38 protein-coding genes and 1 rRNA gene (1 of these 39 cut by a window edge) are annotated in these 40,490 nt (G+C 40.0%); 34 read left to right on the forward strand and 5 right to left on the reverse strand.

The window, feature by feature from the left end; all coding sequences use genetic code 11:
- Together BUQ87_RS06545 and BUQ87_RS06550 are read left to right on the forward strand one after the other, a co-directional pair.
- Positions 1-1,091 carry the 3' portion of a methyl-accepting chemotaxis protein gene (locus BUQ87_RS06545; RefSeq protein ID WP_038266174.1) on the forward strand. Its footprint begins 928 nt before the window's first position, so 1,091 of the gene's 2,019 nt are visible here — the last part of the coding sequence; its start codon lies off the left edge, out of view; it ends in the stop codon at positions 1,089-1,091.
- Between the two features lie 417 nt (positions 1,092-1,508).
- Positions 1,509-2,663, forward strand: a complete 1,155-nt coding sequence (locus BUQ87_RS06550; protein WP_038266176.1) for a double-cubane-cluster-containing anaerobic reductase — start codon at positions 1,509-1,511, stop codon at positions 2,661-2,663.
- Positions 2,664-2,727: 64 nt separating this feature from the next.
- Here BUQ87_RS06550 and BUQ87_RS06555 read toward each other — a convergent pair whose 3' ends face one another.
- A complete protein-coding gene (locus BUQ87_RS06555; RefSeq protein ID WP_038266178.1) occupies positions 2,728-4,167 on the reverse strand; it encodes an S-layer homology domain-containing protein in 1,440 nt (479 codons plus the stop codon).
- Between the two features lie 304 nt (positions 4,168-4,471).
- Between BUQ87_RS06555 and BUQ87_RS06560 the strand changes: the two genes are divergently transcribed.
- Together BUQ87_RS06560 and BUQ87_RS06565 are read left to right on the forward strand one after the other, a co-directional pair.
- Positions 4,472-4,666 carry a hypothetical protein gene (locus BUQ87_RS06560; protein WP_038266180.1) on the forward strand — a complete coding sequence of 65 codons (195 nt, stop codon included), beginning with the start codon at positions 4,472-4,474 and terminating at the stop codon, positions 4,664-4,666.
- Positions 4,667-4,796: 130 nt separating this feature from the next.
- Positions 4,797-5,309 carry a universal stress protein gene (locus BUQ87_RS06565; RefSeq protein ID WP_038266184.1) on the forward strand — a complete coding sequence of 171 codons (513 nt, stop codon included), beginning with the start codon at positions 4,797-4,799 and terminating at the stop codon, positions 5,307-5,309.
- Between the two features lie 46 nt (positions 5,310-5,355).
- Here the strand turns inward: BUQ87_RS06565 and BUQ87_RS06570 are convergent, their stop codons facing one another.
- Positions 5,356-5,850, reverse strand: coding sequence for an SEC-C metal-binding domain-containing protein (locus BUQ87_RS06570; RefSeq protein ID WP_038266187.1), 495 nt, complete (start codon positions 5,848-5,850; stop codon positions 5,356-5,358).
- A 344-nt stretch (positions 5,851-6,194) separates the two neighbouring features.
- On the opposite strand from BUQ87_RS06570, the gene rpsA reads away from it, so the two are divergent.
- The 3 genes from rpsA to BUQ87_RS06585 all read left to right on the forward strand — a co-directional run bounded on the left by rpsA (position 6,195) and on the right by BUQ87_RS06585 (position 9,470).
- On the forward strand, positions 6,195-7,358 hold the full coding sequence (rpsA, locus tag BUQ87_RS06575) for a 30S ribosomal protein S1 (protein WP_242943794.1): 1,164 nt from the start codon (positions 6,195-6,197) through the stop codon (positions 7,356-7,358).
- Between the two features lie 120 nt (positions 7,359-7,478).
- Complete coding sequence (locus BUQ87_RS06580; RefSeq protein WP_038266192.1) at positions 7,479-7,859, forward strand: HIT family protein; 381 nt, start codon at positions 7,479-7,481, stop codon at positions 7,857-7,859.
- Between the two features lie 3 nt (positions 7,860-7,862).
- Entirely contained in the window at positions 7,863-9,470 is a 1,608-nt protein-coding gene (locus BUQ87_RS06585; RefSeq protein ID WP_038266194.1) for an ATP-binding protein, read from the forward strand.
- A gap of 42 nt (positions 9,471-9,512) precedes the next feature.
- Here the strand turns inward: BUQ87_RS06585 and BUQ87_RS06590 are convergent, their stop codons facing one another.
- Complete coding sequence (locus BUQ87_RS06590; RefSeq protein WP_038266197.1) at positions 9,513-10,025, reverse strand: ferritin; 513 nt, start codon at positions 10,023-10,025, stop codon at positions 9,513-9,515.
- Between the two features lie 255 nt (positions 10,026-10,280).
- Here BUQ87_RS06590 and BUQ87_RS06595 point away from each other — a divergent pair, with 255 nt between their 5' ends.
- From BUQ87_RS06595 to BUQ87_RS06605, 3 genes are all read left to right on the forward strand, one after another.
- The gene (locus BUQ87_RS06595) at positions 10,281-11,465 is read left to right on the forward strand and encodes an NAD(P)/FAD-dependent oxidoreductase (RefSeq protein WP_038266200.1); all 1,185 of its coding nucleotides are present in this window, start codon (positions 10,281-10,283) and stop codon (positions 11,463-11,465) included.
- Between the two features lie 186 nt (positions 11,466-11,651).
- Positions 11,652-12,524, forward strand: a complete 873-nt coding sequence (locus BUQ87_RS06600) for a class I SAM-dependent methyltransferase (RefSeq protein WP_143182418.1) — start codon at positions 11,652-11,654, stop codon at positions 12,522-12,524.
- Positions 12,509-13,201 carry an RluA family pseudouridine synthase gene (locus BUQ87_RS06605; RefSeq protein WP_038266203.1) on the forward strand — a complete coding sequence of 231 codons (693 nt, stop codon included), beginning with the start codon at positions 12,509-12,511 and terminating at the stop codon, positions 13,199-13,201. The genes BUQ87_RS06600 and BUQ87_RS06605 overlap by 16 nt, the downstream gene beginning before the upstream one ends.
- Before the next feature lie 64 nt (positions 13,202-13,265).
- Here BUQ87_RS06605 and BUQ87_RS06610 read toward each other — a convergent pair whose 3' ends face one another.
- Complete coding sequence (locus BUQ87_RS06610) at positions 13,266-14,519, reverse strand: dicarboxylate/amino acid:cation symporter (protein WP_038266205.1); 1,254 nt, start codon at positions 14,517-14,519, stop codon at positions 13,266-13,268.
- Positions 14,520-14,747: 228 nt separating this feature from the next.
- On the opposite strand from BUQ87_RS06610, the gene BUQ87_RS06615 reads away from it, so the two are divergent.
- The 20 genes from BUQ87_RS06615 to BUQ87_RS15155 all read left to right on the forward strand — a co-directional run bounded on the left by BUQ87_RS06615 (position 14,748) and on the right by BUQ87_RS15155 (position 34,602).
- On the forward strand, positions 14,748-15,458 hold the full coding sequence (locus BUQ87_RS06615) for a peptide arginase family protein (protein WP_038266208.1): 711 nt from the start codon (positions 14,748-14,750) through the stop codon (positions 15,456-15,458).
- Between the two features lie 279 nt (positions 15,459-15,737).
- Positions 15,738-16,382, forward strand: a complete 645-nt coding sequence (locus BUQ87_RS06620) for a HesA/MoeB/ThiF family protein (RefSeq protein ID WP_038266211.1) — start codon at positions 15,738-15,740, stop codon at positions 16,380-16,382.
- 252 nt (positions 16,383-16,634) lie between these two features.
- Positions 16,635-16,904, forward strand: coding sequence for a Veg family protein (locus BUQ87_RS06625; RefSeq protein WP_038266213.1), 270 nt, complete (start codon positions 16,635-16,637; stop codon positions 16,902-16,904).
- Positions 16,905-17,115: 211 nt separating this feature from the next.
- Positions 17,116-17,994 (forward strand): 4-(cytidine 5'-diphospho)-2-C-methyl-D-erythritol kinase, encoded by an 879-nt coding sequence (gene ispE, locus BUQ87_RS06630; RefSeq protein ID WP_038266214.1) that lies wholly within the window; start codon positions 17,116-17,118, stop codon positions 17,992-17,994.
- Positions 17,984-18,673 carry a GntR family transcriptional regulator gene (locus tag BUQ87_RS06635; protein ID WP_038266217.1) on the forward strand — a complete coding sequence of 230 codons (690 nt, stop codon included), beginning with the start codon at positions 17,984-17,986 and terminating at the stop codon, positions 18,671-18,673. The genes ispE and BUQ87_RS06635 overlap by 11 nt, the downstream gene beginning before the upstream one ends.
- 250 nt (positions 18,674-18,923) lie before the next feature.
- The gene (locus BUQ87_RS06640) at positions 18,924-19,976 is read left to right on the forward strand and encodes a D-alanine--D-alanine ligase family protein (protein ID WP_200774448.1); all 1,053 of its coding nucleotides are present in this window, start codon (positions 18,924-18,926) and stop codon (positions 19,974-19,976) included.
- A gap of 25 nt (positions 19,977-20,001) precedes the next feature.
- The gene (murI, locus tag BUQ87_RS06645; protein ID WP_038266222.1) at positions 20,002-20,808 is read left to right on the forward strand and encodes a glutamate racemase; all 807 of its coding nucleotides are present in this window, start codon (positions 20,002-20,004) and stop codon (positions 20,806-20,808) included.
- A gap of 76 nt (positions 20,809-20,884) precedes the next feature.
- Positions 20,885-21,307 carry a YwiB family protein gene (locus BUQ87_RS06650; protein ID WP_038266224.1) on the forward strand — a complete coding sequence of 141 codons (423 nt, stop codon included), beginning with the start codon at positions 20,885-20,887 and terminating at the stop codon, positions 21,305-21,307.
- 189 nt (positions 21,308-21,496) lie between these two features.
- Positions 21,497-22,903 (forward strand): tRNA lysidine(34) synthetase TilS, encoded by a 1,407-nt coding sequence (tilS, locus tag BUQ87_RS06655; protein WP_038266226.1) that lies wholly within the window; start codon positions 21,497-21,499, stop codon positions 22,901-22,903.
- 74 nt (positions 22,904-22,977) lie between these two features.
- Positions 22,978-24,933 carry an ATP-dependent zinc metalloprotease FtsH gene (gene ftsH, locus BUQ87_RS06660; protein ID WP_038266227.1) on the forward strand — a complete coding sequence of 652 codons (1,956 nt, stop codon included), beginning with the start codon at positions 22,978-22,980 and terminating at the stop codon, positions 24,931-24,933.
- A 75-nt stretch (positions 24,934-25,008) separates the two neighbouring features.
- A complete protein-coding gene (locus BUQ87_RS06665) occupies positions 25,009-25,401 on the forward strand; it encodes a thioesterase family protein (RefSeq protein ID WP_038266230.1) in 393 nt (130 codons plus the stop codon).
- A gap of 223 nt (positions 25,402-25,624) precedes the next feature.
- Positions 25,625-27,394 (forward strand): putative bifunctional diguanylate cyclase/phosphodiesterase, encoded by a 1,770-nt coding sequence (locus BUQ87_RS06670; RefSeq protein ID WP_207647175.1) that lies wholly within the window; start codon positions 25,625-25,627, stop codon positions 27,392-27,394.
- Complete coding sequence (locus tag BUQ87_RS06675) at positions 27,351-28,346, forward strand: biotin--[acetyl-CoA-carboxylase] ligase (RefSeq protein ID WP_242943795.1); 996 nt, start codon at positions 27,351-27,353, stop codon at positions 28,344-28,346. The genes BUQ87_RS06670 and BUQ87_RS06675 overlap by 44 nt, the downstream gene beginning before the upstream one ends.
- On the forward strand, positions 28,346-29,308 hold the full coding sequence (locus BUQ87_RS06680) for a P1 family peptidase (protein ID WP_038266238.1): 963 nt from the start codon (positions 28,346-28,348) through the stop codon (positions 29,306-29,308). The genes BUQ87_RS06675 and BUQ87_RS06680 overlap by 1 nt, the downstream gene beginning before the upstream one ends.
- A gap of 184 nt (positions 29,309-29,492) precedes the next feature.
- Positions 29,493-30,083, forward strand: a complete 591-nt coding sequence (locus tag BUQ87_RS06685; RefSeq protein ID WP_038266242.1) for an ECF transporter S component — start codon at positions 29,493-29,495, stop codon at positions 30,081-30,083.
- Positions 30,084-30,120: 37 nt separating this feature from the next.
- The gene (locus tag BUQ87_RS06690) at positions 30,121-30,900 is read left to right on the forward strand and encodes a type III pantothenate kinase (RefSeq protein WP_038266244.1); all 780 of its coding nucleotides are present in this window, start codon (positions 30,121-30,123) and stop codon (positions 30,898-30,900) included.
- 107 nt (positions 30,901-31,007) lie between these two features.
- Positions 31,008-31,976: a tRNA dihydrouridine synthase DusB gene (dusB, locus tag BUQ87_RS06695; protein WP_038266337.1), complete on the forward strand. Its 969-nt coding sequence runs from the start codon at positions 31,008-31,010 to the stop codon at positions 31,974-31,976.
- Between the two features lie 190 nt (positions 31,977-32,166).
- Positions 32,167-32,649, forward strand: a complete 483-nt coding sequence (greA, locus tag BUQ87_RS06700; protein WP_038266247.1) for a transcription elongation factor GreA — start codon at positions 32,167-32,169, stop codon at positions 32,647-32,649.
- 46 nt (positions 32,650-32,695) lie between these two features.
- Positions 32,696-34,147: a lysine--tRNA ligase gene (gene lysS, locus BUQ87_RS06705; protein WP_038266339.1), complete on the forward strand. Its 1,452-nt coding sequence runs from the start codon at positions 32,696-32,698 to the stop codon at positions 34,145-34,147.
- 92 nt (positions 34,148-34,239) lie between these two features.
- Entirely contained in the window at positions 34,240-34,602 is a 363-nt protein-coding gene (locus BUQ87_RS15155; protein WP_038266249.1) for a hypothetical protein, read from the forward strand.
- Between the two features lie 15 nt (positions 34,603-34,617).
- Here the strand turns inward: BUQ87_RS15155 and BUQ87_RS06715 are convergent, their stop codons facing one another.
- Positions 34,618-35,796, reverse strand: a complete 1,179-nt coding sequence (locus BUQ87_RS06715; protein ID WP_038266253.1) for a pyridoxal phosphate-dependent aminotransferase — start codon at positions 35,794-35,796, stop codon at positions 34,618-34,620.
- A gap of 176 nt (positions 35,797-35,972) precedes the next feature.
- On the opposite strand from BUQ87_RS06715, the gene BUQ87_RS06720 reads away from it, so the two are divergent.
- The 4 genes from BUQ87_RS06720 to BUQ87_RS06735 form a co-directional block, all read left to right on the forward strand.
- Positions 35,973-36,560: a metal-dependent hydrolase gene (locus tag BUQ87_RS06720; protein WP_052636177.1), complete on the forward strand. Its 588-nt coding sequence runs from the start codon at positions 35,973-35,975 to the stop codon at positions 36,558-36,560.
- Between the two features lie 358 nt (positions 36,561-36,918).
- On the forward strand, positions 36,919-39,288 hold the full coding sequence (locus BUQ87_RS06725; protein WP_038266255.1) for an anaerobic ribonucleoside triphosphate reductase: 2,370 nt from the start codon (positions 36,919-36,921) through the stop codon (positions 39,286-39,288).
- 119 nt (positions 39,289-39,407) lie between these two features.
- The gene (gene nrdG / locus BUQ87_RS06730) at positions 39,408-39,938 is read left to right on the forward strand and encodes an anaerobic ribonucleoside-triphosphate reductase activating protein (RefSeq protein WP_038266258.1); all 531 of its coding nucleotides are present in this window, start codon (positions 39,408-39,410) and stop codon (positions 39,936-39,938) included.
- Positions 39,939-40,397: 459 nt separating this feature from the next.
- A 16S ribosomal RNA gene (locus tag BUQ87_RS06735) occupies positions 40,398-40,490 on the forward strand; the annotation flags it as partial.

Here is a 40,490-nt window from a genome sequence, read left to right on the forward strand (position 1 = left end):
TTGCTAACAGTGTTGCAAAGCCTCTAGCAGCAGGAGTTGGGTATCTTAAGAATATGGCAGTTGGAGACTTCACGACTGAAATATCTAATGAGCATATATCGAGGAAGGATGAGATAGGAGAGATAACTAGGGCTATAAGCAGCCTTCAGGAGGATCTTAAGCTTCTCATAGGAAATATAAAGGGTTCTACAAGTACAGTTGGAGAATCTGCTACGACGCTTTCTGACATATCGCTACAGTCTACGCAGTCTGCGGAGGAAGTTGCAAAGACCATTGAGGAGATAGCAAAAGGAGCGGAAGAAGAGGCATCATATACAGAAAAAGGTGCGGTTCAGATGAATGAGATGTCGATTGCAATAGAAGGAGTTTCAGGAAAGACATCTGAAATGGGAGGAATTTCACAGGCAACTGGGGGCATGGCTAAAAAAGGTATAGACATAGTCAAAGACCTCATAGAAAAAAATGAGCAGAATATAACTGCAACCCATGAAGTCGACAAGATAGTAAACAAGGTTGCAAACGACATAGCCGGAATAGGCGGAATACTGGAGACTATAGTTTCGATAGCGGAGCAGACTAACCTTCTGGCTCTCAATGCGAATATAGAGGCTGCAAGAGCAGGCGAGCAGGGCAGGGGATTTGCGGTGGTAGCTGAGGAGGTCAGGAAACTTTCTGAAGAGTCCTCAAAATCTGCTGAAGAGATAAGAGGGATAATAACTCAGATACAAAATGGTACTGAAGAGGCTATAAAGGCCATGAAAATTTCGGACGAAGCAGTAAAAGAACAGAGCATTACAGTTGAACACACAAACGAGGTGTTTTCTGGAATATCGGATTCTATAGAAAAGCTTGTAGACCACATAAAGGAAATTGAATCCGACATGGTAAATATGACAAGGCAAAAAGAGCAACTTGAAGAAGTCATACACAACGTGGCTTCGGCAGCTGAGGAATCATCTGCAGCGGCAGAAGAGGTGTCGGCTGCTACAGAGGAGCAGCTTGCATCGATGCAGGAACTTTCAAGCAGTGCGCAGGGGCTGGAAACACTGGCTCACAAGCTTGGAGAGCAGGTGGGAAGATTTAAAATATAATAGCATGCATAAAAAATATCCGGCTGAATTCAGCCGGATATTTTTTATGCATTTTAACACTTGAACATTTTGAATTAGAGTTTTGTTGGACGGAAGCAATGGTATACGAATATCTACTGGGCAATAATAAAGGTATAGATAAATTTTATAAGCACATATTCTAGTATTAAAAATACAAATTTTACAAAAAAAATGTTTGGATATAAAATTAGTGATATAGAGTTCAACAAGATAATGAATAAAAAATGAATTTCATATGGACAGTGTTGACGTTGTAAGACTTGGCTAAAGGGCTATTGGCTTAGAGTCGGTTTTGTAAGGGTTTTTTTATGCGATTGCATTTGGACTTGCAATGGGATTTTCAACGCCTGCAGACAAGCTTATATGAAGATTTTAACAATATGATGGGGTGAGCAAATGGTGAAAAGTCTACCAGAAATATTCGATGGCTTCAGCGATGCCAGAAAAGAAGGATTTTTGAAAGTTAAAGAGCTTAAGGAAAGCGGTAAAAACGTAGTGGGAATATTTTGCACGTACACGCCAAAAGAGCTTATAATTGCGGCTGATGCAATAGCTGTTGGGCTTTGCGGAACAAGCGAGGACCCCATCCCGGCTGCTGAAAAAGAGCTTCCAAGAAACCTTTGTCCGCTTATAAAGTCAAGCTACGGGTTTGCACTTACAGACCAATGTCCATACACTTATTTTTCAGACCTTTTGGTGGGAGAGACCACGTGCGACGGCAAGAAGAAGATGTATGAGCTTTTGGGTGATATGAAGCCTATGCACATAATGCAGCTTCCGCAAAACTACAATGACAAAGAGTCTTTTGACATGTGGGAGAGCGAAATTATGAAGCTTAAAGAGAGAATGGAAGAGCAATTCGGCGTTAAGATAACTGACGAGAAGATAAGAGCTGCCATAAGACTTGTAAATGAAGAGAGAAAGGTAACTAAGGAATTTTATGAACTGTCGCTGCTGAACCCTCCTCCACTGAAGGGGCTTGACATGCAAAAAACGCTCGAGGGAATAAAATTCAAGTTTGAAAGGACTCAGATAATAGACGAGCTTAAAGCGCTTACCAAGAAGGTAAAGTCGGAATATGAGGCGGGGCACAGGCCTGTACCTGAAGACGCACCGAGGATACTTGTAACTGGATGTCCTCTAGGCGGGGTTGCAGACAAGGTCATCAAGGCCGTAGAAGACAGCGGCGGCGTAGTGGTATGCTATGAAAACTGCGGGGGTGTAAAGTCTAATGAAAGGCTTGTGGACGAGAGCAAAGACCCTTATGAGGCTATTGCTGAAAAGTATATTTCAATACCTTGCTCGGTAATGTCTCCTAATGACGACAGAATGGAACTTCTTTCTGAAATGGTTGAAAAATACAATATAGACGGAGTTGTTGAGATAATACTTCAGGCGTGCCATACGTATAATGTTGAGACTATAGAGGTTAAAAAGCGTGTGAACGGAAAGCATGGGCTTCCATACCTTTGCCTTGAGACTGACTACTCAAAATCCGATACTGGGCAGATACTTACGCGTATAGGTGCTTTCATTGAAATGATGGGATAATACAAAGCTCTTTTTACATTATAAAAACAGGCATTCAAACCTTTGTTTGAATGCCTGTTTTAGATTAAGGTGCTATACTCTCCCCGTTTCCGTCTATAAGGGATGGGATTGTCTTTATACTGCTTCTATCTATTTCGGGAAAATCGACAGGAATGTCGAAGTCGTAATACTCGAATCTTCCGGCTGAATTTGAGGTGGAGATTATATCCCCCAATCTGATATTTGTGTTTTGGACTATGTCCATGAATCTGTAGTCGAGCGTTTCCTTGTCTATATAGAATTTGTATTTTACAGCTGCACTCATGTTTGAAACCATTGAAGAAAGCATGGATTTTAACTGGTCTATATCATCTTCAGACACAGAGCTATCATCGGATGCATTTCTAATTCCTGTGTCATAGTATTCAAGTGTTTTGTTTACAAATTCCCTCAAAATTAAATTGAAAGCATCGCTGTCTAAAGAGACATCTATTGAGTAGTACTCCCTTCCATTTATTTTAGTGTCATCGGCAAACCTGGAATACATTCCAAATAGTTTCATCTGATCTCGTGTAAGCGCCTGGCTTCCTACTGAATGCCCACCTGTCATGCTCTGCAGATCCTTTACCAGTGGGTTTATGTCCATTGAAATCCAAAAATCCTCTCCAGGCATTTTCATAAGATATTCCTCTTCGTCAAAATACACTTCGCATGACTGCGTTGTCATTCCTTCAAGTTTTTTCTCCTGCTCCTGCGAAAGAGGAGTTATTGTAGTTGTAGATTTAGAATATATCCTTTGGGGTTTTTCAAATATTCCCTCCTGAATGAGTTCCATTTTAAGGTTTTCGGTTTCTGTGATTGAAATGTCATCTGCAGAAGGAACTGTTGTGATTGTGTCTATATCCATTGAACCTTTGAATTTGTAAGTGTTGTAGCTGGAGAGCTTTTCTGAGCTTTTTTCAAGCATGAGAGCTGCAGAATAGCCTTCTTTTGAAAGGTTTGAGTCGAAATAAGACTTGCAATCCAAATAAATTTCATCTGAATATTCACTGGTGATTAGTGAATTGGGCATGAGCTTTTCGCCGGCTTGAATAAGCCCGTTTTCAACAAGATATGCCACAGAATGAATCGCCCAGGGAGATATTTGATCCTTGTCTTCAAAATCCAGCAGTGAATGGATTTTATCTTCATCCATTTGAAGCGCAAATGATTCCTCGTCCATTGCACGAACCAGCATTACAAGAGCCTGCTCTTTGGTTATATAGTCATCGGGACGGAAACTCTCTCCATAGCCCTGTGCTATCCCATACTTGTTTGCAGCTGCTATATACATAATATCGTTTAAATTGGAAATATCATTGAAGCCCACAGGATAAGAGCTGTCGGGGATTTCAAAATTACTCATTTGAAGAATTTTCTTTGTAAAGTCAACCCTTTTTATAAACCCGTCTTGAGCAAATGAAACTGGAATAAGCATACAGAATGAAAAAATAAATGCTGCAAATTTGTAGAGCGTACTTTTCAAAATAAACACCACCTTTTGCGATAATCGACTTTAAAATTTTATTTTATATTTACCCAATGGAATGGAAATTAAGATTTATTCTGAATGATAAGGCGGTAAAAGTCTAAAATAAGATATTTCTAAACGCGAAAACTTCAAGAATACTCAACGCTGAAATGTTTTTTGAAGTTTTGCGAATGAAAAATTTGAAGTTTTTTTCAAAAAAACGTTTTCACTATTCAGGAATGGGAAGAAATAATGTATAATAAACATACCGGAACTAACTGTAGACATTGAAAATGAGCCTTCGAGGGGAGCGGTGGATATGGAACAAATGATTGAACGCAATGTAATAGATTTCGAAAAGTGGAAAAAAAGAAAAGATACAAAAAAAATCAATGCTGGGATAACTGCAAATGAAAGCACTTCAAATGGGAATGCACACCAAAATGAAAACAGTCATATGTGGATTATGGCCATGGTGTGTATAGTTTGTACCATATTGGCAATTATAAAATAATACATACGGATACATAAAGCCCGCCTAAAAAGCGGGCTTAATATATTTTTGAATAAAATATGTGAATTTTGGTATACATCAAATCAAGAGGGTTTATGTTTTACGGTGGGGTTTGTGTGGAGGGGATTGAATGATAAAAAGTATACTTCTTCCCATAGATGGGTCTGAATTTTGCAAAAGATCATATAAACTTGCTGTGGAGATTGCAAGAAAATATTCAGCTCAAATTACAGTAGTGCACGTTCGCCGCAGATCTATTAAAAGGGATTCAAACCAGGGTTTCTATCAAGGAGCAAATGTAGCCACGATAAGAGACGTTGTAGGCAGCAAGGACGCCTTTAAAATACTGAAAAAGGCAAGGGGATATTTCAGCATGCAGGGAGTTCACGCTGAAACAAAGCTTATAGAAGGTGAACCGGCCCAGGCGATAATTGAATATGCACAAAAAGGGTCATACGACGCAATAATAATGTGCACACACGGCATGGGAGGGTTGAAGCGATTTACTATGGGCAGCATTACAAGTGATGTTGTTATAAATTCAACTGTTCCTGTGCTTGTAGTGCGTTGCAAATCTGGAAAGGTAATAGACATTGAAGAAGAAAGGGCTAAAAGGCTTGAACAAAAAAGTGCGCAGCAATAAAAAACAGCAGGCATAATTGATGCCTGCTGTTTTGAAGTATAAGATATTATTTTCCACAGCATTTTTTATATTTTTTACCGCTGCCACAAGGACAAGGCTCATTCCTGCCTGTCTTGTTTTCGTTTACTACTGTTTTTGTCTTATTGTATTCCTTCTTTATTTGTTTTCTCTCGTCTGCAGAAAGAACTCCGTCCCACTCTGCAAGGTCGAAAAGCCAGTGAGCTTTTGCTTCAAGCATATTGAAGTAAAGCTTTTCGAAGTTGATTTCAAGCTTTACGTCGCTGTCTTCAACAAGCGACTCAAGGTCGATTCTCTCGTTTAGGCTGTCGTTTATACCATCAAGAAAACCTGTAAAAGTCACACTGTCCATGTCAAACTTTTGTGCAACTTCAGATAGCTTACCGCTTACAACTTCGTCTTTGTTTTGAAGAAGGTATTTGTAGTTTTCCATCTCTTTTGGAAGATAGTCATTCCAAAAAGCTTCGTATTCCTTGTCGGAAAGGTTTTCATAGCTGTTGTTCCAAGCTTCAAATAAGTTCATATCATTAAGTCTCCTTATAAACAATGTTTTTGCCAGTTCATTATATCACATATTAACTAGGCGTATAAGCCCAAAAGGTTTAAAAATTTGATTTCAAAACGATTTTATGGGTAAATAATGACTTGTAAATACAAAATGCGAATAAATTTATAATATTAGTGCATTTTGTCAAAATGGTGTTAAAGCAGTCTGTGAATATATGATATAATCAAATAAGGAATTATATAGTACCTGTGATTAGAAGGCGAATTGTTGAGGGTATTATATTGAGCCTAATAAAGATATAATCCAGTGTAGTTTTGCCGGAGCTGCGCTAAGGATAGTTGAAGGAGGGCGTACTAAAAGTGAATAATTCTGATAACATGATGACTATGGAAGAACTTATGGAACAGCAAGAACAGGAAATGAAGAAAATAAAGCCGGGTGAAGTTGTAAAAGGAACTGTAATACTTGTAAATGAAAACGAGGTTATGGTTAATATAGGATACAAGTCAGACGGCATTATAACAAAAAATGAATATTCAAGTGACCCAGATGTTGTACTGACAGAAGAAGTAAAGCCGGACGACGAAATAGAAGTTTATATAGTTAAGCTTAACGACGGAGAAGGAAATGTAATTCTTTCTAAAAAGAGAATAGAAGGCCTTAAGGTTTGGGATGAATTTGAAGCCATGAACGAGCAAGGTGAAATATTCCCGGCTAAAGTCGTAGAAATAGTAAAAGGTGGAGCAATGGCTCTTTTCAAAGGAGTTAAGGGATTTGTGCCAGCTTCTCACATGTCTATGGGATTCACTAAGGATCTTAAAGAATTCATGGGACAGACTCTTGACATGAAGATCATAGAGATCGACAAGAGCAAGAGAAAGCTTGTATTCTCAAGAAAAGAAGTTGAAAAGGCTGAAGTTGACAAGAAGAAGTCGGCGGTTCTTGACTCTCTTGAAAAAGGTGAAGTTAGAAAGGGTCAGGTTAAGAGACTTACTGATTTTGGAGCTTTTGTAGACCTTGGAGGAATAGACGGACTTATACACATATCTGAACTTTCATGGAAGAGAGTTAACAATCCTTCAGAAGTAGTTAAAGAAGGAGACGAGGTAGAGGTATATGTACTAGACTTCGACAAGGAGAAGGAGAGAATATCTCTAAGCCTTAAGAAGATAACTCCAGACCCATGGAGCACAGCTGCTGAAAGATATAATGTTGGAGACATAGTTGAAGGAACAGTTCTTAGACTTCCTGCATTTGGAGCTTTCATAGAGATTGAGCCGGGACTTGACGGATTCTGCCACATATCTCAAATAGACCAAAAGCACATAGCGAAGCCTTCAGATGTACTTGCTGAAGGACAAAAGGTGCAGGTTAAGGTTCTTGAAGTTAAGCCTGAAGAAAAGAGAATAGGCCTTAGCATAAAGGACGCTCAGGGAAAACACGAGGAAGCAACGGAAAGCGTAGAAGAGTACAGTGACGATGCTCCAGTAAATAGCGTTGCCGATGCTGTTGAGGAAGAGTAAAAAATATATAGCACTTACAATATAGAATAAAAAGCCGGCATTTTCTGCCGGCTTTTTATATATGCAGACGGTATTCGATTGAACGCCTACAGGATTTTAATTTGAAAGAGAGGTCTTTATATGTGCTTTGATGAAAACTGCGTATTTTGCAACATATCCCAAAGCGATTATATAGCAGAAAATGAACTCGCCTACGCGGTATGGGACAAAAATCCAGTAAACAAAGGGCATGCCCTTATAATAACAAAAAAACACTATGAAAATTTCTTCAAAATACCACAGGAAGAGGTATGTGCCGTAAGAAGCCTTGCAGACAGGCTTAAGGATATAATAGACAATGAACATTCTCCGGACGGATATAATATTGGCGCAAATATCGGGAAGGCGGCTGGACAGACAGTTTTTCACTTCCACTTCCATGTGATTCCAAGATATCATGATGACAACCTGTGGAGACCGAAAGAAGTGGTTACAGGAGAGCAAATTTTTAACGAGGTGTAATTTGTGAAGAAATTTATATATATGGCAAGGCAGGCAGGTCTTTTGAGGTCAAAGGCAATAATACTGTTCATTTTACTTTTTTTCATGCCCATGGTTGTTTCTGTGTTTATAATTTACAAAAATACTCTTGAAGTGGTAAAGCACGACAAGATACAGCACAGGGAAAAACTTCTTTTGAAGGCCGCAAATAATATAGGGATGAGCCTTACAGATATAAGAAAGCTCACACTTCCAATAAGCGAAAACAGGGGCGTCATAAAAATACTTGGAGATATCGAAAACATAAGTGAGGACAATATTCAAAAGTTTGATGTCTTCATGGATAAAAAATTCGAGGAAGCAAGAAAAGAGATGCCCTATATTGTGGATTACATAATGATTTCAAAAACCGGAAGGTGTTTTTACGGTGACGACGGGCTGAAAATCGATGCGGACGAATTTTTCAAAAGCCGAATATATGAGGATGTGTCAAGTGAAAAGGGCGGGTATCTATGGGCGTTCGACTTTGAAGATACATTCAAAAGGGGAGAATCCCTAGTATTTGTCCAGAAAATATTTTCGGATTCCGGGGCTCTAAGCGGATATTTTGTGACATTTGTGGAAGAAAAGCATTTTGAATATTTGCACAAGGAAATTTTTCCAAGCAGCAAGGGTTCTGTTGTAATATATGATGCAGACTGCAAGAATGTATTCGGCGGCAAGTCATACTATTTTATTGAGGATGAAATCATACGGCTTATAGAATCGGAAGCCTTTTACACGGCATCATTTGTAAACAAGGATAAGAAGGAATACAGCATAGACATAGTCCCAATAAGCGATTTGAAATGGAAAGTAGTCAGCATAATACCTTCTGAAGACCTTGTGCATTCAGAAAGAAGCAGCCTCAATGGGAGTTTTTGGCTTGTCATGGTCATAGTGGTGTTTTCGGGATTTTTCATGCTGTTTTCAACTGCGGCGATATCAAACCTCATGACTGAAAAAGAAATGGTCAATTACAGGCTCAGGCTGACGGACGAGATGAATGAAAAACTCAGGATATACAAGCATGACTTTATGAACCACCTTCAGATAGTAAGAGGTCTTATAGAACTTGGCTGCAGCGAAAGGGCTGAAAGGTATATAGAAAACATATCTTTTGAAGGAAGGCTTATAAATGGGAAATATGAGATAGGGATACCCGAGATAGAATCGACCATATTTGCAAACACAATGGATCTGCAAGAGCACGGAATAGAGCTCAGAGTCAGGACGTCGGGATTCACAGAGGAATTAGATATAGACATATACGATCTTTCCAAAATACTTACCAATCTCATAAAAAATGCAGTATATGCGCTTAAGAACGCAGATGGGGACGAAAAGACTCTTTCGATAATAATAAAGGAAGAGATGGACGAATATGTATTTGAAGTCGTAAACAACACTCCTGTCATAGGGGAGGAGATAAGGGAGCGCATATTTGAAAAGGGCTTTACGACTAATGAGGACAAGGGATGCGGCTTGGGTCTTTATATAGTTAAAAGGCTTGTTGAAAAAAACGGCGGAAGGATGAATCTTGCAGTAGATGAATACGGCAACCACTTCATAGTCGCATTTAAAAAGGCATAAAAAATCATGGACTGAGAAAGTCCATGATTTTTTATGTTTATATCATTCTCCAGATACAGGAGGAGTGTAAACTCTTTTTGCAAGTTCTCTGTCTATCATGAAAATACCTCTGCCGTCCTTGCCCATAAGCTTTACCTGGTTAAGTATTTTTCCTACATTTTCTTCCTCTTCAACCTGCTCATCTATGAACCAATTTAGGAAAGATATTGTAGCGTGATCTCTTTCGTCAAGGGCTATGTCCATAAGGTCGCTTATCGATTTTGTTATGAACTGCTCATGCTCAAGTGCAGCTTTTATGACGTCTTCCACGCTTTCGTAGTCAGCTTTTGGTTTTGGAAGTTCTTCAAGAGTTACAGTCCCACCAAGTCTGTGTACGAAATCGAATATCCTGTATGCGTGGTCTCTTTCCTCCATAGCCTGAATGTGGAAAAAGTGCGAGAAACCATCTAGGTTGTTGTCTGCAAACCAGGCTTCCATTCCTATGTATATGTAAGAAGAATGGAATTCCTTTTGGATTTGTGAGTTCAGAGCCTCTATTATTTTTTTGTTTGCCATGATTAAGCCTCCTTGAAAAGTTTTTGATTTACTGAGTATATTACACCAATATACTCTAGCTTTATAAATGTAAATATTGGATATGTGTCTACAGTTAACTATATACCCTTGTGTGGTAATGTTAAACAGGCCGCGTGTTTACTCTAAAATATACAGGGGTATAATGGGTGAATATGGTACAGATAAATACAACAGATTCACGGAAATTTTAAATATATAGGGAGTTTGAAAATAAAGCATAAGGGGTGAGCATTTGTGGAAAAAAACATAGTGATAGTAGGCAACGGAGCTGCTGGACATTATGCAGCCGAGACGATAAGAAACAAGGACAAGGAATGTACGGTTACTATGATCTCCAGTGAAAGCCATATGTCTTATTACAGGCCGAGGCTTTCACATTATCTAGGAGAAGAAGAACTGGGGAAAAATTTTTTCTTGAAAGAAGAGAGCTGGTATGAGGAAAATTGTATTGAGGTGATGCTTCAAAATACGGTTGAAAATATAGACGTGGACAAAAAGACCGTAAGGACATCAGGAGGAAAAGTCATACCCTATGATGCGCTAATACTTGCAAGCGGAGGAAATTGTTTTTTGCCGGACATGGAAGGCTCTGACAAGAAAGGAGTCTTTACTCTGAAAACACTTGACGATGCGGTTGAAATAAAGAAGTGGATGGGGAAAAGCCAAAAGGCAGTGATAATAGGAGGCGGTCTTTTAGGCCTTGAAGCCGCAGGTGCCATGAGAAATGTGGGGCTTGACGTTACGATAAACAATGTAACGGACAGGCTCATGTCAAACCAGATATGCAGCGAAACAGGGGCTTTTTTGGGAAACATAGTCAAAGACAAGGGAATAGATGTAATACTTCAAGACACGGCTGTTAAGATAAATGGCGGTGAAAGGGTAGAGTCGGTGGTATTTGAAAGTGGAAAAGAGATCGAAGCGGATATTGTGCTGTTTTCGGTGGGTATAAGGGCGGATCTGAAAATAGCAAAAGATGTGGGAATAGATTGTAAAAGAGGCATATTGGTGGACCGGTGGATGAGAACCAATGTCGAGGATGTATTTGCATGCGGGGATGCTGTCGAAATGGAAGGAAGAGGGTTTGGGAACTGGATATATGCGATGCAGATGGGCAAGATAGCCGGAGCCAATGCTTTAGGCGGAAATGCAGAGTTTAAGGAGAGCATACCTATGATAATGCTCAATTCGTTTGGCACGAGCATAAACTGCATAGGAGAGACTATTCCAAAAGAAGGCTATGAAAGTATAGTCGAGTCAGACTGTGAGAAAAAAAAGTTCAAGAAGTTGTTTTTCAGGGATGGAAAGATTGTGGGCGGTGTGGTGATTGGAGATGTCCAGTCATATCCAAAGATAATGACAGCCATAAACGAGAAAAAGGACATATCCCAGTTTAAAAAAGAAGGCCAGCCGGTATAGATGATTTGGCATTTGGGGGTTACAATTGAATATATAATCAGAGACTAAGGCGGCCGTAGACACATGGCCGCCTTCAACTTTGAAACACTGCTTGAAAACAGTGGTGATAGTATTATATAATTAATAATTAGGGTTTTTATAGATACGAAAAGTATAATTTTTAATTATAAAATGGAGGTATGTTGTATGATGCTTTTGGCAGACAAGTGGAAGGATTACGAGCTTATAGACACGGGAAATGGTGAAAAACTTGAAAGATGGGGGGAATATGTGCTTAGAAGGCCCGACCCTCAGGCTATATGGCCGCTTCCAGAAGATCTTGGAGCCTGGAAAAATCCTCATGGACACTACCACAGAAGCAGCAAGGGTGGCGGCTACTGGGAGTTCAAAAAGAACATGGAGGAGAGCTGGACGATAAACTACAAGGAGATGAAATTCCTTATAAAGCCTACGGGATTCAAGCATACGGGACTTTTCCCGGAGCAGTCTTCAAACTGGGACTGGATGATGGATAAGATATCAAACGCCCAAAGACCTGTAAAGGTGCTTAACCTGTTTGCATATACGGGGGGAGCTACCGTAGCCTGCGCCTGCGCCGGAGCTGAAGAAGTATGCCATGTGGACGCATCGAAGGGAATGGTTTCTTGGGCGAAGGAAAACATAGAGCTTTCAGGCCTTTCAGACAGAAAGGTAAGATTCATAGTGGACGATGTAATTAAATTTGTAAAAAGAGAAATCAGAAGGGGTAAAAAATACGATGCCATAATAATGGACCCTCCTTCATATGGAAGAGGACCTAAGGGAGAGACGTGGAAGATAGAAGACGAGCTTTACCCTCTTGTTGAGCTTTGCATGCAGGTTCTTTCTGATAATCCTCTTTTCTTCCTTATAAATTCATATACGTCGGGTTTTTCGCCTTATGTTGCTGAAAACATACTAAGACTTACTATGGGCAGAAGATATATGGGGGATATATATTCTGGAGAGGTTGGAATCCCGACTGCAAGGGAGAATGTAGTTCTTCCGTGCGGAATATTTGCAAGATGGGAGCAGAAGTAGTGAACCTTGAAGTCATATACGAGGACAATCACATAATAGTGGTCAAAAAGCCTCCAAATGTGCTCACTCAGGGAGACAGCACAGGGGACAAGGACATGCTTTCCATAGTGAAAGACTATATAAAGGAAAAGTACAACAAGCCGGGTGCTGTGTACATTGGCCTTGTACACAGGCTGGACAGGCCCGTAGGAGGCCTTATGGTGTTTGCAAGGACATCGAAGGCGGCGTCGAGGCTTTCGGAGCAAGTCAGGAGCAGAAGCTTTAAAAAGGGGTATATGGCGGTCTTGAGGGGATGTCCAGATGAAAAGGCATCAAGGCTTGAAGACTACCTTCTAAAGGACAAGAAGACGAATACTGTAAGCGTGGTTGGGCCTTTAAGCGAAGGCGCAAAAAAGGCGGCTTTGGAATATGATGTGGTGCAGTGTGAAAAGGGCCTTAGCCTTGTGAAAATAAAGCTTGAGACAGGAAGGCCCCACCAGATAAGGGTTCAGTTCTCAAGCAGGGGTACTCCTTTGTTTGGAGACCAAAGATACGGCAAGGATGTTAATAAAAAGGGCGAGCAGATTGCGCTCTGGTCTTATTATATAAGATTGACTCACCCTACGCTTAAAGAGGAAATGGAGTTTTATTTGAATCCTCCAGGGGATGTTTTCCCATGGAATATTTTTGAAATATAATTTGACAATATATTTTTGGACATGAAAATACGGTGCCTGACCAGGCACCGTATTTTTCACTATATTATACTATTGATTTTGCAGAAGAAGATATATTTGATTCATCTGCTTTTTTGATTCCATCGACTATAACGGCGCATGATGCGTCTCCCGTTATGTTCACTGCGGTTCTTAGCATGTCGAAAAGCCTGTCCACTCCAAACAGCAGAGGAAGTCCGACCACGGGAATGTTTGCCGAAAGCAGCACAGCAACTACCAGCAGTGTAGGTCCCGGAACGCCGGCCTGTCCTATAGACCCAAGTGTAGCCGTCAGTATTATTGCAATGTACTCAGTCACTCCAAGCTGTATTCCAAACATTTGAGAAAAGAACATCGCCACAAGAGCGTAATATATTGCGTTTCCGTCCATGTTTATTGTGGCTCCAAGGGGAAGTACAAATGATGCGGTTTCATTTGAAACCCCGAGGTCATCTTCGCAGACCTCAAAAGTCACAGGAAGAGTTCCCATTGAAGATGCTGTGGAAAGTGCTACAACCTGAGCTTTTTTTATTTTTGATATGAATTTTATTGGAGAAGTCGAAGACATCAGTTTTACAATAAGAGGATATACCCCGAATGTTTGAATTGCCAGAGCGACTATATATACTCCCAGAAGCTTGGCAACCAGAGCAAGTGTTCCATAACCGAATGTTCCAACGGCATCGGACATAAGTCCGAATACCCCTATGGGGGCAATTAGCATGACTTTTCCTATCATCCATATAAGTGCCTCGGTTATATTGCTGAATATCTCCATGAGATTTTCTTTTTTGTTTTTTTCAAGAGTAGACACCCCAAATCCGAAAAACAGGCTGAAAAACAGCACCTGGAGTATGTTGCCTTCAAGAAGTGCAGAAAAAGGGTTTACTGGTATTACTCCCTTTATTGTAGCCCAAAAGCCGGGAGTTCCTCCCCTGTCTGCAAACTCATTTGAAAACATTCCCTTTATGGCTTCGACGTCAAGCCCTATGCCTGGTTTGAATATTGCACCGAAGGCAAGTCCGAGGGCAACGGCAACCGCAGTTGTTGCCATGTAGAATGTAAATGTTGCTACTCCGATCTTACCGGCAGACTTTGTATTACCCAAAGACGCGGCTCCCGAGATTATTGACACTGTTACAAGTGGTATTACAAGCATTTTGATAAGCTGCATGAAAATGTCTCCAAGTGGAGCAAACACTGCAGCCTTTTCTCCCAAAAGTACACCGGCTGCTATACCCAGTATCATAGCCATTATTATCTGGTTTGCCGTGTTTGAGAAAAAACTATTTTTCTTCATAAAAATCCTCCTTAAAAAATACTGATTGTAATAAAATAAAGCATTAGTGCCTTTATATTGTATAATAATATGTAAACTGATAGAATAGCTAAAACAATATTTTTTTATGTAAATAATATTGTTTACGTGTGCGAAGCGGAAATGCACAAGAAGTTTTGTTCTTGCTGGAGAAACGCGTGGACTTGCACTATATACAGTTCTACAAATTATTTTTTACAGGAGGCATAAATGAACTACTACAATGGTTTTTATATAGAGAAGCCTGTTGGAAACAACATGTTTTCATATGAGCAGAGAAGTCAAAAGAGGATATATGTGCCTGCGCTTTTAGGTAGCAGCCTTGAAGACCTTCAAATTTCAGATGAATATTGCTTTTGCGAATGCCTTGAAGGCGAGGAGATATGCTGCAGCGGTCTTGAAAAGTTCATAGAGCTGAAAAGAGAGCGAAATACGGCATATATATTCGATAATCACAATCATGCGCTGTATTTCTGGGTGGACGCCTTGGAAAAGGGAATGTTTGAAAAGGGAATTAAGCTCGTACACATAGACCAACACAAGGACATGAGAGAGCCGGATCGTTATATAGAGTCTCTTGACAAAAAAGACATATTTGAATACACGAATTATGTGCTCAATGTGGGCAATTTCATAAAGCCTGCTCTTGAAATGGGGATTTTCAGCGAAGTCATTATAATAGACAGCGAATATGGATTCAATGAAAAGACCAGGGACATAGAGGGGGATTTTGTACTGGACATAGACGTTGATATATTCTCGAAGGACATGGATTATATTGACTTTGACCTTAGAATGGACTGCATAAAAGAACTTGCCCAAAAAGCCAAGGCCATTACAATAGCCACAAGCCCGTATTTCATAGAACAGGGGTATGCGATAGAGCTTGTAAAAGAGATGATGGGTGAATATATAAAATAAAGAATGGGAGCTGAATTTACCTTCAGCTCCCATTCTTTATTTTTTCACCCTTTTGACTTGGGAATATAGGGCCGTATGCAACGCAGTTTTCATCCCATTTTCAGAGGAATATTCGAAGTCGTGTTTTACAAGGCTCTTTTCGATATATTTTATGATATTGACAATAAAGAGTTACTTATGTAAGCGCCAACAGAGTTTGAATAAAAATGTATTGGCGCGTATAAGATTTCAAAGTGAAATTGTGGGTATTAAAGGAAAAAGAGGAAAGGAGTGTTCAAATTGAGATACCAAAAGAATATAGGTGCCATAAGCAGGCAGGAGCAGGAAATCATAAGAAGGAAAAAAATAATGGTTGTAGGCTGCGGATCCATAGGAGGATTTGTAATAGAAGGATTTGCAAGAATGGGAATTGGAAGAATGATGGTTGTGGACAATGAAATATTCGAACAGACAAATCTCAACAGACAGCCTTTCTCCACTGAAAAAAATATTGGCAAGGAAAAAGTATATGTTGCAAGAGAGCGGGTTAAGGATATAAATTCAAACGTGCTGTTTAGCGGAATAAATGACGACATAAGGAATGTAAAAATCGAGGGAGTGGACATAATAATAGACTGCAGCAATAGTATAGACACTAAGTCTTTTTTGAAAAAACTCTCAGATGACACGGATACGATGCTCATAAGCGGAGCCATAGGCGGATGGAAGGGCGCTGTGTGCATAAGCAGGCCTTCGGGAGAAATATTTGAAAAAACGTATATACATGAAGTAGAAAAACTTCAGAGTGAGGGTTCATTGACCTATTTCAGCGCAGGATTCATAGGATCGGCAATTATTTCGCAGGGAGTGAGAATGCTTTTGGAGAGAGAGGGAAGCAAAGAAGAAAGATTATATAAATTTGACTTTGAAAATTTGAATGGATAGGCATGGCGGACAATAAAAAAATTAATAATAAAGACATTCGTAATAAGAAGAATTTTTAATTAATTTGTATTTTTTTGACATATAATACAAGCCTAAGCCGTGTAGAGGTATTGAAAAATAAAGGTTTTCTAATTTTTAAAAATGTATTGACAGTATAGTTAAATCTATGTAAAATATAAGGTTTGATGATTTGACAAAAGTAAAGGATTGTGGTATTATGTAAACATAAAGTAATTGAGGAAGGTGATTTTGTTGGCTACAAAAAATACTTTGGACAGGATCAGAAAAGATATTGAAAAGCACCTTGGCAAGAAAATACTCCTTAGAGCTAACAAGGGAAGAAAAAAGATAGTAGTTAAAGAAGGAGTAATCGAAAACACCTATCCCAGCATATTTATAGTAAAGATAGATGATGAATATAATAATACAACGAGAGTATCATATAGCTATTCGGATGTACTAACATCCACCGTAAAACTTGAAATAGGAATTGACGGAGAACTTGCTGGAATGCCAAGCTAAATTGGAAAAGCCGCCTTTGATTGGGCGGCTTTTTGAATTCTCTAAAAAAGTGAAGGCATATGCAAATGTCTTTGTATTTTCTTTGTAATTTATAGTATAATATATTGTGTATATAGTATGTAGTCTTCAAGATTCATTTTTGTCAATATTAATACATAAGGCAAGCATACTTGTCATATGTTATTTTTATGCCATTTTGAGGAGGTTTTTAATGGGTATAAAATTAAAGTCAAAAGCTAAGATAAACCTCTCTATTGATGTTTTAGGGAAAATGGAAGATGGATACCACAATGTGGAGATGGTTATGCAGACCATAGGACTCCATGACATCCTCACAATCGAGGAAAACCTTTCAGGAGAGATAACCATAAAAAGCGACACGTCAAATATACCATGTGATGAAAGAAATATAGCCTACAAGGCAGCCAGGCTTATGAAAGAGTTCATAGGAACAGACAGGGGAGCACATATATATATTCAAAAAAGAATTCCGGTTGGAGCGGGAATGGCTGGAGGAAGTTCAAATGCCGCTGCAGTGCTTACGGGGCTAAATAGAATTTGGAAAGCGGGTCTTAGTGAAAATGACCTTATGGACATGGGAGTAAAGCTAGGGGCTGATGTTCCATTTTGCATAAAGGGTGGAACTATGCTTGCCCAGGGAATAGGTGAAAAACTTACCCCTATAAAAAAATCCTGTGACTTTTGGGTTGTAGTTTGCAAACCTAATTTTTCGATATCGACTGTTGAAGTTTATAAAAATCTCGACATTTCAGAGATATCAGAAAGACCGGATACAAACAAAGTGATTGAATATATTGAAAATGGAGATATAAAATCATTAGCAGGTTCAATGGTAAACGTGCTTGAGCAAGTAAGTGAAAAGAGGTATTCGGTCATATCGCATATAAAGGAAAAAATGATGCACCAAAAGGCTTTGGGTAGTATTATGACGGGAAGTGGGCCTACAGTTTTTGGAATTTTTAAAAATTTTGATGATGCACATAAAGCCGAGGCTAAGCTCAAAAGCTTATGGGACCAGACATATTTAACGAAAACTGAAGACGAGGGAGTTGAAGTGTATGAAGGGTAAGATAGGAAATCTCAAACTTGAAAACTATAAGCCTCTTAGAGATATAGTGTTTGAACATTTGAGAGAGGCGATACTGACGGGCAAGCTTGAACCGTCCACAAGACTTATGGAGGTGCAGCTTGCCGAGGAACTGGGGGTAAGCAGGACGCCTGTAAGGGAGGCCATAAGAAAGCTTGAGCTTGAGGGTCTCGTCGAGATGATCCCTAGAAAAGGGGCTTATGTTGCAGATGTGTCTGTTAAAGATGTAGAGGAAGTTTTGGAAATAAGAACAGGACTTGAGGGTTTTGCGTCAATGCTGGCGGCGCAGAGAATGAACAGGGAAGAAATAGAAGAACTTAAGAGAATACTTGAAATATTTAAAGAGGCATATGATGAAAATAATTCCGAAAAGATGGTTGAGGCTGACATAGCATTCCATGAGGTCATATTCAAAGCGACAATGAACAAAAAGCTTATGCAGATAAACAACTCACTCAGAGAACAGGTATACAGATTCAGGAGAATGTATATAGTTGAATACCACAGGTCTGAAAACCTTATATATGAACACGAGGATATAATAAGGGCCATAGAAAAGAGAGACACCGAACTTGCAATGAAAAATGCTATGAAGCACATAAAGCTTCAGCAGGAGTTCATAGTGGAACAGACAAAGGCCAAGAAAAACAAGCTTGTATAAAATTCAGACTATTCGAAAAACCAAAATTTTCATTTTGGTTTTTTCTTTTGCAATAATACATGTGAAAATACCGATGCACAGAAGGCGCATTATGTACGGGTCATATATTGAAAATATGCAAAATATGTATAAAATAATTGTTTTACTTGAAAGAAAATAATGTGTAAAATATAATCATATCCATTAAAAAATGAATTATATAAAGATGTATCCTGCAAAAATGTGGAAGGAAGGTGTACGTGTGAATAAAATGAATGTGGCTGTCCTGTTTGGAGGAAAATCCGGAGAGCATGAGGTTTCACTTGAATCTGCAGCTTCAATCTGCAGGGCAATGGACAAGGACAAATATAATATATATATGATAGGGATAACAAAGAATGGAGAGTGGGCTTACTGCAAATGCACTCCAGATGATATGGAATCCGGAAAATGGCTCCAGTTTGAGGTTGAAGGGTCAAATATAAATTTAATACCTTCACAAAGCAGGCCCGCTGGTATAGAATTGGAAAGTGGGGAAATCATAAAAATCGACGCATGTTTCCCTGTGATTCACGGTCCGTTTGGTGAAGATGGAACGCTCCAGGGGATTTTTGAAATGGCGTCAATTCCATATGTAGGATGCAAAGTCTTATCGTCAAGCCTAGCCATGGACAAGGCAATGTTTAAAAAGGTAATGGATTTTGAAGGTATTCCCCAAGTTGATTATGTAAGCGTCAGGGCTTACGAGTTTGAAAAAAAAGAGGAAGACGTTATAAAAATGGTTGAAGACATGCTTGACTACCCAGTTTTCACAAAGCCTGCAAACATGGGATCGAGCGTAGGTATATCGAAGGCCTCAGATGCATACGAGCTAGCCAGTGGAATAAGGGAAGCGCTTAAACACGATTCGAAGGTTGTAATAGAACAGGGGATAAACGCAAGAGAGATAGAGGTTGCGGTTTTGGGAAGTGAGACTGTAAGGGCGTCTGTACCGGGAGAGGTGCTGTCCTGCAAGGATTTTTACGACTATGAGGCTAAATATCTTGCAAATAGCTCCAAGACTCTCATACCCGCGCAGCTTGACGAGGATGTCAAATGTGAAATACAGGATATGGCAATAAAGGCATTCAAGGCGATAGACGGTGAAGGCATATCCAGAATAGACTTTTTTATAGAAAAGGATACGAACAGGGTGTATATAAATGAAATAAACACAATGCCTGGGTTTACAAAGATAAGCATGTATCCAAAGCTTTGGGATGCGAGCGGGATGCCCTATACAAAGCTTATAGACGAGCTTATAAGGCTTGCCATTAAAAAATAGACTAGGAATTGAAGAGGTGTAGTTAGTGAAGAATAATCCAATAGGAGTTTTTGATTCAGGCATAGGAGGACTTACTGTACTTAAGGAAATAATGAATGTGCTTCCGTTTGAAGACATAGTGTATTTTGGAGACACGGCGAGAGTGCCTTACGGTTCAAGATCTGCCCAAACCGTTACAAAATACGCCTTCCAATCGATAAATTTTCTCCAGACTAAAGGAGTAAAGGCAATAGTAATTGCATGCAACACGGCCACGGCAAGGAGCCTTTCAATAGTTCAGGAAAAGTATGATATCCCTATAATAGGTGTTATAAATGCGGGAGTTAAGACGGCGCTTGAAGTCACTAAAAACAAAAAGGTAGGGGTAATAGGCACTGAAGGAACAATAGGTTCAAAGGCATATGAGATAGAAATGAAAAAAATATCGAATGATATAACAGTAGTGGGAAAGGCATGCCCACTTTTTGTTCCAATAGCGGAGGAAGGCTGGGCGGATACTGACGTTGCAAGCCTTACAGCACACAAATATCTTGACGATGTCAAAAAAAGCGGAATAGATTCTCTCGTGCTTGGATGCACTCACTACCCGCTTTTGGCCAATACAATACAAAAAACCGTGGGAAGTGATGTGCAGCTTGTAAATCCTGCAAGAGAAACCGCAAAGGACTTAAAGTGCATATTGGAGAAAAAGGGTCTTTTGAATGAAAAAGAAACTGGGCCATACTACGAATATTTTGTTTCTGACGATCCGGCAAAGTTTACAAGTGTCGGGCAGAAATTTTTGAACAGGGATATAGAAAAAATAAATCTTGTTGAAATACAAAAATATTAATGTTAGAATTATCTAGGCTGCAGAATGAATCGTTCTGTAGCTTATTTTGTCTTTTTATTTGGGATGAGGTGGTTTTTTGAATAAGGACGTGGTTATAAAAATAAAGACATCGCAAGTGGACTTGAAAGGGACCGGCGATGACATGGAGCTTGTTACAAAGGGGGAGTTTTATACAAAGGATGACAGCATGTACATAGTATATCAGGAAACTGAGCTTTCTGGAATGGAAGGGACTACTACAATGCTAAAGATATCCGATGACCTTCTTGTAATGAAAAGATATGGGAGCAATACGTCAAAGATGGTGTTTGAAAAGGGGAAGAGGTTCAAAACCAGATACAGGACTTCGCAAGGGGATTTGTCCATGGAAATACTCACTAATTATGTTGACATCAGCATGAATGAAGACGAGAGCAAAATAGACATAGACCTTGTGTACGATATAAACATAGCCGGAATATTCGAAGGCAAGAACAAGATGAACATAAGCATAAGCTAAAACAAAGGATGCAGATAAATTCTGCCTCCTTTATTTTATTTTGAAAAAAGTTTACAATATGTACTATAACTTTGTTATTATTGTATGGAGAATATTTTTAAATAAAAAAATTAAATTAATAAAAAGCAAAGTGGGTATAAAATACTAAGGTTGAATCAGGCGGCCTATTAAAAAAAAGAGGTATAAGAGATGGTTGTAGAAAAGGTAAAAAAGACAATAGAAGACAATGGACTAATAAACAAAGGCGATAGTGTGATAGTGGCCCTTTCGGGAGGTCCAGACTCGATTTGCCTGCTTCGCGTTCTCAATGAAATCAAGGATGAATACGGAATAAAGCTCTATGCAGCACATCTAAACCACAAGATAAGGGGCATGGAAGCTCAAAAAGATGCTGTGTTTTGTGTGAGAACTTGTGACGAAATGGGTATAGTCTGTTTTGTAAAAGCTTATGATGTCCCCGCGTATTCAAAGGAAAATGGTCTGTCCATAGAGGAAGGAGCAAGAAAGCTCAGGTATAACATGTTTTTCGAGCTCAAGGAAAGCCTCGGAGCTCAAAGTATAGCAGTTGCGCATAATCTTGACGACCAGGCTGAAACCGTTTTGATGAGAATGATGAGGGGCAGCGGACTTGAAGGGTTAAAGGGCATGGACTACAGGAGGGCGGACGGCATAATAAGGCCTCTTATAGACGTGACAAGAGATGAGATTGAAAAGCACATAAAGGAGAATGAAATAGACTTTAGAATTGACGAGTCCAATCTTGAAGAGGTATACAGCAGAAACAAGGTAAGGCTCAGCCTAATCCCGTATATCGAAAAAAGCTTCAATCCAAACATAAAAAAGGCCCTTTCCAGAATGAGTAGGCTTTTGGGGGACGACTGCGACTATATAAATTCCAGAGCTGAAGAGAGTTTTGAAAGGCTTTGCAAAAAAAACAGCGACAAGAGCATAAGAATTGATGCAAACGAGCTTTGCAGTCTTCACAGAGCTATCTCGACAAGGCTTGTAAGAATGTCAGTTGAGCACGTTCTTGAGGATATAAAAGGTTTTGAACTGGTGCATGTCGAAGATGTCATGGGTCTTGCAGGGAAAGGGCGAGAAGGTGCGTCAATAGATCTTCCGCGCAATATGGCTGCGCTCAAAAGAGGAAACGATGTCATAGTAGGAATAAGGGATGAGATCCTTCCGAAGGAGAGTAAAAGCGAAAGCTTCAGCTATACTCTTCCGAAAGAAGGCAGTATATTCATAAAAGAAATTGGCATGGAAATTGACTCATCCACCATGCAAAAGAAAGAAGGGAGCAAATTCAAATATGAAAAAGGCTGTATATATTTGGACTTGGACAAAATAGATGGAAAGGTCACGGTAAGAAGCAGAAAAGAAGGTGACAGGATAAGACCTGTAGGTCTTGGAGGAAGCAAAAAGGTCAAGGATATCTTCATAGATATGAAAATAGAAAGAAGTGAAAGGGACAAAATACCTGTAATTTCGGATGGAAAGGGGATAATGTGGATATATGGCTATAGGATAGGTGACGATTACAAGGTTGACGGCAAAACATCCAGTGTAATTAAGATAAGCGCTAGAAAGAGATAGAATTGGTAAATATTGAACTTGAAATATCTTTATGTTAAAATTAACAGGTACAAATATAGGAAGGAGGGCTCGTATTGAAGAAATTTTTCAGGGGAGCAAGTTTTTACTTACTCATATTCATAATAATAGTCTCGATAGTACAATTTCTGAGTAAGCCCACGCAAGAAGTGGTAAATATGGAGTTTTCTCAAGTATATCAACTGTTGGAACAAGAAAAGGTGTCTAAGATACATTTTACAAATGAAATAATAGAAGGAACTGTAAAGGGCACAAATCAAAAGTTTACATCCTATGTTCCTTACCCTGTAAGCAGGGACCAGCTTTCGGAGGTCATATTAAAACAGGTTTCTGAAAGAAAACTTATTGTAAGCGGAGAACCTGAACCGGGGACTCCATGGTTTTTCGAAATACTGCCTTCTGTATTCATGATACTGATATTCGTAGTGTTCTGGTTTGTATTCATGCAGCAGTCACAGGGCGGCGGAAGCAGAGTTATGAATTTTGGAAAGTCAAAGGCAAAGCTGCACAAGGAAAATGAGAAGAACAAGGTTACATTTGCAGATGTTGCAGGCCTTGAAGAGGAAAAGGAAGAACTGCAGGAAGTTGTAGATTTTCTGAAAAGTCCTAAAAAGTATACGGAACTTGGAGCAAGAATACCAAAGGGAATGCTTCTTGTGGGACCACCGGGAACAGGAAAGACTTATCTTTCAAAGGCGGTTGCAGGAGAGGCTGGAGTGCCATTTTTCAGCATAAGTGGTTCTGATTTTGTGGAAATGTTTGTAGGTGTTGGAGCATCGCGTGTAAGGGACCTTTTCGAGCAGGCGAAAAAGAGCGCACCGTGCATAATATTCATAGACGAGATCGACGCTGTTGGAAGAAAAAGAGGAGCCGGACTTGGCGGAGGCCATGACGAAAGGGAGCAGACACTTAATCAGCTGCTTGTTGAAATGGATGGATTTGGAATAAACGAGGGCATAATAATAATGGCTGCAACAAACAGGCCAGACATACTAGACCCTGCTCTTCTTCGTCCGGGAAGATTCGACAGACAAGTGCTTGTCGGTGTACCAGACATAAAGGGAAGAGAAGCTATACTGAAAGTGCACTCAAAAGGGAAGCCGCTTGCGAGTGATGTGGACCTTAAGGTGCTGGCAAGAAGGACTCCTGGATTCACTCCGGCGGATATAGAAAACCTTATGAACGAGGCTGCTCTTTTAACTGCAAGAAGAAAAGAAAAGCACATAAGGATGGAAACTGTAGAAGAGGCCATCACCAAGGTTATAGCTGGACCGGCTAAAAAGTCGAGAGTGATAAGCGAAAAGGAAAAAAGGCTTACGGCTTATCACGAGGCGGGACATGCTGTTGTAGCAACGCTTATGCCGGACACAGACCCGGTACACCAGGTAACTATAATACCTAGGGGAAGAGCCGGAGGATTCACAATGATACTTCCTAAAGAGGAAAAGTATTACGCTACAAAGAGTGAGATGGAAGAGCAACTTATACACCTTTTAGGGGGAAGAGTTGCGGAAAAGCTTGTTCTAAAGGACATATCAACAGGTGCACAAAACGACCTTGAAAGGGTTACGCACATAGCAAAGTCCATGGTTACAAAATATGGTATGAGCGAAAAGCTGGGTTCAATGACTTTTGGGGAAGGTTCAGATGAGGTTTTCCTTGGAAAAGACCTTACTACAAGAAAGAACTACTCGGAAGAGGTTGCATCTGAGATAGACAGAGAGATAAGAAGAATAGTGGACGAGGCCTACGAGAACACTATAACTCTTCTTGAAAAAAATCTTGACAAGCTGCATGATGTTGCAAATGCGCTTCTCAAATTTGAAACTCTCGATGCAGACCAGTTCCAAAAAGCTTTTGATGGAGAGCTTGTTGTCACTGATGAAGAGATTGAAGCGGAAGAGGCTCACGACAGAGCGGTTTCTTCAGGAGTGAATATTGAAAAAGACAATGCGGCGTCACTTGAAAAGGTTGAGGAAATAGCAGAGACAACAATTACAAAAAATGAATAATAATCAAAAGCCGGGGATTCCCGGCTTTTGCAATATGCATTAAAAAAATACTGAAAATACAAAAGGAGTGACATAATGAAGGAGATAAAGCCAGGGGTAAAGGCAAGCCTTGAGAAGCTTGTAAAATATGAAGACACTGCAGCTGCGCTGGGCAATAAAGACGTTGAGGTTTTTGCAACACCAGTTATGGTATCGCTTATGGAGATCACATGTGCACAGGCGCTAGAGCCGTATCTTGAGGAAGGAGAGGGCTCTGTTGGAGTAAGCCTTGAAATAAGGCACATTGCACCGACTCCAGTTGGCATGAAGGTAACATCGAATGCAGAGCTCACAAAGGTTGACGGTGTCAAAATGGAGTTCAAAGTCGAGGTCTTTGATGAAAACGAAAAAGTGGGAGAGGGAATACACAAAAGGGCTGTCATAGACATGGACAAGTTTTTTAAAATGGTTGAAAAAAAGAAAAAGTAGACAAAAAGGCCGAATACATTTTGTATAAGGCCTTTTTTATTTTATAATGATATAGTGACTAATTTGTTTGTATGGAGGAGTAATTTTGCACAGCATAAGGCAAGTAAAGAAAAACAGGCTTATAGCGGCATATGCTATAGCTATTTTTATGATTTTAATGGGTTGTTTTATGGCAGCAACATTGAATTCAAGAGTTTTGTTTTGGCAAAATAAAAACACTATTATGGAGTCCATCATTATTTCGGTAGGTATAGCATTCATATCTTTAGTGCTGGGAAAGAGTTATTATCAAAGACATGAATACAATGAAAAGATGAAACTGTCGAGTGGAATAATTCAAAACACTTCAGAAGCTGTAATAATCACGGATGAGCACACAAGTATAATATTTGTCAACGAGGCATTCACGAAAATAACTGGGTACGAGGAAGAAGAAGTCATAGGCAAAAAGACATCTGCATTCAAATCAGGAGTGCATGGACAGCAGTTTTATAAGAATATGTGGGATTCCATAATAAACTATGGAAGCTGGAAAGGCGAGGTGTGGGACAAGAAAAAAAACGGGCAGATGTACCCAAAATGGCTTAGAATAAACTCTATAATTGGAGTCGGGGGAGAGGTAAAGTACATAGGGGTATTTGACGACCTTACAGACAAGAAAAAAATAAATAGAAGGGTCAAGAGGCTTGAAAACTATGACATGCTGACTGGACTTCCAAACAAGGCGCTTTTTTTAAAAATAGTGAACAGGCGTATGGAGAAAGACGCGAGATTTTCGCTGATATCGCTTAAAGTCATAAATTTTTCACTTGTGAATGAGAGCCTTGGGTACAGGTACGGAGACAATCTGCTTGTTGAAATAACAAACAGGTTTAAGGCTGCAAAGCAAAAGAATATATTGATATCGAGGACAGGTAAAGATGAATTTACTCTGTTTTATTCACATTCAAATGGAATACCTGTTGCCAAAGAGATTGTAGAAAATATAATAGAGACGCTAAGTGGTCTTTATGTCATAGGCGAAAAACACACATATGTAAATATTGCGGCGGGGGTTGCGAGCTATAGAGATTCTGATGAAGCGAGTGAAGTTATAGAAAATGCAAATATAGCCCGTGAATATGCAGTTGAAAATGGAATCAATATATTTAGCTTTGACGAGAATATGAAGTCTGAATACATAAGGAGAATAGAAGTCGAAAGCAGGATTAAAAGGGCTCTGGAAAAAGAAGAGTTTGAAGTATACTACCAGCCTCAGGTGGATATCCAAAATGCCCGCATAAGCGGCGTTGAGGCCCTTCTCAGATGGGAAAGCCCTGAACTTGGAAGGGTTTCCCCTGCTGAATTCATACCCATAGCGGAAAAAACAGGTCTAATATCACCGCTTGGAATATGGGTCATGAGGCAGGCGTGCAGGCAGCGGCATATATGGAGTGAAAAAGGATTTGACATAAATGTTGCTGTCAATATATCACCCATACAGTTTCGAAATACAGACATCCCTTGTGCGATAGAAGGAATGTTGAAAGAATACGATATTCCAGGAAAAAGTCTTGAAGTGGAGATAACTGAAGGCCTTCTGATTGAAAATTTTGAAAACATAGACGAGCAGCTCAAAAAGATAAAGGCCTTGGGAGTCGGCATTGCCATAGATGATTTTGGAACTGGATATTCATCTTTAGGATATCTTAGAAATCTTGAAATAGACAAGATAAAGATAGACATGCAGTTTGTCAGAGGATACCCACACAGTGATGACGGCACCATAGCCAGGATAATTTCAAGCCTCGCCCATAATTTGGATTTAAGGCTTATTGCCGAAGGTGTGGAGACTGAGAAGCAGCTTGAGTTTGTAAGGGAGATAGACTGTACAAGCGTACAAGGGTATTATTACAGCCCGCCACTTCCAGCGGAGGAGATTGAAGAACTGCTTGATCAGTGGCAGGCAAGTGTTAGACGAAAGGATGATGACTTTGAAGGACAGAGTGCTTAAATACTTGATTCGAAACAAAGGCAGTTTTGTTTCTGGGGAGAAGATATCTGAAAGCCTTGGAATATCAAGAGCTGCAGTGTGGAAGCATATAAGCAGTCTTAGGCAGGACGGCTTTGAAATAGATTCAGCAAGCAGACGGGGTTACATGCTCATAGGCGATGCGGATATAATAAATCCCCAGATTATAAGTGATTCGCTCCGCACAAGCTTTATAGGTAAAAAGATAATATACATGGATTCAATAGGATCTACAAATGACCACATAAAGTCCATTGCAGGCGGGAGTACTGACGGGACAGTTGTGATTGCAAATGAGCAGACAAAGGGCAAGGGAAGAATGGGCAGGTACTGGCATTCTCAAAAGGGCGATGGTATATGGATGAGCATGCTCCTAAAGCCACACATAGCTCCGAACAAGGCGTCAATAATAACTCAAATAGCAGGAGCAGCAATAGTAAAGGCACTTGACGAATTTGGAGTAAGTGCCATGATAAAATGGCCGAACGACATAATTTTAAATGGTAAAAAGCTTTGCGGGATACTTACGGAAATGGCAGCAGAGATTGATCGGATAAACTATATAGTGCTGGGAATGGGAATGAATGTTAAAAGCGACAATTTTCCAGATGAAATAAGTGATATTGCTACATCTCTTTACAAAGAGGGGCACGCCATCAAAAGAGCCGATATAATAAGATCTATATTTGAAAATTTCGAGAGGCTCTATGTAGATTATATAAAAAATGACGACCTAAAAGAGGTTGTGGAAATATGCAGGGAAAGATCGGCTGTAATAGGAAAGGATATATATGTGATAACCTGGAGTGAAAAGAAAAAGGCAAGGGCTCTTGACATAAGCCAAAACGGAGACCTTTTGGTTGAATACAAAGACGGCAGAAAGGAAAGTCTGGTATCGGGCGAGGTTTCAATAAGAAAGGCGGACGACGAATAGTGGACAGGGAAAATGGACTGGGCATAAAAGGGGTGAGAGTCGGAAGCGCCCAGAACGATGAGGGGCTTACGGGCTGCACCGTTATAATATGCGAGCGGGGCGGTGTGTGTTCCGTGGACGTAAGGGGGGCGGCGCCAGGGACAAGGGAGACCGACCTTTTGGATCCTGTTAACATGATAGAAAAAGTGCATGCGGTAGTGCTTGCGGGAGGCTCGGCGTTTGGGCTGGACTCCTGCAGCGGCGTCATGAGATACCTTGAGGAAAAGGGCGTGGGGTTTGACGTAGGAGTGGCGAAGGTGCCCATAGTGACGGGGGCTGTGCTATTTGATCTGAATGTGGGAGACCCAAAGGCAAGGCCAAGTGCCGATATGGGATATGAGGCGTGCATATCTTCTGAAGAGGGAAAATTCAAGCAGGGGTGCTTCGGTGCAGGATGTGGAGCCAGCGTCGGCAAGGCGCTTGGAAGTGAACTGGCGATGAAGTCCGGAATGGGGATGCACTCCATGAAGTGTGAAGACGGGCTTGTAGTATCGTCTATAGTTGCAGTCAACGCATATGGGGATGTATATGAGAACGGCAGAATAATAGCGGGGGCGCTAAGCAAAAGCGGAGGATTTGCAGACAGCAGAATATGCATGTCAATGGGTGAAAATGACAATGGATTTACGGGCAAAAACACTACAATAGGAGCAGTTATAACCAATGCAATCCTTACTAAGGCCCAGGCGAAGAGAATATCGTATTTTGCCCATGACGGATATGCAAGGGCCATAAACCCTGTTCACACTTTATATGACGGAGACAGCATATTCACACTAGCAACAGGAAGCGTTGATGCCGACATCAACAGGATTGGAATACTGGCGGCGGAGTCCATGGAAAAGGCCATAATAAGCGCTGTCAAGAATGCGGATTCGTCAGGGGGACTCAAATCATACAAAGATGTGACATCGCAAAAATAAATGTCTAGTTTTATCTCTATAAGGTTTTTTAACTGCATTTCATTATAATTATTGAAAACTAAAAATTTTGCTGTTAAAATTAAACTGAAACTGCAGGCATCTTTTTGAAGAGAGTCTGACATTCAAAAATAAATAAATAAAATTAAAGTCCGGTATCAATTTGAACCGGAACGGAGGTGCAGCTATGATTGAAGCAAGTGGAAAGAAGGGTATTTCTGTAAGGAAGATGAGCATTATAGGGGTTTTGGGAAGCATATCAATAATACTGGGCATGACGCCGCTGGGCTTTATACCGGTAAGTCCCACTATGAAAGCTACCATAATGCACATACCTGTAATAATAGGGGCCATAGTTGAAGGTCCGATTGTCGGAATGATGGTAGGGCTAATGTTTGGGGTTTTCAGCATGATACAAAGTATAACTCAGCCGACTCCTGTATCATTCATATTTTGGAATCCGCTTATATCGGTAGTTCCAAGAATAGCAATAGGGATTACGTCTTACTATGGATACATTATACTTAAGAGATTTTCGAAGTCAGCAGTGCTGCAGACGTCGTTTGCAGGGGCTATAGGAACGCTTACGAATACTATAGGTGTGCTTGGAATGGCGTATCTGCTTTATGGAGCCCAGTTTGCGGAGAAGCTTGGGGCTGATCCAGCGCTTGCAGGAAAGATGATACTTGGAATAGGAATAAGCCATGGCATTCCTGAAGTTATAATTGCAATGCTGGTTGTTTCGGGTGTATGCAAGGGGCTGAGGCTTTTAAAATAGAAAGTGTCGAATAATTATATCGAGGGGAAGATGTAGTATGCTTTTGGTGTGCGATGTTGGAAATACTAATACGGTTCTTGGTGTATATGATGGGGAAGAGCTTATAAAGGACTGGAGAATTAAAACTGACAAGCAAAAGACGTCAGACGAATATGGAATACTAATAAGCCAGCTTTTCAGCTATGAAGGTCTGGATCTTTCGAAAATAGAGGATGTAATAATATCTTCAGTAGTTCCAAATGTAATGCATTCTCTGGAGAATTTCTCCATAAAATACTGTGAAAAAAAACCTCTCGTGATAGGGCCTGGAGTCAAGACGGGAATGAATATAAAATATGACAACCCAAGGCAGGTTGGAGCAGACAGGATAGTTAATGCAGTGGCGGCATATCAAAAATACGGAGGCCCCCTTGTAATAGTAGATTTTGGGACTGCAACCACATTTTGCGCGGTGTCGAAAAAGGGTGAGTACCTTGGCGGTACAATATCGCCAGGAATAAAAATATCAATTGAAGCCCTTTTCCAAAAGGCTTCAAAGCTTCCGAGAGTGGAACTTGTAAAGCCGGGAATGTCCATATGCAAAAATACTATTTCAGCGATGCAATCTGGTATAATATATGGGTACGCAGGGCTTGTGGATAGGATTGTGGATATGATGAAAATAGAGCTTGGAGACGAAAATACGAAGGTCATAGCCACAGGAGGGCTTGCGACGTTAATATCTTCTGAGACTGCTAACATAGACCATATAGACAAGTTCTTGACGCTTGAGGGTCTGAGGATAATATATGCAATGAATAAATCAAAGGTCGGGTAATGCCTGGCCTTTGTCGGCGTATTTTGTATGTTCAAGTTGGCTTGCACATGGAGTGAACATGGATTGTGAAAAGCTTGCATGGGAAGGAGACTAAATTGAAAGGCAGTATAGAAATAGGAAGAGTAAAGCTTTCAAACAGAGTATTTTTGGCGCCCATGGCGGGAGTAACAGATCTTCCGTTTAGGCTGCTTTGCAAGGAAATGGAATGTGGCCTTTTATATACGGAGATGATAAATGCAAAGGCCCTTTGCTATGATGACGAAAAGACTAAGAGTATGATAGAAATACACAAGAGAGAACACCCGGTAGCACTTCAGATATTCGGGCACGAACCTGAATATATAAAAGGGGCCGTTGAAATATTAAACGGCCATGACAATGAAATACTGGATATAAACATGGGATGTCCGGCGCCCAAGATAGTGAAAAACGGCGACGGGAGCGCACTTATGAAAAATCCGGATCTTGCGGGAAGGATAATGGAGGCTGCTGTTAAGGCCTCGAAAAAGCCCGTAACTGTAAAAATAAGATCAGGTTGGGATGATGAGAGCATAAATGCATGCGAGATAGCCAGAATAGCCCAGGAATGTGGAGTGAGTGCCGTGGCAGTGCACGGAAGGACGAGAGAGCAGTACTACAGCGGAAGCGCAGACTGGGACATAATCAGGATGGTAAAAGAGGTCGTTTCAATACCCGTAATTGGAAATGGAGATATAAAGAGCGCCGATGATGCAAAAAACATGTTTAGAAAAACGCTATGCGATGCTGTGATGATAGGAAGGGGAGCCCAAGGCAATCCGTGGATATTTGGTCAGGTGAGCAGCCAGCTTGAAGGATGCGAGAAATACAGAGAGCCTGATGATATTGAAAAGATAAACACTGCAATAAGGCACCTTGAGATGGTAATGGATGTAAAGGGTGAATACAGCGCAGTGGTGGAAATGAGAAAACATCTTGGATGGTATTTGAAGGGAATGAAGGGTTCTGCAAGAGTGAGAGAAGAGATACACAAGTTTAAGACATTTGAAGATGTTACAAAAAGGCTTAGTGTATATATGGATGAGTTTAGTCTATAATTCTTGACATAAAAAAAATACTAATTTATAATTCATTATAACGTATGTAAATATTATGGGAATGCGTGAAAGATAATAACAGTGTGAAATTTCCATATTTTGGTTCAAGGTTGGCTGTAATGATAAAATTGTATTGATTTTATCAGTTTTTTTTGTTTAAATACAAAGGTATAGAAAGCGAGGAAGTTTTATGGATTCAAACAATAAAGAAATACTTCTTACCCAGGAAGGTTATGACAAGATAGAAAACGAGCTTGAAGTGCTAAAGACTGTGACTAGAAAAGAAGTTGCGGGAAGAATCAAAGAGGCCATAGCATTTGGAGATATATCAGAAAATGCAGAGTATGACGAGGCTAAGAATGAGCAGGCTAAGGTTGAAGAGAGAATATTAAAGCTTGAGAACATGCTTAGGAAGGCAAAGATAATAAAAGAAGAAGAAGTGGACGAAAATATGGTAACTGTAGGTTCTATAGTAAAGGTGTTCGATTATGAATTTGACGAACATGCTGAATATACTATAGTTGGATCTGCAGAAGCTGATCCGTATGAAAATAAAATATCTAACGAGTCTCCAGTGGGAAGCGCGCTTATAGGCAAAAGAAAAGACGAAGAAATAGACGTACAGGTTCCAGACGGAACGGCAAGGTTTAAAATAGTAGAAATAAGAAGATAAGCATGTGGAGGTGCCGTAATTGTCAGAAGAATTGAATTTAAATGAAATGCTCCAAATAAGAAGGGAAAAACTTAAAAATCTACAGGATACCAATAGGGATCCTTTTAAAAATGAAAAATATGATATAACAGCATATTCTGAAGATATAAAGCAAAATATAGAAGCGATGCAGGGACAAAATGTATGCCTGGCGGGCCGTATAATGAGCAAGAGGGGTCACGGAAAGACAACATTCATGGATATTCAGGATTCGCAGGGAAGAATGCAGCTTTATGTAAAACTGGATGCTCTTGGAGAAGATGAATACAACATATTCAAAACTTACGACATAGGTGACATAGTGGGCGCTGAAGGCGAAGTATTCATAACCCAAAAGGGCGAAATATCAATAAAAGCTCAAAATATAAAGCTTCTTTCAAAATCGCTTCAGATACTTCCGGAAAAATTCCATGGGCTAAAGGACCCGGATCTTAGATACAGACAAAGATATGTAGATCTTATAGTAAATCCGGAGGTCAAGGAGAAATTTGTAACTAGAAGCAAGGCTATGAAGGCTGTCAGAGAGTATCTTGACGAGAGAGGCTTTCTTGAAGTTGAAACTCCGATACTAAACACAATAGCTGGTGGAGCGTCGGCAAAACCTTTCATAACTCACCATAACACTCTAGACATAGATATGTACCTTAGGATAGCAAACGAACTTTACCTTAAAAGGCTTATAGTTGGAGGCTTTGACAAGGTATACGAGATGGGAAGAATGTTCAGGAACGAAGGAATGTCTATAAAGCACAACCCTGAATATACAGCTATAGAGCTTTACCAGGCTTATGCAGATTACAACGACATGATGACAATAACTGAGAACATAGTTGCATACATGGCTGAAAAAGCTCTTGGAACTACAAAGATAAACTACCAGGGAAAAGAGATAGACCTTACTCCTCCCTGGAGAAGACTGAGCATGAAAGATGCTGTCAAGGAATACACTGGAATAGATTTTGACGATATAAAGTCGGATGAAGAAGCCTATGAAATAGCCCAAAAGAAAGGCCTTGAGCTTAGAAAAGGGCTTACAAAGGGACACATACTAAGCGAGGTGTTCGAAGAGTTCTGTGAAGAACACCTTACTCAGCCTACATTCATAACTCACCATCCGGTTGAGATATCACCTCTTGCCAAGAGAAATCCTGAGGATCCTACTATAACAAACAGATTTGAGGCGTTTGTTAACACTTGGGAAATAGCAAATGCGTTCTCTGAGCTTAACGACCCTATAGACCAAAGGGGAAGATTTATGGATCAGCTAAAGCAAAGAGAACTTGGAGATGAAGAGGCCCAGATGCTGGATGAAGACTTCCTGAATGCCATAGAGGTTGGACTTCCGCCAACAGGAGGACTTGGAATAGGAATTGACAGGGTTATAATGCTTCTTACGGACTCGTCTTCAATAAGGGACGTAATACTGTTCCCAACTATGAAGCCTGTTGAAAACAGATAAGAATACAAAAAAATATAATTGGAATTTAAAATATATTAAATACCCCTGTTTATTGCTTATGGACAGGGGTATTTAACTATTTATAGGTCTTTATGGCTGTGTTTGTCGAAACTCTTTATTTTAAGGTTTTTTTTTGGTATATTAATATAAAATTAATAAAAATTCAATGGGAATTTAAAGTTGAAATTCAAATTAAAGGTAACAGCATAGAATTGGGAGGTGCAATGTTAATGCTAAGTTGGATTTGTCTTATATGTATTCTTTTGCTTGTGGGTAAGATGATGTGTTTTTTTTCGATGAGTGCTCTTTTAGAATTGCACAGTGAAAAAGCTGCTGTCAAAAATAAAAAGACAAGGAAGAGAAGGGCGCCTTCCGCTGAAAAAGGCTATGCTGCTACGGGTACATACGGTAAAATATATGAAACGGGTCACATAAAAAGCAAAAGAAGCATCTAGACGATGCTTCTTTTTTTATAGGGATTCTATGAATTTTTTTATCTTTGAAATTCCTCTAGTAAGTTCCTCGTTGCTGCATGCATAGCACAGTCTTATAAAGTCGTCTGTTCCAAATGCCATTCCTGGAACCACGGCAACTCCCTCTTTTTCAAGAAGCTGATTGCAAAACTCCATTGAAAGGCTTTCAGAGTTTTTAAACTTTTCTTTAAACGATGAGATATCCATGAATATATAGAAAGCGCCATCAGGTTCTATATATCCGACTCCATCTATTTCGTTTACAAGAGATATTGCAAGGTCCCTTCTGCTCTTGAACACACTTACCATTTCATCCATGTCTTCGTCGCATTTTACAAGTGCGCCAAGTGCTGCGTACTGTGAAATTGTGCTTGGATGTGAAACCAGGTGGCCCTGTATTGAAGATATTGCCTTTGCTATTTTAGAGTTTGAGGCCGTATAGCCCACTCTCCAGCCTGTCATTGATGCGGATTTTGAAAAACCATTTACTGTTATTGTCATATTTTTTATCTTGTCAGACAGAGAAGCTACGCTTGTGAAAGGACAGTCATAATGTATTTTTTCGTATATCTCATCTGCAAGTATTATTATTCCCCTTTCAACACAGAAGTTTACAAGCACCTCAAGCTCGTCTTTAGAGTATATTGCACCAGTAGGGTTTGAAGGGTTTGAAAGTATTATAAGTTTTGTATTCTTGCTCACAAGCTTTTCAAGGTCTGAAGGTGTCACCTTGAAGTTGTTGTTTTTGTCAGTATCGACAAATACGGGAACTCCGCCTACAAGCTTTACGGTTTCAGGGTAGCTCACCCAGTAAGGTTTTGGTATAAGGACTTCCTCACCTGGATTTACAACAGCCATAAGGGCGTTTGTAATTGCATGCTTGGCGCCGCTTGAAACTACTATCTGATCCAGCGTGTATGAAATATTGTTTTCATTTTGAAGTTTGTCTGATATCGCCTGTCTAAGCTCTATTAGACCTGTGACTTTGTCATACCTTGTCTTGTTGTGGATTATGGCCTCTACGGCAGTATATTTTGCTTTTTCAGGGGTTGTAAAGTCAGGTTCACCTACGCTGAGATTTATTATGTCGATGCCTTGCTCTTTTAGCTGGGAAACCTTGGTATTTATGCCTATTGTAAGTGACGGGGTGATGTTCATGGCTCTGTTAGAAAGCATGATGTATTTCCTCCTTTAGCAGCTATTGAATTTTTAAAACACAACGGTATGTGTTTTAATGTGATAAAGTAAATTATAAAGCAAAAAAATATTTTTGCAAAGCAAAAAGTAGACTTTATAATGGGCGCTAGTATGTAGTAATATGGGTATGAGATTAAAGCGAAGGAGTATTGAAAATGATGACAAAAACTCACATATCAGTAGGCTGTGCAGTGGGACTTGCTGTAGCAAAAGCGCTTGGAATGCATCCAGGACCTGAATACATAACGGCCATAGCCATAGGGAGCATGCTTCCGGATATAGACCATCCTGGGTCGAAAATAAACAGAAAGATACTTCCAAGATCAAAAAAAATAGACAAGATGGCAGTATATACAATAATGGCGATTGTTGCAGGATATCTCTATTTGAAAAACAGCAACATGGGATTTGCGCTCTATACGATACCCTTATTTTTGATGATAGCATTTTCAAAGCACAGAGGAATAACCCACAGCATATTGGGAAGTGGCATATTCATATTTTCCATATACAGCATATCGAATGAACTGGGAAGAGGGATTTTAGCGATTCCATTTGCATTGGGATATTTAATGCATATAGTATCAGACATGCTTACAAGCGCAGGGGTTCAGCTTTTTTATCCTGCGAAAAAGAGGATTAAGTTTTTATTCAGGTTCAAGACAAACAGCACTTTTGAAAAGGTACTAATGTACATTGCAACTGCAGTATCAATATATATGGGTTTGCAGTGTATTTTTTAAATTGATTGAACTATGGGCTGTATTAGTGGCTATATGAGCATATCGTAAGTATTATATGGAAAAATAAAATGAAAATAGATAAAAAATCCTACCGGAGATTTGAAGCGGTTGATAACACTATGTTTGAGGGGATTCCCAAAATGAGAAATATTGAAATTTCAATGTATACAGTGATTTGATTTATATTCAAAAAACTGATAAGCTATTTATTGAAATAGAGAGGGCCTTTTTGAAATAATAAAAAAAGGCGATTTTTTTTGTTATCTGCATCTATATATAGTGTATAAATAGAATGGGCACACAATATAGTGTGGATATCTTGTGGATGGTGTGGATAAGTAAGGAAGGAGTTTTGAAATTGATTGAAAAGATAAGAAAAAGAGACGGGAGAATAATTCCCTTTAACAAAGAGAAAATAACTAGAGCGATATATCTTGCCGCGTGTGAGGCTGCAAAAAAAGAGGACAAGCCTGCAGACTACAATAAGGCTGACATTATAGCAGATGAGGTTGTAAAGTTTTTAAATAGAAGCTTCGCGGGTCAAATACCTACAGTTGAAGATGTACAGGATTCTGTTGTAAGAACTCTTATAAAGACCGGCCATGCAAAGACTAGTGAGCTTTATATACTTTACAGGGGCGAAAGAAACAGAATAAGGGATTCTAAAAACAGGCTCATGAAGGACATACACAAAATAACATTCCTGGATTCGGGAGATGCTGACATAAAAAGAGAAAATGCAAATATAGACGGAAACACTCCTATGGGAATAATGCTTCAGTACGGGAGCACAGTGTCGAAGGAATTTTGCAAGAAGTTTGTAATAAAGCCTGAACATGCAATGGCACATGAAAGAGGAGACATACATATACACGACATGGACTTTTTGAACATGGGAACTACTACATGCTGCCAGATAGACATTTCAAAGCTTTTTGAAAACGGATTTTCAACTGGTCATGGATATTTGAGAGAGCCAAATGACATACTGAGCTATTCGGCTCTTGCGGCAATAGCGATTCAGGCAAACCAGAACGACCAGCATGGAGGCCAGTCGATACCTAAATTTGACTTTGACATGGCGAAGGGTGTAATAAAGACATTCAGAAAGAAAATGAAGGACAATGTATCGAAATACCTTGAAATAGAATTTGACATGGATGATGACTCTACAAGGGGAATAATTTCAAGTGTGTATGAAAGCTACGGAGATATAGAGTCCATAGAGTTTTCAGATGAGCAAAAGGAAGGTTTCATAAGCGCACTGAAAGTTGCAATAGCGCAGGCTGTAGGCTCAGCTGAGGGTCTGGACGAAAAGGCTGCAAAGGCATTTGAATTTGCATGCAGGAGATCAACTAAAGAGATAGAAAAGCAGACATACCAGGCTATGGAGGCTTTTGTGCACAACCTTAACACCATGCATTCGAGAGCAGGAGCACAGGTTCCGTTTTCTAGCATAAACTTTGGAACAGACATGTCTCCTGAGGGAAGGCTTGTTTCAAAGAATCTTATGCTTGCACAGGAAAGCGGTCTTGGAAATGGAGAGACTCCTATATTCCCTATACTCATATTCAAGGTTAAAGATGGAATAAACCTTAAAAAGGGAGATCCTAACTTCGACTTGTTTGAAATTGCATGTAGAGTTTCAGCTAAGAGGCTTTTCCCGAATTTCAGTTTCCTGGATGCTCCTTTCAACAAGCAGTACTACAAAGAGGGAGACCACAATACCGAGGTTACCTATATGGGCTGCAGAACAAGGGTTATGGGGAATATATTCGGGGAAGAGGTTGCAACTGGAAGAGGTAACATATCATTCTCATCTGTAAATCTTCCGAGGCTTGGGATAAAGCACGGAATAGCATCAGGAAGGACAGAGCCTGATATGGAAGGTTTTTATATGGAACTGGACGAAAAGATAGACACAGTTATAAACCAGCTTATAGAAAGATTCGAGATACAAGGGAGCAAAAAAGTGAAGAACTTCCCATTCCTCATGGGTCAGGGAGCTTGGATACATTCTGATGAGCTTGGACCTGAAGACACTATAAGAGACGTGATAAAACATGGAAGCCTTACGCTTGGATTCATAGGTCTTGCAGAGACCGTAAAGGCACTTACTGGAGAACACCACGGAGAAAGTGAAAAGGCTCAAGAACTTGGACTTAAAATAACAAGGTATATGAGAAAGAGAATGGACGAGGCAAGCAAGGAGCATAACCTGAATTTTGCGCTTATCGCCACACCGGCAGAAGGGCTTTCGGGAAGATTTGTGAATATGGACAGAAGCATGTTTGGAGAGATAGAAGGGGTTACTGACAAGGAATACTACACTAACTCATTCCACATACCAGTAGGATACAAGCTTAGTGCATTTGACAAGATAGACAAGGAGGCTCCATATCATGAAATTACAAATGGAGGCCATATATCATATATAGAACTTGACGGAGATCCAAGCCAGAACCTTGAGGCTTTTGTAAGCATAGTTCAGCATATGGCAAAGAGCGGCATAGGATACGGTTCTATAAACCACCCGGTAGACAGATGCCCATCTTGCGGATATACAGGTATAATAGGAGACATATGCCCTGCATGCGGAGTCAAAGACGGCAGTGGCGAAGTGTATTTTGAAAGAATAAGAAGAATAACTGGATACCTTGTAGGCACAGTAGACAGATTCAATAATGCTAAGAGGGCGGAAGTAAAAGATAGAGTAAAACACGCATAGGCAGGTTATTATAAGGCGGCTCGTTAAGAGCTGCCTTATTTGCCAATTATGTTATATACCAAGGACATGCAAGGCACAGACGTGGGGACGTTTCAGAAATTACATTGGGAGGAAAAAATATGAAAATAAGACTGTCGGCTCCAGTTACAATAGACAGTATAGTTGATGGAGAAGGGGTTAGGGCCGTAATATGGACTCAAGGATGCATACACAACTGCAGCGGATGCCATAACCCTCGAACACACAGCTTTGACGGAGGATATGACGAAGACGTAAGAAGCATAGTGGATACGCTTGAAAAACTTAAAATACACAAGGGAATAACACTTTCAGGAGGAGACCCTTTTGAGCAGCCGCTACCACTTGTCTACATATGCAGGGAGGCGAAAAAACTGGGAATGGATGTATGGGCGTATACGGGATATACATTTGAACAGCTGACTGACGAGGAGAATATAATGTACAGGGAATGGATTCAGCTTTTAAAAGAAGTGGACATTCTTGTGGATGGAAAGTTTGAACAGGAGAAAAAAGACCTTCTTCTCAGATTCAGAGGGTCAAGCAACCAAAGAATACTGGATGTCAAAAAATCGCTGGAGGCAAAAAAGCCCATAATACACGGCAATTATGTTGATGACAGATTTGAGTAATGAAAAAGCCGCATTATAGCTGGCCAAAGGTCGGTAAAATAGCCATGTTGGATTTTTATTATGAAAAGCCACAAAACATATTGACAATAATCAGCGGGCCTGATAAAATAGTCTTTGTCGTTGAGTGAGACGCATGGCTGGAAAGCCAGTAGCCAAAAGGAATTTAGCAGTATGTTGCAGCCAATCGAATTCCACTTGGAAATTCTCTTGGGCAACACTTGCATGAGACGTACAGTGCTTATTTCATAAACAGTGTTACGGCTTCAAAAAAGTTCTTGACTTGGACCTTGAGAGATGATAAGATAAACGAGTCGCAAAAAGGCGGCGAACATTGAACCTTGAAAACTAAACAGCAAACCATAGACCGAATTTTTTCGGTCAAACCATGAAACAAACAGTCAGTGATAACTGTAATTTTACAGTTTGTCATGAGTCAAGAGGATAAGTCCTCAAGGATTTTTTATTAAGAGTTTGATCCTGGCTCAGGATGAACGCTGGCGGCGTGCTTAACACATGCAAGTCGAGCGAACAAAGCGATGTGAAGCCTTCGGG

This window comes from Peptoclostridium litorale DSM 5388 (genome assembly GCF_900141635.1).
Classification (GTDB): Bacteria; Bacillota; Clostridia; order Peptostreptococcales; family Peptostreptococcaceae; genus Peptoclostridium; species Peptoclostridium litorale.

What these genes read in the sequence shown, in the direction of transcription:
- BUQ87_RS06570 (WP_038266187.1), bottom strand. Translation starts at nt 5,850, where the DNA reads ATGAACTTATTTGAAGCTTGGAACAACAGCTATGAAAACCTTTCCGAC.
- BUQ87_RS06715 (WP_038266253.1), bottom strand. Translation starts at nt 35,796, where the DNA reads ATGCTTTCTAACAGAGCCATGAACATCACCCCGTCACTTACAATAGGC.
- BUQ87_RS15155 (WP_038266249.1), top strand. Translation starts at nt 34,240, where the DNA reads ATGGCTGTGTTTGTCGAAACTCTTTATTTTAAGGTTTTTTTTTGGTAT.
- BUQ87_RS06590 (WP_038266197.1), bottom strand. Translation starts at nt 10,025, where the DNA reads ATGGCAAACAAAAAAATAATAGAGGCTCTGAACTCACAAATCCAAAAG.
- BUQ87_RS06720 (WP_052636177.1), top strand. Translation starts at nt 35,973, where the DNA reads ATGATGACAAAAACTCACATATCAGTAGGCTGTGCAGTGGGACTTGCT.
- BUQ87_RS06580 (WP_038266192.1), top strand. Translation starts at nt 7,479, where the DNA reads ATGTGCTTTGATGAAAACTGCGTATTTTGCAACATATCCCAAAGCGAT.
- BUQ87_RS06565 (WP_038266184.1), top strand. Translation starts at nt 4,797, where the DNA reads ATGATAAAAAGTATACTTCTTCCCATAGATGGGTCTGAATTTTGCAAA.
- BUQ87_RS06610 (WP_038266205.1), bottom strand. Translation starts at nt 14,519, where the DNA reads ATGAAGAAAAATAGTTTTTTCTCAAACACGGCAAACCAGATAATAATG.
- BUQ87_RS06670 (WP_207647175.1), top strand. Translation starts at nt 25,625, where the DNA reads ATGGAGTCCATCATTATTTCGGTAGGTATAGCATTCATATCTTTAGTG.
- lysS (WP_038266339.1), top strand. Translation starts at nt 32,696, where the DNA reads ATGCTCCAAATAAGAAGGGAAAAACTTAAAAATCTACAGGATACCAAT.
- BUQ87_RS06615 (WP_038266208.1), top strand. Translation starts at nt 14,748, where the DNA reads ATGAACTACTACAATGGTTTTTATATAGAGAAGCCTGTTGGAAACAAC.
- BUQ87_RS06690 (WP_038266244.1), top strand. Translation starts at nt 30,121, where the DNA reads ATGCTTTTGGTGTGCGATGTTGGAAATACTAATACGGTTCTTGGTGTA.
- BUQ87_RS06605 (WP_038266203.1), top strand. Translation starts at nt 12,509, where the DNA reads ATGGGAGCAGAAGTAGTGAACCTTGAAGTCATATACGAGGACAATCAC.
- BUQ87_RS06550 (WP_038266176.1), top strand. Translation starts at nt 1,509, where the DNA reads ATGGTGAAAAGTCTACCAGAAATATTCGATGGCTTCAGCGATGCCAGA.
- BUQ87_RS06560 (WP_038266180.1), top strand. Translation starts at nt 4,472, where the DNA reads ATGGAACAAATGATTGAACGCAATGTAATAGATTTCGAAAAGTGGAAA.
- BUQ87_RS06635 (WP_038266217.1), top strand. Translation starts at nt 17,984, where the DNA reads ATGAAGGGTAAGATAGGAAATCTCAAACTTGAAAACTATAAGCCTCTT.
- greA (WP_038266247.1), top strand. Translation starts at nt 32,167, where the DNA reads ATGGATTCAAACAATAAAGAAATACTTCTTACCCAGGAAGGTTATGAC.
- BUQ87_RS06600 (WP_143182418.1), top strand. Translation starts at nt 11,652, where the DNA reads ATGATGCTTTTGGCAGACAAGTGGAAGGATTACGAGCTTATAGACACG.
- tilS (WP_038266226.1), top strand. Translation starts at nt 21,497, where the DNA reads ATGGTTGTAGAAAAGGTAAAAAAGACAATAGAAGACAATGGACTAATA.
- BUQ87_RS06665 (WP_038266230.1), top strand. Translation starts at nt 25,009, where the DNA reads ATGAAGGAGATAAAGCCAGGGGTAAAGGCAAGCCTTGAGAAGCTTGTA.
- ispE (WP_038266214.1), top strand. Translation starts at nt 17,116, where the DNA reads ATGGGTATAAAATTAAAGTCAAAAGCTAAGATAAACCTCTCTATTGAT.
- BUQ87_RS06685 (WP_038266242.1), top strand. Translation starts at nt 29,493, where the DNA reads ATGATTGAAGCAAGTGGAAAGAAGGGTATTTCTGTAAGGAAGATGAGC.
- nrdG (WP_038266258.1), top strand. Translation starts at nt 39,408, where the DNA reads ATGAAAATAAGACTGTCGGCTCCAGTTACAATAGACAGTATAGTTGAT.
- BUQ87_RS06640 (WP_200774448.1), top strand. Translation starts at nt 18,924, where the DNA reads ATGAATGTGGCTGTCCTGTTTGGAGGAAAATCCGGAGAGCATGAGGTT.